Source organism: Streptomyces sp. NPDC049915 (genome assembly GCF_040656475.1).
Lineage (GTDB): Bacteria > Actinomycetota > Actinomycetes > Streptomycetales > Streptomycetaceae > Streptomyces.
The window spans coordinates 114,934-172,277 of sequence record NZ_JBFAMH010000015.1 but is presented as its reverse complement, the minus strand read 5'-3'; the positions used below and the strand labels follow the sequence as shown (position 1 = coordinate 172,277).

49 protein-coding genes and 5 tRNA genes (2 of these 54 only partly in view) are annotated in these 57,344 nt (G+C 72.1%); 37 read left to right on the top strand and 17 right to left on the bottom strand.

The annotated features are described in order from the left end of the window. The 7 genes from gltX to AB0J12_RS25110 all read left to right on the top strand — a co-directional run. A protein-coding gene (gene gltX, locus AB0J12_RS25140; protein WP_363266635.1) for a glutamate--tRNA ligase crosses the window boundary here: on the top strand, positions 1-789 show its 3' portion. The gene continues 735 nt to the left of window position 1, outside the view; the window shows 789 of its 1,524 coding nt (coding positions 736-1,524); the start codon falls outside the window, past its left edge; the stop codon is at positions 787-789. Between the two features lie 73 nt (positions 790-862). Continuing rightward, positions 863-1,594 carry an HAD family hydrolase gene (locus tag AB0J12_RS25135; RefSeq protein WP_363266634.1) on the top strand — a complete coding sequence of 244 codons (732 nt, stop codon included), beginning with the start codon at positions 863-865 and terminating at the stop codon, positions 1,592-1,594. A gap of 92 nt (positions 1,595-1,686) precedes the next feature. Beyond that, positions 1,687-1,758 (top strand) — tRNA-Gln (locus tag AB0J12_RS25130). Positions 1,759-1,779: 21 nt separating this feature from the next. Beyond that, positions 1,780-1,852: transfer RNA gene (locus AB0J12_RS25125), tRNA-Glu, on the top strand. Between the two features lie 29 nt (positions 1,853-1,881). Continuing rightward, a tRNA-Glu gene (locus AB0J12_RS25120) sits at positions 1,882-1,954 on the top strand. 21 nt (positions 1,955-1,975) lie between these two features. Further along, a tRNA-Gln gene (locus tag AB0J12_RS25115) sits at positions 1,976-2,047 on the top strand. A gap of 28 nt (positions 2,048-2,075) precedes the next feature. Then, positions 2,076-2,148: transfer RNA gene (locus tag AB0J12_RS25110), tRNA-Glu, on the top strand. Between the two features lie 221 nt (positions 2,149-2,369). On the opposite strand, the gene ndgR is transcribed toward AB0J12_RS25110, so the two are convergent. Beyond that, positions 2,370-3,086: an IclR family transcriptional regulator NdgR gene (gene ndgR / locus AB0J12_RS25105; RefSeq protein WP_361627730.1), complete on the bottom strand. Its 717-nt coding sequence runs from the start codon at positions 3,084-3,086 to the stop codon at positions 2,370-2,372. Between the two features lie 196 nt (positions 3,087-3,282). Here ndgR and leuC point away from each other — a divergent pair, with 196 nt between their 5' ends. From leuC to AB0J12_RS25085, 4 genes are all read left to right on the top strand, one after another. Further along, positions 3,283-4,713, top strand: coding sequence for a 3-isopropylmalate dehydratase large subunit (gene leuC, locus AB0J12_RS25100; RefSeq protein ID WP_363266633.1), 1,431 nt, complete (start codon positions 3,283-3,285; stop codon positions 4,711-4,713). A 5-nt stretch (positions 4,714-4,718) separates the two neighbouring features. Beyond that, positions 4,719-5,312 carry a 3-isopropylmalate dehydratase small subunit gene (leuD, locus tag AB0J12_RS25095; protein WP_363266632.1) on the top strand — a complete coding sequence of 198 codons (594 nt, stop codon included), beginning with the start codon at positions 4,719-4,721 and terminating at the stop codon, positions 5,310-5,312. A 276-nt stretch (positions 5,313-5,588) separates the two neighbouring features. After that, positions 5,589-5,819, top strand: a complete 231-nt coding sequence (locus tag AB0J12_RS25090) for a hypothetical protein (protein ID WP_363266631.1) — start codon at positions 5,589-5,591, stop codon at positions 5,817-5,819. 137 nt (positions 5,820-5,956) lie between these two features. Next, positions 5,957-6,616, top strand: coding sequence for an HU family DNA-binding protein (locus AB0J12_RS25085; RefSeq protein WP_363266630.1), 660 nt, complete (start codon positions 5,957-5,959; stop codon positions 6,614-6,616). Positions 6,617-6,771: 155 nt separating this feature from the next. On the opposite strand, the gene AB0J12_RS25080 is transcribed toward AB0J12_RS25085, so the two are convergent. Together AB0J12_RS25080 and cofC are read right to left on the bottom strand one after the other, a co-directional pair. Continuing rightward, on the bottom strand, positions 6,772-6,975 hold the full coding sequence (locus tag AB0J12_RS25080; RefSeq protein WP_363266629.1) for a hypothetical protein: 204 nt from the start codon (positions 6,973-6,975) through the stop codon (positions 6,772-6,774). A gap of 10 nt (positions 6,976-6,985) precedes the next feature. Further along, positions 6,986-7,624 carry a 2-phospho-L-lactate guanylyltransferase gene (gene cofC, locus AB0J12_RS25075; RefSeq protein ID WP_363266628.1) on the bottom strand — a complete coding sequence of 213 codons (639 nt, stop codon included), beginning with the start codon at positions 7,622-7,624 and terminating at the stop codon, positions 6,986-6,988. A 156-nt stretch (positions 7,625-7,780) separates the two neighbouring features. On the opposite strand from cofC, the gene AB0J12_RS25070 reads away from it, so the two are divergent. From AB0J12_RS25070 to AB0J12_RS25060, 3 genes are all read left to right on the top strand, one after another. Beyond that, the gene (locus AB0J12_RS25070) at positions 7,781-8,563 is read left to right on the top strand and encodes a lysophospholipid acyltransferase family protein (RefSeq protein ID WP_363266627.1); all 783 of its coding nucleotides are present in this window, start codon (positions 7,781-7,783) and stop codon (positions 8,561-8,563) included. Next, positions 8,560-9,579, top strand: coding sequence for an NAD(P)H-dependent glycerol-3-phosphate dehydrogenase (locus tag AB0J12_RS25065; RefSeq protein ID WP_363266626.1), 1,020 nt, complete (start codon positions 8,560-8,562; stop codon positions 9,577-9,579). The genes AB0J12_RS25070 and AB0J12_RS25065 overlap by 4 nt, the downstream gene beginning before the upstream one ends. 105 nt (positions 9,580-9,684) lie before the next feature. Continuing rightward, entirely contained in the window at positions 9,685-10,842 is a 1,158-nt protein-coding gene (locus AB0J12_RS25060; RefSeq protein WP_363266625.1) for a D-alanine--D-alanine ligase family protein, read from the top strand. 260 nt (positions 10,843-11,102) lie between these two features. Here the strand turns inward: AB0J12_RS25060 and AB0J12_RS25055 are convergent, their stop codons facing one another. Both AB0J12_RS25055 and AB0J12_RS25050 read right to left on the bottom strand, forming a co-directional pair. Continuing rightward, complete coding sequence (locus AB0J12_RS25055) at positions 11,103-11,603, bottom strand: DUF3515 domain-containing protein (protein ID WP_363266624.1); 501 nt, start codon at positions 11,601-11,603, stop codon at positions 11,103-11,105. A gap of 20 nt (positions 11,604-11,623) precedes the next feature. Next, positions 11,624-11,857 carry an Lrp/AsnC ligand binding domain-containing protein gene (locus tag AB0J12_RS25050; protein WP_029384521.1) on the bottom strand — a complete coding sequence of 78 codons (234 nt, stop codon included), beginning with the start codon at positions 11,855-11,857 and terminating at the stop codon, positions 11,624-11,626. Between the two features lie 269 nt (positions 11,858-12,126). Here AB0J12_RS25050 and AB0J12_RS25045 point away from each other — a divergent pair, with 269 nt between their 5' ends. Both AB0J12_RS25045 and thiD read left to right on the top strand, forming a co-directional pair. After that, entirely contained in the window at positions 12,127-13,092 is a 966-nt protein-coding gene (locus AB0J12_RS25045; RefSeq protein ID WP_363266623.1) for a thiamine-phosphate kinase, read from the top strand. Beyond that, a complete protein-coding gene (gene thiD / locus AB0J12_RS25040; protein WP_363266621.1) occupies positions 13,089-13,889 on the top strand; it encodes a bifunctional hydroxymethylpyrimidine kinase/phosphomethylpyrimidine kinase in 801 nt (266 codons plus the stop codon). Before AB0J12_RS25045 ends, thiD begins: the two co-directional genes overlap by 4 nt. Before the next feature lie 16 nt (positions 13,890-13,905). On the opposite strand, the gene AB0J12_RS25035 is transcribed toward thiD, so the two are convergent. The 3 genes from AB0J12_RS25035 to rpmB form a co-directional block, all read right to left on the bottom strand. Then, positions 13,906-15,102, bottom strand: coding sequence for an FAD-dependent monooxygenase (locus AB0J12_RS25035; RefSeq protein WP_363266620.1), 1,197 nt, complete (start codon positions 15,100-15,102; stop codon positions 13,906-13,908). 34 nt (positions 15,103-15,136) lie between these two features. Beyond that, positions 15,137-18,166, bottom strand: a complete 3,030-nt coding sequence (locus AB0J12_RS25030) for a BTAD domain-containing putative transcriptional regulator (protein ID WP_363266619.1) — start codon at positions 18,164-18,166, stop codon at positions 15,137-15,139. A 152-nt stretch (positions 18,167-18,318) separates the two neighbouring features. Then, entirely contained in the window at positions 18,319-18,504 is a 186-nt protein-coding gene (gene rpmB, locus AB0J12_RS25025) for a 50S ribosomal protein L28 (protein WP_004924906.1), read from the bottom strand. A gap of 266 nt (positions 18,505-18,770) precedes the next feature. On the opposite strand from rpmB, the gene AB0J12_RS25020 reads away from it, so the two are divergent. Beyond that, positions 18,771-20,441, top strand: a complete 1,671-nt coding sequence (locus tag AB0J12_RS25020) for a DAK2 domain-containing protein (RefSeq protein WP_363266618.1) — start codon at positions 18,771-18,773, stop codon at positions 20,439-20,441. Positions 20,442-20,516: 75 nt separating this feature from the next. On the opposite strand, the gene AB0J12_RS25015 is transcribed toward AB0J12_RS25020, so the two are convergent. Then, positions 20,517-23,438: a tetratricopeptide repeat protein gene (locus AB0J12_RS25015; RefSeq protein ID WP_363266617.1), complete on the bottom strand. Its 2,922-nt coding sequence runs from the start codon at positions 23,436-23,438 to the stop codon at positions 20,517-20,519. After that, positions 23,435-25,264 carry an HSP90 family protein gene (locus tag AB0J12_RS25010; RefSeq protein WP_363266616.1) on the bottom strand — a complete coding sequence of 610 codons (1,830 nt, stop codon included), beginning with the start codon at positions 25,262-25,264 and terminating at the stop codon, positions 23,435-23,437. The genes AB0J12_RS25015 and AB0J12_RS25010 overlap by 4 nt, the downstream gene beginning before the upstream one ends. 226 nt (positions 25,265-25,490) lie before the next feature. On the opposite strand from AB0J12_RS25010, the gene recG reads away from it, so the two are divergent. The 8 genes from recG (at position 25,491) to mutM (ending at position 32,786) form a co-directional block, all read left to right on the top strand. Then, positions 25,491-27,704, top strand: coding sequence for an ATP-dependent DNA helicase RecG (recG, locus tag AB0J12_RS25005; protein WP_363266615.1), 2,214 nt, complete (start codon positions 25,491-25,493; stop codon positions 27,702-27,704). A gap of 104 nt (positions 27,705-27,808) precedes the next feature. Beyond that, positions 27,809-28,396, top strand: a complete 588-nt coding sequence (gene rsmD, locus AB0J12_RS25000) for a 16S rRNA (guanine(966)-N(2))-methyltransferase RsmD (RefSeq protein ID WP_363266614.1) — start codon at positions 27,809-27,811, stop codon at positions 28,394-28,396. 26 nt (positions 28,397-28,422) lie between these two features. Next, positions 28,423-28,902 carry a pantetheine-phosphate adenylyltransferase gene (coaD, locus tag AB0J12_RS24995; RefSeq protein ID WP_363266644.1) on the top strand — a complete coding sequence of 160 codons (480 nt, stop codon included), beginning with the start codon at positions 28,423-28,425 and terminating at the stop codon, positions 28,900-28,902. A 58-nt stretch (positions 28,903-28,960) separates the two neighbouring features. After that, a complete protein-coding gene (locus AB0J12_RS24990; RefSeq protein WP_363266613.1) occupies positions 28,961-30,061 on the top strand; it encodes an ATP synthase F0 subunit B in 1,101 nt (366 codons plus the stop codon). Positions 30,062-30,194: 133 nt separating this feature from the next. Further along, entirely contained in the window at positions 30,195-30,842 is a 648-nt protein-coding gene (locus tag AB0J12_RS24985; RefSeq protein ID WP_363266612.1) for a YceD family protein, read from the top strand. 2 nt (positions 30,843-30,844) lie between these two features. Beyond that, on the top strand, positions 30,845-31,018 hold the full coding sequence (gene rpmF, locus AB0J12_RS24980; RefSeq protein WP_003951102.1) for a 50S ribosomal protein L32: 174 nt from the start codon (positions 30,845-30,847) through the stop codon (positions 31,016-31,018). A 19-nt stretch (positions 31,019-31,037) separates the two neighbouring features. Beyond that, complete coding sequence (rnc, locus tag AB0J12_RS24975; protein ID WP_363266643.1) at positions 31,038-31,835, top strand: ribonuclease III; 798 nt, start codon at positions 31,038-31,040, stop codon at positions 31,833-31,835. Between the two features lie 90 nt (positions 31,836-31,925). After that, complete coding sequence (gene mutM / locus AB0J12_RS24970) at positions 31,926-32,786, top strand: bifunctional DNA-formamidopyrimidine glycosylase/DNA-(apurinic or apyrimidinic site) lyase (protein ID WP_363266611.1); 861 nt, start codon at positions 31,926-31,928, stop codon at positions 32,784-32,786. Here mutM and AB0J12_RS24965 read toward each other — a convergent pair. Then, positions 32,776-33,177 carry a helix-turn-helix domain-containing protein gene (locus AB0J12_RS24965; RefSeq protein ID WP_363266610.1) on the bottom strand — a complete coding sequence of 134 codons (402 nt, stop codon included), beginning with the start codon at positions 33,175-33,177 and terminating at the stop codon, positions 32,776-32,778. The genes mutM and AB0J12_RS24965 overlap by 11 nt on opposite strands. A 105-nt stretch (positions 33,178-33,282) precedes the next feature. Here AB0J12_RS24965 and AB0J12_RS24960 point away from each other — a divergent pair, with 105 nt between their 5' ends. Beyond that, complete coding sequence (locus tag AB0J12_RS24960; RefSeq protein WP_363266609.1) at positions 33,283-33,867, top strand: flavodoxin family protein; 585 nt, start codon at positions 33,283-33,285, stop codon at positions 33,865-33,867. Between the two features lie 22 nt (positions 33,868-33,889). Here the strand turns inward: AB0J12_RS24960 and AB0J12_RS24955 are convergent, their stop codons facing one another. The 3 genes from AB0J12_RS24955 to AB0J12_RS24945 all read right to left on the bottom strand — a co-directional run bounded on the left by AB0J12_RS24955 (position 33,890) and on the right by AB0J12_RS24945 (position 35,472). Then, positions 33,890-34,057 carry a hypothetical protein gene (locus AB0J12_RS24955; RefSeq protein ID WP_363266608.1) on the bottom strand — a complete coding sequence of 56 codons (168 nt, stop codon included), beginning with the start codon at positions 34,055-34,057 and terminating at the stop codon, positions 33,890-33,892. Continuing rightward, entirely contained in the window at positions 34,054-34,248 is a 195-nt protein-coding gene (locus AB0J12_RS24950; RefSeq protein ID WP_363266607.1) for a hypothetical protein, read from the bottom strand. The genes AB0J12_RS24955 and AB0J12_RS24950 overlap by 4 nt, the downstream gene beginning before the upstream one ends. Positions 34,249-34,320: 72 nt before the next feature. Further along, positions 34,321-35,472 carry a CAP domain-containing protein gene (locus tag AB0J12_RS24945; protein WP_363266606.1) on the bottom strand — a complete coding sequence of 384 codons (1,152 nt, stop codon included), beginning with the start codon at positions 35,470-35,472 and terminating at the stop codon, positions 34,321-34,323. 186 nt (positions 35,473-35,658) lie between these two features. On the opposite strand from AB0J12_RS24945, the gene AB0J12_RS24940 reads away from it, so the two are divergent. The 4 genes from AB0J12_RS24940 (at position 35,659) to AB0J12_RS24925 (ending at position 42,043) form a co-directional block, all read left to right on the top strand. Beyond that, positions 35,659-35,940, top strand: coding sequence for an acylphosphatase (locus tag AB0J12_RS24940; protein WP_363266604.1), 282 nt, complete (start codon positions 35,659-35,661; stop codon positions 35,938-35,940). 379 nt (positions 35,941-36,319) lie between these two features. Then, positions 36,320-36,523 carry a hypothetical protein gene (locus tag AB0J12_RS24935; RefSeq protein WP_363266603.1) on the top strand — a complete coding sequence of 68 codons (204 nt, stop codon included), beginning with the start codon at positions 36,320-36,322 and terminating at the stop codon, positions 36,521-36,523. Between the two features lie 240 nt (positions 36,524-36,763). After that, positions 36,764-40,384 carry a chromosome segregation protein SMC gene (smc, locus tag AB0J12_RS24930; RefSeq protein WP_363266602.1) on the top strand — a complete coding sequence of 1,207 codons (3,621 nt, stop codon included), beginning with the start codon at positions 36,764-36,766 and terminating at the stop codon, positions 40,382-40,384. A gap of 240 nt (positions 40,385-40,624) precedes the next feature. Further along, complete coding sequence (locus tag AB0J12_RS24925; RefSeq protein WP_363266601.1) at positions 40,625-42,043, top strand: sugar porter family MFS transporter; 1,419 nt, start codon at positions 40,625-40,627, stop codon at positions 42,041-42,043. Between the two features lie 431 nt (positions 42,044-42,474). Here the strand turns inward: AB0J12_RS24925 and AB0J12_RS24920 are convergent, their stop codons facing one another. Beyond that, a complete protein-coding gene (locus tag AB0J12_RS24920) occupies positions 42,475-43,923 on the bottom strand; it encodes a cytosine permease (protein ID WP_363266600.1) in 1,449 nt (482 codons plus the stop codon). A gap of 173 nt (positions 43,924-44,096) precedes the next feature. Here AB0J12_RS24920 and ftsY point away from each other — a divergent pair, with 173 nt between their 5' ends. Then, the gene (ftsY, locus tag AB0J12_RS24915) at positions 44,097-45,305 is read left to right on the top strand and encodes a signal recognition particle-docking protein FtsY (protein WP_363266599.1); all 1,209 of its coding nucleotides are present in this window, start codon (positions 44,097-44,099) and stop codon (positions 45,303-45,305) included. A 390-nt stretch (positions 45,306-45,695) separates the two neighbouring features. Here ftsY and AB0J12_RS24910 read toward each other — a convergent pair whose 3' ends face one another. Then, complete coding sequence (locus AB0J12_RS24910) at positions 45,696-46,376, bottom strand: bifunctional DNA primase/polymerase (protein WP_363266598.1); 681 nt, start codon at positions 46,374-46,376, stop codon at positions 45,696-45,698. A gap of 460 nt (positions 46,377-46,836) precedes the next feature. Between AB0J12_RS24910 and AB0J12_RS24905 the strand changes: the two genes are divergently transcribed. The 6 genes from AB0J12_RS24905 to ftsH all read left to right on the top strand — a co-directional run bounded on the left by AB0J12_RS24905 (position 46,837) and on the right by ftsH (position 56,580). Next, complete coding sequence (locus AB0J12_RS24905; protein ID WP_363266642.1) at positions 46,837-48,324, top strand: hypothetical protein; 1,488 nt, start codon at positions 46,837-46,839, stop codon at positions 48,322-48,324. Positions 48,325-48,616: 292 nt separating this feature from the next. Continuing rightward, the gene (locus AB0J12_RS24900; RefSeq protein ID WP_363266597.1) at positions 48,617-49,966 is read left to right on the top strand and encodes an ammonium transporter; all 1,350 of its coding nucleotides are present in this window, start codon (positions 48,617-48,619) and stop codon (positions 49,964-49,966) included. Beyond that, on the top strand, positions 49,963-50,301 hold the full coding sequence (locus AB0J12_RS24895) for a P-II family nitrogen regulator (RefSeq protein ID WP_363266596.1): 339 nt from the start codon (positions 49,963-49,965) through the stop codon (positions 50,299-50,301). The genes AB0J12_RS24900 and AB0J12_RS24895 overlap by 4 nt, the downstream gene beginning before the upstream one ends. A gap of 25 nt (positions 50,302-50,326) precedes the next feature. Beyond that, positions 50,327-52,771 carry a [protein-PII] uridylyltransferase gene (locus tag AB0J12_RS24890; protein WP_363266595.1) on the top strand — a complete coding sequence of 815 codons (2,445 nt, stop codon included), beginning with the start codon at positions 50,327-50,329 and terminating at the stop codon, positions 52,769-52,771. Positions 52,772-52,989: 218 nt separating this feature from the next. Further along, positions 52,990-54,543, top strand: a complete 1,554-nt coding sequence (ffh, locus tag AB0J12_RS24885) for a signal recognition particle protein (protein WP_363266594.1) — start codon at positions 52,990-52,992, stop codon at positions 54,541-54,543. Positions 54,544-54,645: 102 nt separating this feature from the next. Next, positions 54,646-56,580: an ATP-dependent zinc metalloprotease FtsH gene (gene ftsH, locus AB0J12_RS24880; protein WP_363266593.1), complete on the top strand. Its 1,935-nt coding sequence runs from the start codon at positions 54,646-54,648 to the stop codon at positions 56,578-56,580. Positions 56,581-56,587: 7 nt separating this feature from the next. Here the strand turns inward: ftsH and AB0J12_RS24875 are convergent, their stop codons facing one another. After that, a protein-coding gene (locus AB0J12_RS24875; RefSeq protein WP_363266592.1) for an SAM-dependent methyltransferase crosses the window boundary here: on the bottom strand, positions 56,588-57,344 show its 3' portion. It continues 89 nt past the right edge of the window; only the last 757 of its 846 coding nucleotides appear in the window; its start codon lies off the right edge, out of view; it ends in the stop codon at positions 56,588-56,590.

The following is a 57,344-nucleotide window of genomic DNA, read 5'->3' as shown; positions in this document are numbered from 1 at the left end:
AAGGCGCTGATCGAGCTGGGCGTCGCCAAGGACACCCCCGCCTTCGGTCACCTGCCCTACGTGATGGGCGAGGGCAACAAGAAGCTGTCCAAGCGCGACCCGCAGTCGAGCCTGAACCTCTACCGCGAGCGAGGCTTCCTGCCCGAGGGCCTGCTCAACTATCTGTCCCTGCTGGGCTGGTCGCTCTCCGCGGACCAGGACATCTTCTCCATCGAGGAGATGGTCGCCGCCTTCGACATCCCCGACGTCAACCCCAACCCGGCGCGCTTCGACCTGAAGAAGTGCGAGGCGATCAACGCCGACCACATCCGCATGCTGGACGTGAAGGACTTCGCCGAGCGCTGCCGCCCGTGGCTGAAGGCCCCCTTCGCCACCTGGGCGCCGCAGGACTTCGACGAGGCCAAGTGGCAGGCCATCGCTCCGCACGCGCAGACCCGCGTGAAGGTGCTGTCGGAGATCACCGACAACGTCGACTTCCTCTTCCTCGCCGAGCCGGTCTTCGACGAGGCGTCGTGGACGAAGGCGATGAAGGAGGGCTCCGACGCCCTGCTGCGCACGGCCCGCGAGAAGCTGGAGGCGGCCGACTGGACCTCTCCGGAGTCGCTGAAGGAGGCCGTCCTGGCCGCCGGTGAGGCGCACGGCCTCAAGCTCGGCAAGGCCCAGGCCCCGGTCCGGGTGGCCGTCACCGGCCGCACGGTCGGCCTGCCGCTCTTCGAGTCCCTCGAGGTCCTGGGCAAGGAGAAGTCGCTGGCCCGGATCGACGCGGCGCTGGCGAAGCTGGCGGCGTAGCGCGTACCCGCGTGACAGGGGCGGTGTCCGGCAAGCCCGGGTGCCGCCCCTGGCGTTTCGCTACCGTCGGCTCATGAGCATCCGAGCCGTCCTCTGGGACGTCGACGACACCCTCTTCGACTACACGAGCGCCGACCGCGCCGGCATGCGCGCGCACCTGGCCGCCGAGGGACTGCTCGGTGCCTTCGGTACGGCGGAGCAGGCGCTCGCGCTCTGGAGGCGGGCCACCGAGCTGCACTGGGCGCGCTTCGCGGCCGGGGAGGCGACCTTCGAGGCGCAGCGCCGCGACCGGGTGCGCACGTTCCTGGGCGCGGAACTGACCGACGCGGAGGCCGACGACTGGTTCCGGCGTTACGTCGGTCACTACGAGTCCGCCTGGGCCCTCTTCCCGGACGCCGTGCCCGCCCTGGACGCCCTCGCCGCCGGCTACCGGCATGCGGTGCTGTCCAACTCCAGCCTCGTCGTCCAGGACCGCAAGCTGCGCGTCCTCGGCGTCCACGGCCGCTTCGAGACCATCCTGTGCGCGGCCGAGCTGGGCGTGTCCAAGCCCGAGGCGGCCGCCTTCCACGCGGCCTGCGCGGCCCTGCGCCTCGCCCCGCACGAGGTGGCCTACGTCGGCGACCACCCGGACATCGACGGGCGGGGCGCGGCCGAGGCGGGCCTGCTGTCGGTGTGGATCGACCGTGACGGGGCGCCTACCGGCGGTGATGCGCCCCGGGGCCCGCACCGGATCTCGACCCTCGCCGAACTCCCGGCGGTGCTCGGCGCTGATACCCGTTTTGGAGCCCGGTCCACCTTCAGGTAATGTTCTTCCTGCGCCGCCGGGGAGCGGGCCGAAAGGCCGGGATCCGGGGGAGCAAAACTAGAACGAGATCCCCGCAGGGGCTTGAGTTCCAGTGGCCTATGGTGTAATTGGCAGCACGACTGATTCTGGTTCAGTTAGTCTTGGTTCGAGTCCAGGTAGGCCAGCTCGCAGAGCTTATCTGCAAAGCCCCCGTTGTGTAGCGGCCTAGCACGCTGCCCTCTCAAGGCAGTAGCGCCGGTTCGAATCCGGTCGGGGGTACTGATCTCGATCATGTCGGGATCGCTAGGGCCCCCGTTGTGTAGCGGCCTAGCACGCCGCCCTCTCAAGGCGGTAGCGCCGGTTCGAATCCGGTCGGGGGTACTGACTGGTCTAAACCATCATTGGTCTATGGTGTAATTGGCAGCACGACTGATTCTGGTTCAGTTAGTCTTGGTTCGAGTCCAGGTAGACCAGCTCGGACCTGCGGAAACGCAGTGTCCAGGCCCCCGTTGTGTAGCGGCCTAGCACGCCGCCCTCTCAAGGCGGTAGCGCCGGTTCGAATCCGGTCGGGGGTACAAGAAGAAGGCCCTTCGCTTCGGCGGAGGGCCTTCGTCGTGCCCGGCGCCGCAGCAGCGGCTCGTCCAGGGTCCGGCGCAACAACTCGGCACACGGTGCGAGCTCTTCGGCCCCCGTCGTAGCCGAGCCTGGGTCGGCCGGCCGTCGAAGAGGTCCCGCCGCGGCGTCGGGGCGGGACCTCTCCCTGTGTGGGCTGACCTCTACGGGTGTGGGGCCGACCTCAGCCCGTGCGGCGCAGGGCCTCGGACAGGCGGGCCGCGGCGTCGATGACGGCCTGGGCGTGCATACGGCCCGGGTGGCGCGTGAGGCGCTCGATGGGGCCGGAGACGGACACGGCGGCCACCACGCGGTTGGAGGGGCCGCGCACGGGCGCGGAGACCGACGCGACGCCCGGCTCGCGCTCACCGATCGACTGGGCCCAGCCACGGCGCCGTACGCCGGACAGGGCCGTGGCCGTGAAGCGGGCGCCCTGCAGGCCCCGGTGCAGGCGCTCGGGCTCCTCCCAGGCCATCAGCACCTGTGCCGACGAGCCCGCCTTCATGGTGAGCGTGGAGCCGACCGGGACCGTGTCCCGCAGTCCGGACAGGCGCTCCGCGGCGGCGACGCAGATACGCATGTCACCCTGGCGGCGATAGAGCTGCGCGCTCTCGCCCGTGACGTCACGCAGATGTGTGAGCACCGGGCCGGCGGTGGCGAGGAGACGGTCCTCACCCGCGGCCGCGGCCAGTTCTGCCAGCCGAGGGCCGAGAATGAAACGTCCCTGCATGTCACGCGCCACCATGCGGTGGTGTTCCAGTGCCACGGCCAGGCGGTGAGCCGTGGGTCGAGCCAGTCCGGTGGCCGCGACCAGACCCGCGAGGGTGGCCGGACCGGACTCCAGAGCGCTCAGGACGAGGGCCGCCTTGTCCAGAACGCCGACGCCGCTACTGTTGTCCATGCAACGATACTCGCGTCTCACTCTGTGAAACGCAAGTTCAATTTTCCGTGGAACCCGCCACTCTGGATGTCACGAAGGCACAGCGGCCCGCGATTCGACGGGCCTGGTGGCGGATGTCCGGTCGCAGGGGCGCGGGCAACGCCTCCTCAAGATCTCTAGTTGGGCCGGTGGACGTTTGCCGGTCGGAGGGAAAGCGATGGGTAGGACACTCGCGGAGAAGGTCTGGGACGACCACGTCGTCCGGCGCGCCGAGGGCGAGCCCGACCTCCTCTTCATCGATCTGCACCTGCTGCACGAGGTGACCAGCCCGCAGGCCTTCGACGGCCTCCGCAAGAGCGGCCGCCAGGTGCGCAGGCTCGACCTGACCATCGCCACCGAGGACCACAACACCCCGACCCTCGACATCGACAAGCCCATCGCGGACCCCGTCTCCCGGATCCAGCTGGAGACCCTGCGCAAGAACTGCGCCGACTTCGGGGTGCGGCTGCACCCGCTGGGCGACGTCGAGCAGGGCGTCGTGCACGTCGTCGGCCCGCAGCTGGGCCTGACCCAGCCCGGCACCACCGTGGTCTGCGGTGACTCCCACACCTCCACGCACGGCGCCTTCGGCGCGCTGGCGTTCGGCATCGGCACCTCGCAGGTCGAGCATGTGCTGGCCACCCAGACGCTGCCCATGGCCCGCCCGAAGACCATGGCGATCACGGTCGACGGCGAACTGCCCGAGGGCGTCACCGCCAAGGACCTGATCCTGGCGATCATCGCGAAGATCGGCACCGGCGGCGGCCAGGGCTACATCCTGGAGTACCGCGGCTCCGCCATCGAGAAGCTCTCGATGGAGGCCCGGATGACCATCTGCAACATGTCGATCGAGGCCGGCGCCCGCGCGGGCATGATCGCCCCCGACGAGACCACCTTCGCGTACCTCAAGGGCCGTCCGCACGCCCCCGAGGGCGCCGACTGGGACGCCGCCGTCGCGTACTGGAAGACGCTGCGGACGGACGACGACGCCCAGTTCGACGCCGAGGTCGTCATCAATGCCGCCGAGCTGTCCCCGTTCGTCACCTGGGGCACCAACCCGGGCCAGGGCGCGCCGCTTTCCGCGTCCGTCCCCGACCCGGCTTCGTACGAAGACCCTTCGGAGCGCTTCGCCGCCGAAAAGGCCCTGGAGTACATGGGGTTGGAGGCCGGTCAGCCGCTGAGCTCCATCAAGGTGGACACCGTCTTCGTAGGCTCCTGCACCAACGGCCGCATCGAGGACCTGCGCGCCGCGGCCGACCTGCTGCGGGGCCGCAAAGTCGCCGACGGGGTACGGATGCTGGTCGTCCCGGGCTCCGCGCGGGTGGGTCTGCAGGCCGTCTCCGAGGGTCTCGACGTGGTCTTCAAGGAGGCCGGCGCCGAGTGGCGGCACGCGGGCTGCTCCATGTGCCTGGGCATGAACCCCGACCAGCTGGCCCCCGGTGAGCGCTCGGCGTCCACCTCCAACCGCAACTTCGAGGGCCGGCAGGGCAAGGGCGGCCGCACCCACCTGGTGTCGCCGCAGGTCGCGGCCGCGACCGCGGTGCTGGGCCACCTGGCCTCGCCCGCCGACCTGACCGACGCCGAGACCCGTACGCCCGCTGGAGTCTGAGGATCATGGAAGCTTTCACCACGCACACCGGCCGGGCCGTCCCGCTGCGCCGCAGCAACGTGGACACCGACCAGATCATCCCCGCCCACTGGCTCAAGAAGGTCACCCGCGACGGGTTCGAGGACGGGCTGTTCGAGGCCTGGCGCAAGGACCCCGAGTTCGTGCTGAACCGTCCCGAGCGGCAGGGCGCCACCGTCCTGGTCGCGGGCCCGGACTTCGGTACCGGCTCCTCCCGTGAGCACGCGGTGTGGGCGCTGCAGAACTTCGGCTTCAAGGCGGTGATCTCCGCCCGCTTCGCCGACATCTTCCGCGGCAACTCGCTGAAGAACGGCCTGCTCACCGTGGTCCTGGACCAGAAGATCGTGGACGCGCTGTGGGAGCTGGTCGAGAAGGACCCGACCGCTGAGGTCACCGTGGACCTTCAGGCGCGTGAGGTGCGCGCCGAGGGCATCACCGCCTCCTTCGAGCTGGACGAGAACTCCCGCTGGCGGCTGCTGAACGGTCTGGACGACATCTCCATCACGCTGCAGAACGAGGCGGACATCGCCGCGTACGAGGCGAAGCGGCCGTCCTTCAAGCCGCGCACCCTCCAGGTCTGAACCATCGGCCCGTCCCGCGCCCGCTGAGGGTCGGGTTTCGGCCACCGCATCACCCCGCCTGTACCCCCGATCGGCCCGATCGGGGGTACAGGCGTTTTTGGGTCCGTACGGCGCCGGCCGGCGGTCGGTGGCGGTTCAACTTCCCACGTTACGGCGGTGGTTGCTGGGGTATCCGAGGCTCAGGAACGCGTCTTCGCGGTGCGCCCGGACGGCTGTTGGAGGCGGCAGTTGCCCCCTGCGCGGGCGACAACTCGCCCCAGATGGCACAATCTGTGCATGGAACACGACGGCCAACTCGAGCTCTATGCGGCGGTCGCGGACCAACTGAAACAAGCGCACGCGAGGGTGCGCGCACTGCAAGTCCCGGAGGGCGTACGGATGGCGCTGACCCGGAAGCTGCTGGTCATTACGGCCGCGGCCAAACACGATCTTGCCGGTGCGACAAGGCGGCTGGAGCGGTTCATGGCGGATCTCGATGCGGGGCGCGTCCCCGAAGAGGACGACTGAACACATCCGCGATCGCCGAGTTCGTTGCGGCACAAGGGTGAGAAGCCCGTTTCGTGTTTGATTTGCGGTATATATCTGCCTAACGTGCGAAAAAGCTTGAACACTTTCGTTCTGGCGATGTCTCCGAAGGGGAAGACGTGAACAAGGCGCAGCTCGTAGAAGCGATTGCCGACAAGATGGGTGGCCGCCAGCAGGCCGCCGATGCTGTCGACGCGGTCCTGGACGCCATCGTCCGCTCGGTCGTCGGGGGCGACCGGGTCTCGGTCACCGGGTTCGGTTCCTTCGAGAAGGTCGACCGGCCGGCCCGCTACGCCCGTAACCCGCAGACCGGCGAGCGGGTTCGGGTCAAGAAGACCTCCGTTCCGCGCTTCCGCGCGGGTCAGGGCTTCAAGGACCTGGTCAGCGGGTCGAAGAAGCTCCCGAAGAACGACATCGCGGTCAAGAAGGCCCCCAAGGGCAGCCTGTCCGGCCCGTCGGCCACCATCGCCAGGCCCGCGGGCAAGAAGGCCGCGGCCAAGAAGGCGACGACGGCGGCCGCGAAGAAGACCACCACCGCGAAGAAGGCGGCCCCGGCGAAGAAGACCGGCACGGCCGCCACGAAGAAGACCACGGCCAAGAAGGCGCCCGCGAAGAAGACCACGACGCCGGCCGCCAAGAAGACGACCGCGGCGAAGACCACGGCCGCCAAGAAGACCACGGCGAAGAAGGCCCCGGCGAAGAAGGCGACCGCCAAGAAGGCGCCCGCCAAGAAGTCGTCGGCGCGCAAGACCGCCGCGAAGAAGACCACCGCGCGCTAGGAGGCGACCGCACGGGTTACTCACGCGCCGGGCCGGACTCCCTGACGGAGTCCGGCCCGCGGTGTGTTGTGGACCTGGTGTCCTGGTGGCGGCGCCGCTTTGGGACGGGACGGCCCGACCGGGGCCCCTTACGCCCATGGTGGACGCGGCCGGTGTCAGAACGTCTGCAGGGTCACCAGCGTGATGCGGCGGGAGACGCCTTCACCTTCCGTTTCGATACGGACCCGTTGGCCGGGGCGCAGCAGGCGCAGGCCGCCCGCGTCGAAGGCCGGGGCGTCGAAGGGCACGGGGGTGCCGTCGTCGAGGAGCACCTGGCCGCAGCGGGTCTCGGGGTCGTACGTGTATGCGGTGGCCTGCATGACGGTCAGCCTACTGCCCGGGGATCAGCAGCCGCGCGGCCGCCGCGGCCGTCCGGGGGCCCACGCCGAGGGAGAGCGCGGCGCGCAGGTCGTCGCCGGTGTCCACGTCCTGGCGTACGGAATCGACCCGATCCAGGGGCAGCTCGACCGCGCCGGACGCGCGGTGGCGGGCACGGGAGCGAGCGCCGAATGCCGGCTGCAATTCCTGTCCGGCACCGGCCGACAGGAGCGTGGTGCCGATTTCCGCGGCGTCCGGGAGAAATGCGCGCGGGAATGGGGCGGCCGTATCGAGGACCCGGGCCAATTCCAGCGGGCGCAGGGCCGGCAGGTCGGCGTTCAGGGCCGCCACGGGAGTTCGGGGGCGCTCGGCGCGTACGACCGCCGTCGCGTGCGCCAGCGCCGCGTTCAGGCCGGCGGAAGGGGTGTCGGGGACGATACGGGCGCCCAGGGCCGCCAGCTCACGGCCGGCCAGGGCGTCGTTCGTGACGACCACCACATCACCCACCGCGTCGCAGGCCAGCGCCGCCGCGACCGTGTCCTGGGCGAAGGCGAGCGCGAGGCCCGGGCGCACCCCGTCCCCGGCCGTGTCCGCGAGCCTGCTCTTGGCCCGCGCCAGAGGCTTCAGGGGGATGACCAAGGTCCACTGCACCGGCGTACCGTCCCTCTCGTGTCCTGGTCATTGTCGCCGGGCCATCTCGTCGGCGGGACGGCGGGGCGTACGGTGTTCTCGACAGACCGGCGGCCCGGGGCGACACTTGTGCGGCCCCACGGGCCCCGGTGGCAAGCCCTAGAGGAAGGTGTCCGCGTGCCCCGCCGCAGAATCGGCTTCTGGTACCGCTTCGCCGCGGTGATCTGCAAACCACCGCTGGTGTTTCTGCTCAAGCGGGACTGGCGCGGAATGGAGAACATTCCGGCCGACGGCGGATTCATCACCGTGGTGAACCACAATTCGCACGTCGATCCCTTCGCATACGCCCACTACCAGTACAACACCGGCCGGGTCCCGCGATTCCTGGCCAAGAGCGGGCTTTTCAGGAAGGGCTTCGTCGGCGCCGCCATGCGTGGCACCGGCCAGATCCCCGTCTACCGCGAGTCCACCGACGCGCTCAGCGCCTTCCGGGCCGCGATCGACGCCGTGGAGCGCGGCGAGTGCGTCGCCTTCTACCCCGAGGGCACCCTCACCCGCGACCCCAACGGCTGGCCCATGACGGGCAAGACGGGCGCCGCGCGCGTCGCGCTGCAGACCAGGTGCCCGGTCATCCCGGTCGCCCAGTGGGGCTGCAACGAGCTGCTGCCGCCGTACGCCAGGAAGCCGGACCTCTTCCCGCGCAAGACCCACCACGTGCTGGCCGGGCCGCCCGTGGACCTCTCCCGCTTCTACGGCAAGGAGATGACCGCGGAGGTGCTGAAGGAGGCCACCGAGGTGATCATGGCGGCCATCACCCGCCAGCTGGAGGAGATCCGCGGCGAGCAGGCGCCCGCCACGACGTACGACCCGCGCCGCGAGCGCATCGAGCAGCGCCGCCGCACCCAGGCCCAGGCCGAGGCGCGGGCGCAGGACAAGCAGGCGGAAGGGCAGGGCACGTGAGCAAGCCGGTCACGCCGGTCAAGGCAGCCGTCTTCAGCGCCGGTTCATGGGGCACCGCCTTCGGCATGGTGCTCGCCGACGCCGGGTGCGAGGTCGTGCTGTGGGCGCGACGCCCCGAGGTCGCCGAGGCGATCAACTCCACCCGGACCAACCCCGACTACTTCCCCGGCGTGCAGCTGCCCGAGAACCTGCGCGCCACCACCGACCCCGCCGAGGCCGCCGCCGGCGCCGACTTCACCGTGCTGTCGGTGCCCTCCCAGACGCTGCGCGCCAACCTCGCCGAGTGGACCCCGCTGCTCGCCCCGCGCACCGTCCTGGTGTCGCTGATGAAGGGCGTCGAGCTGGGCACCACCATGCGGATGAGCGAGGTCGTCGAGGACGTCGCCAAGGTGGGCCCGGAACGCGTCGCCGTGGTCACCGGGCCCAACCTCGCCCGTGAGATCGCCGCCCGCATGCCGGCCGCGGCCGTCGTCGCCTGCACCGACGAGGCGGTCGCGCAGCGCCTGCAGACCGTCTGCCACACGCCGTACTTCCGGCCGTACACCAACACCGACGTCGTCGGCTGCGAACTGGGCGGTGCCGTCAAGAACGTCATCGGGCTCGCCGTCGGCATCGCCGACGGCATGGGGCTCGGCGACAACGCCAAGGGCTCGCTCATCACCCGCGGCCTCGCCGAGACCACCCGGCTGGGCCTGGCGATGGGCGCGGATCCGATGACGTTCTCCGGACTGGCCGGTCTCGGCGACCTGGTGGCCACCTGCTCCTCGCCGCTGTCGCGCAACCACACCTTCGGCACCAACCTCGGCAAGGGCATGACCCTGCAGGAGACCATCGCGGTCACCCGGCAGACCGCCGAGGGCGTCAAGTCCTGCGAGTCGGTGCTGGATCTGGCCCGGCGGCACGGCGTCGACATGCCGATCACCGAGACCGTCGTGTCCATCGTGCACGAGGGCAAGTCCCCGGTGGTCGCCCTCAAGGAGCTCATGTCGCGCAGCGCCAAGCCCGAACGGCGCTGAACGGCCCCGTCCGCGCGACGCTGCGCGACCGACCGAGGGACACGGAGTCACGGCGGCCCGGTGGGCGCTGACTCGGGGAATACCAACGGGTACTCTCAACGCGATATGAGCACCGAGAACCTCCCCCAGAGCCCTGAGCAGCCGTCCCGCAAGCCGCGCGTGGCCGTCGTGTTCGGCGGACGCAGCTCCGAACACGGGATCTCCATGGTCACGGCCGGCGCCGTCCTGAGCGCCATCGACCGGACGCGGTACGACGTCCTGCCGATCGGCATCACCCGGGAGGGCCGTTGGGTGCTGACGGCCGACGAGCCCGAGCGGATGGCCATCGCCGACCGCCGCACCCCCGAGGTCGAGGACATGGCGGAGCCCGGCGACGGCGGCGTGGTGCTCCCCGTCGACCCCGCCAGCCGCGAGGTCGTCTACAGCGAGCCCGGCTCGGTGCCCAAGGCGCTCGGCGAGGTCGACGTGGTCTTCCCGGTGCTGCACGGCCCGTACGGCGAGGACGGCACCCTGCAGGGCCTGCTGGAGCTGTCCGGGGTGCCGTACGTGGGCTCGGGCGTGCTCGCCTCGGCCGTCGGCCAGGACAAGGAGTACATGAAGCGGGTGTTCACCTCCTTCGGGCTCAAGGTCGGCCCGTACGTGGTGATCCGGCCCCGCGAGTGGGAGCGGGACACCTCCGCCGCCCGCAAGAAGATCGTCGACTTCGCCGGTGAGCACGGCTGGCCGCTGTTCGTGAAGCCGGCGCGCGCCGGTTCGTCCATCGGCATCACCAAGGTGGACGACCTCTCCGGCCTGGACGAGGCCATCGAGGAAGCGCAGCGGCACGACCCGAAGATCCTCGTCGAGGCGGCCGTGCGCGGCCGGGAGATCGAGTGCGGCGTGCTGGAGTTCGAGGACGGCCCGCGCGCGTCGGTGCCGGCGGAGATCCCGCCGCCGGACGCCCACGCGTACTACGACTTCGAGGCCAAGTACATCGACTCCACGCCCGGCATCGTCCCGGCGCCGCTCACCGACGAGCAGACCGCCGAGGTGCGGCGGCTCGCGGTGGACGCCTTCGACGCGGCGTCCTGCGAGGGCCTGGTGCGCGCGGACTTCTTCCTCACCGAGGACGGCGAGTTCGTCATCAACGAGATCAACACGATGCCCGGCTTCACGCCCATCTCGATGTACCCGAAGATGTGGCAGGCCACCGGTGTCGGCTACGCCGAGCTGGTCGACCGCCTCATCCGTGCGGCCCTGCGCAGGCCGACGGGCCTGCGCTAAGGCCCTGTCGTTTGGATCATCCCGGCGTCGCGGGGTCTGGCACGCACTCCCCCGAGCTCTTCGAGCAGGGGGGACCCCCAGCCGCGTTGTCGTCGGTTGCCAACCCCCCCCGAGCTCTTCGAGCAGGGGGGACCCCCACCGCGTTGGCGCCCTCCTCCGCCTTGCAGCTGCACGCACCAGACCCCGCTCGGGTCGGCCGCAACGCACCGCACCTCACAGCCGGCCTGATCCAAACGACAGGGCCCAGTTCCTCCGGGCGCTCAGTCGGCGATCCCCTCGGGGATCGCCTTCTTCATGGCCGGGGCCAGGTCGACGAGTACCGACGAGGTGTCCCGGCCCTTGGGCACGCTCACCTCGACGTAGGCACGACGGTTGGCGGTGGTGAACCGGTACGCGCCGTCGTCCTGCTTCTCCATGAGCCAGTCGACGCCGTCCACGCCGCCGGCGACCGCGTCGGGGTCACCGCCCTCCGAGACCTTCGGGTCGGTCATCTTCGCAGGCCGCTCGACACCGCACCGCAGTATGATCGCCGGGTCCCCCCAGCCCGCGGTCAGCGGTGACGCGGGGGTGGGGTCCCGGCGGTCCTGGTCGTCGACCCGGGACGGCAGCGCCCGGTCCAGCTCTCGGCAGAGCGCCGCGGTCTTCGCCGCCGGCGACGGAACCGCGACCGACGCGCTGTCGTCTGCGAAGGAGCAGCCCGCGACGCCGAGGAGCAGGGCGAGGGCGGGCAGGCCGAGGGGCCGGTGACGGAAGAAGCTCACCGGCCAAGGGTAGACGGGGGCTACAGATGGACGACCGGGCAGGTCAGGGTGCGGGTGATGCCGTCCACCTGCTGGACCTTGGCGACCACCATGCGGCCCAGGTCGTCGACGGTGTCGGCCTGCGCGCGCACGATGACGTCGTAGGGACCCGTGACGTCTTCGGCCTGGATCACTCCAGGGATCTTGCCGATCGTCTCGGCGACGGTCGACGCCTTGCCGACCTCAGTCTGGATCAGGATGTACGCCTGTACCACGGAACCTCCAGGGCGGCCACGAGGATCATGTGGGGAAAAGGAACGCCACGGTACCGCGTCGCCGCTCCCCGCGGGGAGACCTGCGGGAACCGGGCCTTGCGTGCCGGGGTGCGGACAGGGCGGACGAGGATGGCTGCAGGGACCGTTCACCGGGGGCCGGTCACATCGACCGGGCACCTGCGGCCGGTCACTTCGACGGTATCGAGGACACTGGTCCCGCGCGACCGGGCACGGACAACGTCAGCAGGGACGGAAGGGGAGCCAGGACAATGAAGGGCACTGTTGGTGAGCTCGGGGAGTTCGGGCTCATCAGGGAGCTCACCTCCCGTCTCACCACCACCCCGGCGGTCCGGGTCGGGCCCGGCGACGACGCCGCCGTGGTGGCCGCGCCCGACCGGCGGGTGGTGGCCAGTACCGACATCCTGCTGGAGGGCCGGCACTTCCGCCGCGACTGGTCCACGGCCTACGACGTCGGCCGCAAGGCCGCCGCGCAGAACCTCGCCGACATCGCCGCCATGGGCGCCGTCCCCACCGCGGTCCTGCTCGGCCTGGTCGTGCCCGCCGAACTGCCGGTGGCCTGGCCGACCGAGCTGATGGACGGCATCCGCGACGAGTGCCAGGTCGCGGGCGCCTCCGTGGTCGGCGGCGACGTCGTACGCGGCGACACGATCATGGTGTCGATCACCGCGCTCGGCGACCTGCGCAACCAGGAACCCGTCACCCGGGGCGGCGCGCAGCCCGGCGACCTCGTCGCCGTGACCGGCTGGCTCGGCTGGTCCGCCGCCGGGTACGCGGTGCTCTCCCGCGGTTTCCGCTCCCCGCGCGCCTTCGTCGAGGCCCACCGCCGCCCCGAGCCGCCGTACCACGCGGGTCCCGCGGCCGCGGCGCTCGGCGCGACCGCGATGTGCGACGTCAGCGACGGGCTGATCGCCGACCTCGGGCACATCGCCGAGGCCAGCAAGGTGCGCATCGACATCCGCTCCGGCGCCATCGACATCCCCACCCAGATGCACGACATCGGCCAGGCCGTCGGCGTCGACCCGCTCCAGTGGGTGCTGACCGGGGGAGAGGACCACGCGATCGTCGCGACGTTCCCGTCGGACGCCAAACTGCCCGCCCGCTGGAAGGTGATCGGCGAGGTGCTCAACCCCTCCGCGCTGCCCCAGGTGACCGTCGACGGCGCCGCCTGGACCAGCAAGGGCGGCTGGGACCACTTCGGGGACATCGAGTCATGACCGCGCCGCCCCGGGTGCTCACCGTGGCCGGCTCCGACTCCGGGGGCGGCGCCGGGATCCAGGCCGACCTGAAGACCATGCTGGCGCTCGGCACGCACGGCATGAGCGTGCTCACCGCCGTCACCGCGCAGAACTCCCTCGGCGTGCAGGGCGCCTGGGAGGTGCCGGTCGAGGCGGTGCGCGCGCAGTACCGCAGCGTCGTCGACGACATCGGCGTCCAGGCCGTGAAGACCGGCATGCTCGCCTCCGCGGAACTCGTCGAAACGGTCGCGGAGTTGCTCGCCGGCACCGACGCGCCCGCCGTCGTCGACCCGGTCGGCGTCTCCAAACACGGCGACGCGCTGCTGGCCGCCTCCGCGCTGGACTCCGTGCGCACCAAGCTGCTCCCGGCGGCCACCGTCGCCACCCCGAACCTCGACGAGGTCGCCGAACTCACCGGCGTACACGTCGAGTCGGAGGACGACCTGCGGCGCGCCGCGGCGGCCGTCCTGGCGTACGGGCCCCGCTGGGTGGTGATCAAGGGCGGGCATCTGGCCGGGGACGCCGTGGACCTGCTCACGGACGGCTCCGAGGAGTACTGGCTGCGCGCCCCGCGCCACGACAACCGGCACACCCACGGCACCGGTTGCACCCTCGCCTCCGCCATCGCCTGCGGCCTGGCCAAGGGACGGTCCGTGCCGGAGGCGGTCACGGCCGCCAAGGAGTACGTCACCGGGGCCATCGCCGCCGGCTTCGCACTCGGCGGCGGGATCGGGCCCGTGGACCACGGGTGGGCGTTCAGGAGCGGTACTGCCTGAGCGCCCCCGGGAGTGCTCACGCCGGGTATTCCCCGAGGTCGATGGCGGTCGCCGCCTTCTCCGTCAGCCGCTTGAAGAAACCGGCCAGCATCCGGGAGCTCAGCAGCCGGTACATGCGGTCCCGGCTGCGGATGCGGCGCTCGGTGGCCGGGGCGAAGAACGGGCCCGCGTTGCCGGAGATCTTCTGGCAGCCCCGGGCGAAGTCCCGGATGCGCGCCTCGTACCCGGCCAGCGCGACGCGCACGTCGCCGTCCGCCAGCGCCAGTTCCCCGGCCAGGACGTACGCGCCGACGACGGCCACGCCCGTGCCCATGCCGCCCATCGTCGCCCCGTACCCGGCGTCCCCGAGGAGCGCCACCCGGCCCTGCGTCAGCCGGTCGATGTGGATCTGCGCGATGGCGTCGAAGTACAGGTCGTCGGTCTCCCGAAGCGCCTTCAGCACCGCGGGTGTCTCCCAGCCCATGCCGGCGAACCGCTCGGTGAGGATCCGCTTCTGCGCCTCCACGTCCCGGCGGTCGTACGCCAACTCCTCGGACCGGAACACCAGCAGGGCGCCCGCCCGCTCCGGGTCGCCGTCGTAGTTGCCGACGACGACACAGCGGCCCGGCTCGCTGTACAGCCGGCCCGTGCGGTCCAGGCCCAGATGGTTGGGCACGGCGAAACCGGCCACGTAGTGGCCGAAGAAGCGCAGGTGGCGCGACTCGTCGCCGAAGACCAGGCGGCGGGTGTTCGAGTGCAGGCCGTCCGCGCCGACGACCAGGTCGAAGCGGCGGGGCGCGCCGTGCTCGAAGACGACGTCGACCCCGTCCGGGGTGTCGGTCAGCGCCGTGACCGAGTCGCCGAAGACGTACTCCACGCGGTCCTTGGTGCGTTCGTACATGATCCGGGACAGGTCGCCGCGGAAGATCTCCACGTCCCCGCTCATCATCTCCGCGGGCAGGTCCACGCGCGCCTTGCCGTCGGCGTCGACGACCGTCTGCCGGCCCATGCGGGTGCGGTGGGCGTGGACGTCGTCCCAGATGCCCATGGCGGTGAGCACCCGGCGGTGCACGTGCCCGCGGAAGTCGACGGCGAAGCCGCCGCCGCGCAGCGCGGGCGCCTTCTCGACGACCGTGACGTGCGCGCCGTACCGGGCGAGGTTGAGGGCGAGGGCCGGGCCGGCGACGCTCGCGCCGGAGATCAGGACGGTGAGACGGCTCAGGTTCTTCGTCATGCGAGGAGCCTCGCGGGCGGCGCTTACCGCCCGCCTACCGTGCGCTGACCGCCGCTGACCGCAGGCGCCGGCCCCGCTCGAAGGCCTCGTCGAAAGCCTCGGGCGACAGGCACGCACGCGTGCGCCGTGTCGTGCGTACGACGTCGGGGTCACCGTCCAGGCACAGGCCCCGCAGGCCGGCGGCGGCGCCCAGGAGTTCGGCGGCCTCCTGCGGCCGCGCGGCGAGATCGGCCAGGGCGTCGGCGACGTCCGCCGGCAGCAGCACGTCGGACGCCGAAAGGGCCTGGGCGCGGGCCTGGGCGAGCCAGTCGCGGCCAGCGCCGGTGTCGCCCTCGGCGGCGGCCGTCCGGCCCAGGCCGATCAGGATGCGCACCGTCTCGCCGACGCTGAACCAGGTGGCCGCGCACGCCTGCAGAGCGCTCTCGTAGTGGCCGCGTGCGCCTGATGTGTCACCGGCATGGCGGGCCGTGTCACCCAGGCCCCGCAGCGCGCCCGCCACCTTGTCGGCGGCACCGGCCGTGCGCGCCAGATCGCGGCAGCGGGCGAAGTGCGCGGCGGCCTCCTCGTGGGCGCCCAAGGCCAGCAGCACGTACGCCCGCCGGTGCAGCAGGTCCGCCGTCTCCTCGGGGGCGTCCAGCTCCCGCACATGGGTCAGGCCCTCGTCGAGCAGCGCGAGGGCACGCGCGTGTGCGCCGCGCGCGTGGGCGAAGCCGCCGAGCGGATCCAGGCAGTTGGCCATGCCCCAGCGGTCACCGGTCGCGCGAAAGCCCTCCCACGCGCGCGTGAAGACCTCCTCCGCCTCGTCCGCGCGCCCCGAGAACCACGCCTGGTAGGCGAGACCGAGGTCCAGCAGGGCCCGGCCCCACGGCTCGTCGCCGACCTGCACGCGTACGTGCGCGTCGACCGCGAGCTGGGGGCCGCCGGTGAGGGACCACAGCACCACCGTGAACGGCAGCCGGAGCGGCGTTCCGAGCGTCGCCATGACCGCGGCCGCCCGCGCGACGAGACCCGGGTCGGCCGGGTCGTCACCCTGCCCGGAGACGGCGTTCATCAGGCACAGCGCGTACTCCTCGGCCAGGCCGGCGGGCGGCTCGTCACCGACCGCCCCGAGCAGCGCCCGCGCCTGCCCCACCCGTTCACCGTGCAGGCCCCGCAACCGCCGGAACCAGGTCAGGGCGGCCATCAGGCGCAGCGCCTCGCGCGGGGCGGTGTCCGTCAGACGGCGCAGGGCCGCGTCCAGGTTCTCGTGCTCGGCGGCCAGCCGGGCCAGCCACGGCAGCTGTTCACCGCCGCGCAGATACGGCTGCGCGCGCTCGGCGAGCTGAAGGAAGTACGCGGCGTGCGCGTCCTTGAGCCCGGCCGCGCCGGTGAGGTGCTCGGCGCCGCCCGTCAGTTCCTCCGCCGCGAACGCGCGGATCGTCTCCAGCATGCGGTAGCGGCCGCCCGACACCTCCACGAACGACTTCTCCACGAGGGACGCCAGGACGTCCTCCGGGTACGGCACCGCGCACACCGCCGCCACCGCGTCCAGGGTGGCGCCGCCGCGGAACACCGTCAGCCGGCTCGCCAGCTCCCGCTCCTGCGCGTCCAGCAGCTCCCAGCTCCACTCCACGACCGCGCGCAGCGTGCGGTGCCGGGGCGCCTTGGCGCGGTCGCCGCGGGCCAGCAGCCGGAACCGGTCGTGCAGCCGCTCGGCCAGCTCCTGCGGCGACAGCGTGCGCAGCCGGGCCGCGGCCAGCTCGATCGCCAGCGGCAGCCCGTCCAGCGCCCGGCAGATCTCCGGCACGCGCGCGTGGTCGCCGTCGACGTCGGGGCGCACGGCACGCGCGCGGTCCAGCAGCAGCCGTACGGCCGGCTCCTCGGGCAGCGGCGGCACCGGGACCAGCACCTCGCCGGTGATGCCCAGTGACTCCCGGCTGGTCGCCAGGATCCGCACGCCGGGGCAGGCGCCCAGCAGCAGCGCGGCGGTCCGCGCGGCGGCCTCGATCAGGTGCTCGCAGTTGTCCAGCACCAGCAGCACCGCGCGGTCCTCCAGCGCGGCCAGCAGCCGGTCGGTGGCGTCCGTGGCGGGAGCGCAGAACCCGTCCCGCACCCCGAGCGCGGCCAGCACGGCGTACGGGATCCGCTCGCCGTCGGCCAGCGGTGCCAGCTCCACCAGACAGACGTCCGGCGCGGTGCGGGCCGCCTCCAGGGCGAGCCGGGTCTTGCCCACACCGCCGGGACCGGTGAGCGTCACCAGCCGGGAGGCGGCGGACACCTCCGCGGTCCGCGCCAGCTCCTCTTCTCGGCCGATGAACCGGGTGAGCTGCGCCGGCAGCCGGGGCCGGGCGGGGGCGCCGGGGCGCGCCCGCAGCAGGTCCAGGTGGAGGGCGGACAGCTCGGGCGACGGGTCGGCGCCCAGCTCGTCGGCGAGGACGCCGCGCGCCTCCTCGAACACCGTCAGGGCCTCGGCGGGCCGCCCGCCCGCGTGCAGCGCCCGCATCAGCTGCCCGTACAGCCGCTCGCTCAGCGGGTGCTCCGCGACCAGCGCCCGCAGCTCCGGCACCAGCTCCGCCCCGCCCCCGCCCCCGAGATCGGCCTCGACGCGGTCCTGCACGACGGCCAGCCGCAGCTCCTCCAGACGGGTCCGCTCGGCGTGCGCGCCGGGCAGGTCGGGCAGCGCCGGGCCGCGCCACAGGGCGAGGGCGTCGCGCAGCACGGCCGCCGCCCGCGGATGGTCACCTGTGGCGAGGGCGGCACGTCCCTCGGCGGCGAGGCGGGCGAAACGGTGGGCGTCGACGGCGCCGGGGTCCACGGCCAGCCGGTAGCCGGCCCCGACGGCCTCGATGGCGGTGTGCGGGGCGAGACGCCGGCGGAGCCGGGAGATCTGCGACTGCAGCGCGTTCGCGGCCCCGGCGGGCGGCTCGGCGCCGTACAGGCCGTCCAGGAGACGGTCCGCCGGGACGGCGCGGCCGGCGTCGAGCAGCAGCAGCGTGAGCAGGGCGCGGGGGCGCGGGCCGCCGGGGGAGAGGGGAGTGCCGTCGTCGGTGAGGATCTCCGACGGGCCCAGGATGCCGAAGCGCATTCCCGGGATTCTGGCAGGCCGCAGCGGGGTGTGGGTACGGCAAAAAGCCGGCCCACCTGATGGTGGACCGGCTTTGTGCAGCGAACCGACAGTGGCCGCGCGCGGATGGGGGTCCCCCCTGCTCGAGCGGAGCCGAGCGTGGGGGAGAAGCGTCAGCGCGAGACCTTGCCGGCCTTGATGCACGAGGTGCAGGCGTTCACGCGCTTCGGCGTCCCACCGACCACGGTACGCACACGCTGGATGTTCGGGTTCCAGCGACGGGGCGTACGGCGGTGCGAGTGCGAGATGTTGTTGCCGAAGCCCGGCCCCTTGCCGCAGACGTCGCAGTTGGCAGCCACCGGTCACTCCAAAGACTTCAGATGCACTTACGGTTAATCCCGGCATGCCGGGACGGATCCTGCGATCGGTGAGTGATCTGAGATCTGAGTGGCGCTGCCAGGGGAATCAGCCCGATCGGATCGGGCAACCGGAGCAGCATACAACGACTGCGTCCGGACAACGAAACTACCATGGCGGCCCAGCGGCCCGCCCACGGCCCTCTTCCGGCAGGCGCCCGGCCTGGGTCTACGCTGCGTCCCACGTCCAGCAGCTCAGGGAGGCGCAGGTGGCGCAGGTGCCGCAGACATTCTTCGATGCTCTCGCGGTGCGCACGTGGTGCTCCCTCGCGCTGGACGCCGTCGGGCGCGCGCGCGAGGAGATCGACGCGATCAACGTCTACCCGGTGGCCGACGGGGACACCGGCACCAACCTGTATCTGACCCTGGAGTCGGCGGCCGGGGCGGTGGAGGCCGTGTTCGCCGGGTACGAGACCGGTGGCGGGCGGCCGTCCCTGGCCGACGCCGTCCACGCGATGGCGCACGGCGCGCTCATCGGGGCGCGCGGGAACTCCGGGACCATCCTCGCCCAGCTGCTGCGCGGCATGTCGCAGGTGCTCGCCGCGCAGGGTGACGACTCTCACGCCGACGGGCCGGGGCTGCGGCGCGCGCTGCGGCGCGCGGCCGACTCCGCCCGGCAGGCCGTCGCCCACCCCGTCGAGGGCACGGTGCTGACCGTCGCCGCCGCGGCCGCCGACGCCGCCGAGGGTGCGGGCGAGGCGGGAGGCGACTGCGGGACGGTCGCGCGGGCCGCGTACGACGGGGCGCGCACGGCACTCGCCGCGACCCCCGGTCAGCTGGCCGCCCTGGAGCACGCCGGGGTGGTGGACGCCGGCGGGCGGGGGCTGGTGGCGGTGCTGGGGGCGCTCGTGGAGACGTTCACGGGGGAGACACCCACCGATCCGGACGGGCACCCGCGCGGGCCCGGCGAGACGCTCATCGCCTGCCCCGACGCGGGGGCCGCTCCCGACGCGGGCGGTCCGGCCTTCGAGGTGATCTACCTCCTGGAGGCCGGCGACGACGCCGTGGCCCGGCTGCGCCGGCGCCTGGACGCCCTCGGTGACTCGCTGGTCGTGGTCGGCGGCGACGGGCTGTGGAACGTCCATGTGCACGTCGACGACGCCGGCGCCGCCGTGGAGGCCGGGGTGGAGGCCGGGCGGCCGTACCGGATCCGGATCACCCACTTCGGCGCCGGCGACGCGCACACCGCGCACGGCGAGCGCCCGCCCCGCGAGCGCGCCCAGCGGGCCGTCGTCGCGGTCGTCCCCGGCGAGGGCCTCGCCGGGCTGTACACCGGGGCGGGCGCGACGACGGTGCTCGCCCGCCCCGGGGAGCCGCCCGCCAGCGGGGAACTGGTGGAGGCCGTGCGACGTGCCCACGCGCGCGAGGTCGTACTGCTGCCCAACGACCCCGAACTGCGCCACACCGCCGCGGCGGCCGCCGAACAGGCCCGCACCGAGGGCATCCGGGTGGCGCTCATCCCGACCCGGTCCGCGGTCCAGGGGATCGCAGCGCTCGCCGTGCACGAACCCGACCGCCGCTTCGACGAGGACGTGGTCTCCATGACCTCGGCGGCGGGGGCCACCCGGTACGCCGAGGTCACCGTCGCCGAACACGAGTCCTGGACCACGGCCGGCATCTGCCAGGCCGGTGACGTGCTCGGCCTCATCGACGGCGACGTCGCCGTGATCGGCGCGGACGTCACCGCCACCGCCGAGACCGTCCTGGACCGCATGCTCGCCGCCGGCGGCGAACTCGTCACCCTCGTCCTCGGCGACGAAGCCCCCGACGGCGTCACCGACCACCTTCAGACCCGGGTACGGGAGACGTACCTCGCCGTCGACACGGTCGTCTACCGAGGCGGCCGGCAGGGCGCGCTCCTGCTGATCGGCGTGGAGTGACCCCACCGCACGGCGGTGAGTGCGGCGGGGACACCGGAGACGGTGAGAGCGTGCTCAGTCCGCCTGAGGGCGCGCTCAGTCCGCCGCCTTCCGCGCCGCCTGCGCCAGCTCTCCCGCCTCCGCTCGGCGGGACGCGACCGTCTCGTCGTCCCCGGAGGCCGTTTCGTACGCCGTGAGGACGGCCCGCGCGCGTGCCTGCGCCGCGTCGGGCCGGCCCAGCTCGGCCGCCAGCCATCCCGCGGCCAGTTCCGCCCCGGTACGGGCATGGACCGCGTCCGGGCCCAGCGAGGCGAAAACGGCGATCGCCTCCTCCAGCTCGGGCAGGGCCTCCTCGAACGCCGCCGAACCGGACCGGGCCAGCAGATCGCCGAACTGGCGGTGCGTGTGGCCCAGTTCCGCGGTGAGCCGGCGCCGGGACTCCTCGTCCCCGCCTGCCGCCGTCAGCGCCGCCGCGCAGTCCTCGACGGCCGCCGACATCAGCTCCCGGGCCGCCGCCAGGCCGTCCTCGGCCCGCAGCGCCAGCCACGCGCGGGCGCGCAGCGAACGGACCAGGCCGTGCACATCGCCCACCGCGCGCCACAGCTCACCGGCCCGCGCGTAGGCCTGCCCGGCCTCCTCGGCCAGGCCCGCCGCCTCCAGGCTCGTCGCGGCCAGATGGGCGAGCGTGGCATGGTCCTGCTGCTCCGGCCAGTGCCGGGCGATGTCTGCCGCCTGCAGGCGACGTTCCGCCGCCGCGCGGTGCTCGCCCAGCTCGCCCAGGCAGTCGCCGAGCCACCACAGGGTCTGCACCACCGCCCCGTCGCCGTGCGTGTGCGCGCTCACGTCGGGCAGCGCCGACTCCAGCACCTCCGCCGCCTCCGCCCACCGGCCCTGCCGGACCAGCAGCCCGCCGAGCTGGTGCCGCGCCCAGGCGCCCAGCGTCGGCCCCTCGCCGGCCTCGTCCGCCCAGTGCGCGGCCTCCAGGGCGTGCTCGGCGGCCTCGCCGACCTCACCGCGCCCGCCGACGACCTCGGCGAGCTGCAGATGCAGCTGGGCCCGCCCGACCGGCGTCAGCTGCGCCCCGCCGTGTTCCAGTGCCGCGCGCAGCGCCCGTTCGGCCTCGGCCAGGTCACCGAGGTGGTGGGCGAGCTGCGCCAGCCGCGCCTCATACTCCACCGCGAACCACGGCACCCCGGCGCCGGTGAACTCCCGTGCCGCCCGCGCGAACAGGTCGGCGGCCGCCTGCGGATCCCCGCCGTGCGCGGCCAGTTCGCCGAGCATCGCCACGGCCTCGGCCTGCCGCGCCGCGAGCCGCACGTCGTCACCGGCGCGGCCCTCGACGAGCGCCAGCACCTCCCGTACGGCCCCCTCGGCGCGTTCGGCGACCGCGGCGTCCACCGGCCCCTCGGCCTCGTGCACCGGCCGCATCAGGATCCGCGCCCGGCTCATCACCACCGACGCGGTCTGCCGCAGCCCGGTGCCGTCCCCGGCGTACAACGCGAGCACCTGCTCGTAGGGCTCCGCGACCGCCGCCAGCGCCGCGTCCGCATCACCGGCGAGCGCGCGCACGTACGCCCCACGCGCGCGTGCCGCGAGCGCCTCACCCTCGTCGCCCGCCCGCGCGTACAGCGCGGCCGCGCGCTCGAACAGTTCGGCGCCCTCCTCGCCCCGGCCCATCGCCTCGTGGTCGAGGAGTTCCGCCCGGTCGTACGGCGCCAGCTCGGCGCCCTGCGCGGCCCGCCGTACAGCCGCCCACGCCTCGAGCGCGTCCGGCTGCAGCGTGTCCGACAGCCGCCGCGCCCGTGCCAGCAGCGCCGGGAGGTCCCCGTCGGACACCGGCGGCCCGGAGACCGGCGCGGCCACGGGCCCGGTCACCGGCGGCGACGCGGTGGCCGCGGCCGTCCGCACCGACCGCACCCCCAGCGGCAGCCGCTCCACCAGCGGCCGCTGCGCCATCCGCGCGCGGGACTGCTCACTCAGGTACGCCGTGCCGTTGCGCCGGTCGAAGGCCGCCGCCAGCGCCAGCGCCTCGCCACGCGCGTGTGCCGCGAGGCCGCCGGCCGTCCACGCCTGTCCCGCGGGCCCCGGCACCCGCTCTTCGGCCAGACCGAGCTCCACCAGGCGGTCCATGAGCAGCACGACCGCCTCCAGGAAGCTCAGCCGGCTGCGCGGCTGCCCGTCGTCGGTGAAGTACGCCGGCCGCTCGGCGAGCAGCTCCAGCGCGCGTGCCTCGTTGCCGCTCAGCGCGCAGAACTCCACGTGGTCCGCGAACGCACCCCGCATGCTCTCCATCGCCCGCACCAGGCGCAGCCCCCGCAGATGGTGGGCGCGCGCCTCGTCCACCCGGCCCAGCCGCAGCAGCGGCGTCAGCGAGGAGGCGAGGACGGCGTGCGGCTCGTGCGCACAGGTGAACTCGCCCTCCAGAACCGGCCGCCACACCTCGATCGCCTCGGCGTACCGCCCCCGCCGCTGAAGCCACCCGCCCTGCTGGTGCAGTTCGCAGGCATGGCAGTCGGCCATCTCGTCCCGGTCGGCGGCCAGCCATCCGGCGTACGCCCGCTCGGCCCGCGCGAGGTCCCCCACATGGGCGGCGACGGCGAACTCCGCGCTGCGCACCGCCCGTTCCGAGTACCCGGCGAGCCGGTAGCGGTGCTCCATCTCACCGAGCCACTTCTCGATGGACGCCAGCGGGATGTGCGGCTGGTCGAGCATGCCGGCCGACACCCACTTGAACACCCAGTGCAGCGAGTGCACCTCGTACGCGTCGAAGTCCTCCGGCCGTTCGTCCCACAGGCGCAGCAGCCGCGCGAACGGGACGAACATCTTCGCCTTCTCGGAGCTGTAGTTGTAGACCTTCAGCTGGTGCCCGAGCGCCTCGATCACGGCGAGCGGGATGTCCAGCTTCTCCGCCTCGGCGAGCAGCTGCTCCGCACGCGCGTTGCGCGCCGGCCCCTCCGGTTGCTCGGAGTTCTCCGCCATCGCGCGGCGCAACGCGTCGAAGTCCGTGATCTCGCTCATCGCTGTTCGCCCTCCCCGTGCGTCGCCCACTCCAGCAGTGAGATGAAGGCGCGGTTCAGCAGCGCCGAGTCGGCGGGCCTGAGCGGCCGCTGCGCCATCAGCAGCGCCTGCCCGTACAGCGACTCCGTGGCGGTGCCGATCAGCTCCGGATCACCGAGCGCGCTGATCCGGCGGACCAGCGGATTGAGGTGGTTGAGCACCAGACGCGCGCGGGGCGCGCTGCCGCGCAGCGAGCCGAGAATGCCCGCCCACAACTCGTCCGCCTGCTCCTCCGCCTCGGCGCGCGCCTGCTCGTGCCGTGCCGCCCGGTCGTCCAGGTGCAGCGCGGGCACCGACAGCGGGTGGAAGGCCCGCAGCACGACATCGCAGCCGAGCGGGTCCAGCTTGGCCCGCGCGGCCGCCAGGAAGCCCGCCAGGGCCAGCTCCACGTCCGCGTCGACACCGTCCAGGTGCGCGGTGACGGTGTCCGCGTCCAGCTCGGCGACCACCGTGCCGGGCCGCACCGACGGCAGCGCCTCGACCAGTTCGCTGTCGTAGGTGTAGCCGCCGTTGACGACACCGACGCCCTGCGCGGAGGCGATCGGCGCGACCTGCCGGTACTCCTCCACCGTCCGCGTGAAGTGCACCACCGGGTGCCGCTGCGCGAACTCCTCCAGCGACAGCCGGCCGTCCGTCGTCTCGAACGGCAGCCACGGCAGCATCGTGCGCAGCATCTCCGCGTCGTGCCGCGCGAGCGACTTCACCCCCAGGTGGTGCACCGACAGGAACGCCGCGAGCCGCTCCGGGTCACCGGCCGCGAGCGACGTCAGCCAGGACCGGATCCGCTCCCCGAGCGCCTCCCGCACGGCCGCCAGCGTCTCGTCCTCGTACAGCGACTCGCGCGAGGCGGTGGGCCGCAGACTGTCGGTGTCCAGCACACAGCGCACGAAGAACGCCCAGTCGGGCAGCAGCTGTTCGGCCCGCTCGGTCAGCAGCATGCCCTTCAGATGCACCCGGTGCCCCGCCCGCTGCGCCGGGCTCACCGCCTGTGGCAGCACGTACGCCACCCCGCGGATGCCGGCCACCGGCACGTCCAGGTCGATGGAGTCCAGCGGCGTGAACCCGAACAGCCCGTGGCAGTGCCGGGCCAGCGCCACCCGGCGCGTCGCGGGACTCGGATAGGAGCGGTCCCACGGCGCGGGCAGGTCCGTGACGGCCTCCTCGCCGACCCGTACGTCGTACGGCAGCAGTGAGCCGAAGTCCCGCGCCAGCGTCAGCACCCGCTCGGGCGTGAGCCACTCGGCGGCCCCGGGGCGCGCGGTGAGGTACACGGTCGTACCGGCCTCGGGCCGCTCCCGCACCGGCAGCGTCCGCACGGTGTACGAGCCGTCGTCGCGCGCCGTCCACTCCACCGGCGGCGCGTCGGGCGTACGGGCGCTGCGGCTGACCACCCGGATCCGCTCGGCGACGACGAAACAGGCGAGCAGTCCGATGCCGAACTGCCCGAGGAAGTCCGAGCGTGCCTCGCGCAACCCGTCCGACCGCTTGGAGCTGCGCCCGATGGTCGCCAGCAGGGTGTGCACGTCCGCCTCGGTGAGCCCGATCCCGGAGTCCTCCACGCGCAGGGCGCCGTCCTCGGCGTACAGCCGCACCCGGGCGGGAGCGCCGGGCTCCTCGGCGCGGCGGGCGGTGACGGCGTCGACGGCGTTCTGCAGCAGCTCGCGCAGATAGACCTTCGGACTGGAGTAGAGGTGATGGGAGAGCAGGTCGACCAGACCACGCAGGTCGACCTGGAACGAATGAGGTGTCTGAGGTGACTGGGATGACTGTGAGGTCTGCGAGTCCATCGTCACAGCGCCGCTGGTGGGGGAGGGCCGAGGGCGCGGGGTCGGGCGGTCCCGGTGGGGCGGGGATCCGCGGGGGATGGCCGGAGCGCGTCATCCTACGGCTCGAACGAACGTCCTGACCAGGGATTTCCGAAGACGTACCCAAGCCTTGAACCGCCCGGCCGGCCGCACGGCGTGGGCGCCGGGTCACCGCACGTCTTCGGCATTGTCAGTGCCGTGGTGTGCAATGGATCTCGTGCCCGCACTGCGAGAACCACTGCAACAACCGCTGAAGTCGGTGCTCGGCCCCGCCACCGCGAAGGTGATGGCCGAGCACCTCGGCCTGCACACCGTCGGCGACCTCCTCCACCACTACCCGCGCAGATACGAGGAGCGGGGCCAGCTCACCCACCTCGCCGACCTCCCCATGGACGAGCACGTCACGGTGGTCGCCCAGGTCGCCGACGCCCGCCTGCACACCTTCGCCTCCTCCCGGGCCCCGCGCGGCAAGGGCCAGCGACTGGAGGTGACCATCACCGACGGCAGCGGCCGGCTCCAGCTGGTCTTCTTCGGCGCCGGCGTGCACAAGCCGCACAAGGAGCTGCTCCCGGGCACCCGCGCGATGTTCGCCGGCAAGGTCTCCGTCTTCAACCGCCGCCTCCAACTCGCGCACCCGGCCTACGAGTTGCTGCGCGGCGACGGCGAGGAGAGCGTCGAGACGTGGGCGGGCGCGCTCATCCCCCTCTACCCGGCCACCGCGAAACTGGAGTCCTGGAAGATCGGCAAGGCGGTCCAGACGGTCCTGCCCAGCGCCCAGGAGGCCGTCGACCCCCTCCCGGACAGCCTGCGCGAGGGCCGGGGCCTGGTCTCCCTGCCCGAGGCCCTGCTGAAGATCCACCGCCCGCACACCAAGGCCGACATCGACGACGCCCGCGCCCGCCTGAAGTGGGACGAGGCCTTCGTCCTCCAGGTTGCCCTCGCCCGCCGCCGCCACGCCGACGCCCAGCTCCCGGCGGTGGCCCGCCGCCCCGAGCCGGACGGCATCCTCGCCGCCTTCGACGCCCGCCTGCCCTTCACCCTCACCGAGGGCCAGCGCAAGGTCTCCCAGGAGATCTTCGACGACCTGGCCACGGAACACCCGATGCACCGCCTCCTCCAGGGCGAGGTCGGGTCGGGCAAGACGCTGGTCGCCCTGCGCGCCATGCTCGCCGTCGTCGACGCCGGTGGGCAGGCGGCCATGCTCGCGCCCACCGAGGTGCTCGCCCAGCAGCACCACCGGTCGGTCACCGAGATGATGGGGGAGCTGGCCGAGGGCGGCATGCTGGGCGGCGCCGAGCGCTCCACCAAGGTCGTCCTGCTCACCGGCTCCATGGGTGCCGCCGCCCGCCGCCAGGCGCTGCTCGACCTCGTCACCGGCGAGGCCGGCATCGTGATCGGCACGCACGCGCTGATCGAGGACAAGGTGCAGTTCCACGACCTCGGCCTGGTCGTCGTCGACGAACAGCACCGCTTCGGCGTCGAGCAGCGCGACGCCCTGCGCGGCAAGGGCAAACAGCCCCCGCATCTGCTCGTCATGACCGCCACCCCCATCCCGCGCACGGTGGCCATGACCGTCTTCGGCGACCTGGAGACCTCCGTCCTGGACCAGCTCCCGGCCGGCCGTTCACCCATCGCCAGCCACGTCGTCCCCGCCGCGGACAAACCGCACTTCCTGGCCCGCGCCTGGGAGCGGGTGCGCGAGGAGGTCGAGAACGGCCACCAGGCCTACGTCGTCTGCCCGAGGATCGGCGACGAGGAGGAGGGCACCAAGAAGGCGAAGAAGTCCGCCGAGGACGACGCGGAGAAACGCCCGCCGCTCGCCGTCCTCGACGTCGCCGAGCAGCTCGCCCGCGGCCCGCTGAACGGCCTGAAGGTCGAGGTGCTGCACGGCCGCATGCACCCCGACGACAAGGACGCCGTCATGCGCCGCTTCGCCGCCGGCGAGAGCGACGTCCTGGTCGCCACGACCGTCATCGAGGTCGGCGTCAACGTCCCCAACGCCACCGCGATGGTGATCATGGACGCCGACCGCTTCGGCGTCTCCCAGCTGCACCAGCTGCGCGGCCGGGTCGGCCGGGGCGCGGCCCCCGGGCTGTGCCTGCTGGTCACCGAGATGCCGGAGGCCAGCCCTGCCCGCCAGCGCCTGAACGCGGTCGCCGCCACCCTCGACGGCTTCGAACTGTCCCGTATCGACCTCGAGCAGCGCCGCGAGGGCGACGTCCTCGGCCAGGCCCAGTCCGGCGCCCGCTCCTCCCTGCGGGTCCTCGCGGTGATCGAGGACGAGGAGATCATCGCGGAGGCGAGGGAGGAGGCGGCCAAGGTGGTCGCGGACGACCCGGAGCTGGAGCGGCTCCCGGGCCTGCGCACGGCGCTGGACGCCCTGGTGGACGAGGAAAGGGAGCAGTACCTGGAAAAGGGGTGACCAAGGCTGAACCAGGAGCCCGGGGAACTGCCGACCCAGGGGCGCGGAGAACTGCGCGACCAGCCACACTGATACGCGAAGCCGCTCACGACCGAGGACCGAAGATGACCCGCGTAATCGCCGGTGCAGCCGGCGGCCGCCGCCTGGCCGTCCCGCCAGGCACCGGAACCCGCCCCACCTCCGATCGAGCACGCGAAGGTCTCTTCTCGACCTGGCAGTCCCTCCTCGGCGGCCCCCTGGACGGCGAACGCGTCCTCGACCTCTACGCCGGCTCCGGCGCCGTCGGCCTGGAGGCCCTCTCCCGGGGCGCGGGCCACACCCTGCTGGTCGAGGCCGACGCACGGGCCGCGAGAACCGTGCGCGACAACGTGCGGAACCTCGGCCTCCCCGGCGCCGAGGTCCGGCACGGCAAGGCGGAACAGGTCATCCGCACCCAGCCGCCCACCGCGCCGTACGACATCGTCTTCCTCGACCCCCCGTACGCCGTCACGGACGACGATCTTCGGGAGATCCTGCTCACACTCCGCTCGGAAAGCTGGCTCGCTGAGCAAGCGCTCGTCACCGTGGAGCGCAGCACCAGAGGCGGGGAGTTCCGGTGGCCGGACGGTTTCGAAGCGCTCCGGGCCCGGCGCTACGGCGAGGGAACGTTTTGGTACGGTCGCGCCGCCTCTACGTGCGAAGACGCACGATGACCGGACCGGAGAGCGAGGGATCACAAGTGCGCCGCGCCGTCTGTCCCGGGTCGTTCGACCCGATCACCAACGGACATCTCGACATCATCGCCCGCGCCTCCCGTCTGTACGACGAGGTGTACGTCGCGGTGATGATCAACCAGTCCAAGAAGGGCCTGTTCGAGATCGACGAGCGGATCGAGCTGATCCGTACCGTCACCGCCGAGTACGGGAACGTACGGGTCGAGGCCTTCCACGGCCTCCTCGTCGACTTCTGCAAGGAGCGCGACATCCCGGCCATCGTCAAGGGCCTGCGCGCTGTCAGCGACTTCGACTACGAGCTGCAGATGGCCCAGATGAACAACGGCCTGACCGGCGTCGAGACCCTCTTCGTGCCCACCAACCCCACCTACAGCTTCCTGTCGTCCTCCTTGGTCAAGGAGGTCGCACAGTGGGGCGGCGACGTCTCCCACCTCGTCCCGGCACCCGTGCTGGAGGCGCTCAACACGCGGCTGCGTCAAGGCTGAACGGGCTACAGTCGTCCCGTCCGTCTCCATCACATCCGTAGAGAGTGGCGAGCACACGGTGGACGTGCAGAAAAAGCTCGACGAGATCGTCTCGGCGGTCTCCGGTGCCCGGTCGATGCCCATGTCGGCCTCGTGCGTGGTCAACCGCGCCGACCTGCTGTCGATGCTGGAGGAGCTGCGCGCGGCCCTGCCCGACTCCCTCGCCCAGGCCCGGGAGCTGATCGGCGACCGGGAGCAGATGGTCGAACAGGCGCGGCAGGAGGCCGAGCGGATCATCGCCGGCGCCCACGCCGAGCGCGGCTCGCTGATCTCGGACACCGAGGTCGCCCGCCGTTCCCAGGCCGAGGCCGACCGGATCCTCGCCGAGGCCCGCAAGGAGGCCGAGGAGATCCGCGCCGAGGCGGACGACTACGTGGACTCCAAGCTCGCCAACTTCGAGGTCGTCCTCACCAAGACCCTCGGCTCGGTCGGCCGCGGCCGCGAGAAGCTCCTCGGCACCGGTCCCGGCCTCGACGCGGACGGCTACGAGGACGAGGACGCCCCGCAGCGCAGCCACGACCCCGAGATCCTGCGCCGCGACGCCGACGCCTACGTCGACGCCAAGCTCGGCGCCTTCGAGGCGGTCCTGGCCAAGACCCTGGAGGCGGTCGGCCGCGGCCGGCAGAAGCTGCACGGCCGGATCGCCAGCGACGACCTCGGCGCCCTCGACACCAGCACCGTCCAGCACTCCAGCGACGCCGACTACCTCGCCGACCTCACCGCGCTCGCCGAGCAGGACGCCCAGGCCCCGCCGGCGCAGCAGCCCTCGCACCAGCCCCAGCAGTCGCCCGAGCCCCAGTACGCCGCGTACGCGCAGCAACCCGATCCCTACGCCGGCTACCCGCAGCAGTACGCCCAGCAGCAGGATCAGCAGTACGCCCAGCAGGACGCCTACGGCTACCAGCAGGCCGACCCGTACGGCTACGGCGGCTACGACACCGGTCAGCAGCCCGTCTACGACCCGCAGCAGGCCCAGCACCCGCAGCACTCGCAGCAGCCCCAGCAGCCCCAGGACGGCGGACCGCAGCAGTCGTACGCCCTCGACGAGACCAGCCTCTTCGACACCGGCATGATCAGCGCGGAGCAGCTCAGGGCCTACGAGCAGGGCCGCGGCCTGTAGCATCCGGCCCGGATTGGGCCGAGAGCGAAAGGTCCAGTATCCTGGCTCTTCGGTCGCGAGTACGTCCGCGATCAGCGCTGCCCGGAGCTTCCGCGGCGGTGTCACCCCCTGAGCTGGAAGACCGAAAGCAGGAATGGCTCACAACGCCCGCCTCGACCACCGCAACCCCCTCGTGTTCGACACGCACGAGCTGGGCCGGCGGCCAGGCGCGCTGCAGCGCCTGACTCGCACGGTCCCCACTCCCCGGGACTTCGGTCTGGTGGGAGTCATCGGAGTGCCGGAAGGCGCCCCGATGGAGCTCGAACTCCGCCTGGAATCGGTCATGGAAGGTGTGCTTGTCACAGGCACCGCCCGTGCGACCGCGAAGGGGGAGTGCGTAAGGTGTCTGGAGCCGCTTCAGCTCGATGTCGAAGCGGACTTCCAGGAGATGTTCTCGTACCCTGACGCCGACGACCGGGGCCGTGTCCAGCACACGGAACCGGGCGACGACGCCGAGGACGACGAGGACAGGCTCTTCCTCGAGGACGGACTCTTCGACCTCGAAGCTGTGCTGCGTGATGCGGTGGTGCTCGCACTGCCGATGCAGCCGGTGTGCCAGGAAGACTGCCCCGGTCTGTGCCCCCAGTGCGGGGCGCGGCTCGCGGACGACCCGGACCACCACCACGACGCCGTCGACATTCGTTGGGCGGCTTTGCAGGGATTCGCCGGCTCACTTCGGGACGGCGACAAGGACGACACGAGCGGCGCCGAAGCGGGCGTCGACGAGAAGCAGGAGAAGTAGCCGTGGCTGTTCCGAAGCGGAAGATGTCGCGCAGCAACACGCGCCACCGCCGGTCGCAGTGGAAGGCTGCGGTCCCCACCCTGGTCGCGTGCGAGCGCTGCCACGAGCCCAAGCAGCAGCACATCGCGTGCCCGTCGTGCGGCACCTACAACAAGCGCCAGGTCCTCGAGGTCTGAGCGGCTGGTGAGAGGCACTGTGTCCACGCCCAAGAAGCAGTCGGCGGACAACCAGGCCTCGTCCCACACGCTTCTGGAAGGGCGGCTCGGCTACCAGCTCGAGTCCGCCCTTCTGGTGCGAGCGCTGACGCACCGCTCCTACGCGTACGAGAACGGCGGTCTGCCGACGAACGAGCGCCTGGAGTTCCTCGGGGACTCCGTACTCGGTCTCGTCGTCACCGACACGCTGTACCGCACCCACCCCGACCTGCCCGAAGGCCAGCTGGCCAAGCTGCGGGCCGCGGTGGTCAACTCACGTGCGCTGGCAGAAGTGGGGCGCTCGCTCGACCTGGGTTCCTTCATCCGGCTCGGCCGCGGTGAAGAGGGCACGGGCGGCCGGGACAAGGCATCCATCCTCGCCGACACCCTGGAAGCGGTGATCGGCGCGGTCTATCTCGACCAGGGCCTCGAAGCGGCCTCCGAACTGGTGCACCGCCTGTTCGACCCGCTGATCGAGAAGTCCTCCAATCTCGGCGCCGGCCTGGACTGGAAGACGTCCCTCCAGGAGCTGACCGCGACCGAGGGGCTCGGTGTTCCCGAGTACCTGGTCACGGAGACCGGCCCCGATCACGAGAAGACCTTCACTGCTGCCGCCCGCGTCGGAGGCGTCTCGTACGGCACCGGCACCGGCCGCAGCAAGAAGGAGGCGGAGCAGCAGGCCGCCGAGTCCGCGTGGCGTGCCATCCGCGCCGCCGCGGACGAGCGCGCCAAGGCGGCCAAGGCGGCCGAGGCGGCGAAGGCCGCCGAGACCGCCGACGAGGCGTCGGCCTCCGCCTGATCCGACAAGCGACCGAGCGCCCGCCCCGACACCGGGGCGGGCGCTCGATCCGTACCGTGTGACGCCGTACCGCGTGACGGGGGGAGCCCCATGCCCGAGTTGCCCGAGGTCGAGGTCGTACGGCGCGGCCTGGAGCGGTGGGTCGCCCACCGCACCGTCGCCGACGCCGAGGTGCTGCACCCGCGCGCGGTACGCCGCCACCCGGCGGGCGCCGACGACTTCGCCCACCGGCTCGAGGGGCACCGCATCGGCGTGCCCAGCCGGCGCGGCAAGTACCTGTGGCTGCCGCTGGAGGACACCGGGCAGGCGATCCTCGCCCACCTCGGGATGAGCGGCCAGCTGCTGGTGCAGCCGCACGCCGCGCCCGACGAGAAGCATCTGCGCATCCGGGTCCGCTTCACCGACGTCCAGGGCACCGAGCTGCGCTTCGTCGACCAGCGCACGTTCGGCGGGCTCTCGCTGCACGAGACGACCGACGACGGGCTGCCGGACGTCATCGGGCACATCGCCCGCGACCCGCTGGACCCGCTCTTCGACGACGAGGCGTTCCACCAGGCGCTGCGCCGCAAGCGCACCACCATCAAGCGGGCCCTGCTCGACCAGTCGCTGATCAGCGGGGTCGGCAACATCTACGCCGACGAGGCGCTGTGGCGCGCCCGCATCCACTACGAGCGCCCGACGGCCGGCTTCACCCGGCCACGCACCGCCGACCTCCTCGGCCACATCCGCGACGTGATGAACGAGGCCCTCGCCGTCGGCGGCACCAGCTTCGACAGCCTGTACGTCAACGTCAACGGCGAGTCCGGCTACTTCGACCGATCCCTGGACGCGTACGGCCGTGAGGGGCTGCCGTGCAAGCGGTGCGGCACGCCGATGCGCCGCCGCCCCTGGATGAACCGCTCCAGCTACTTCTGCCCCAAGTGCCAGCGGGCGCCGCGCGTCACGCCGTAGCGCGGGTCTCGTCGTACCGCTCGCGGGCGGCCAGGACGTCGTCCATGCTGCCCTCGACGAAGTGGATGAGGCTCAGCAGCCGCTCGGCGACCTGATGGCCCAGCGCCGTCAGCTCGTAGTCCACGCGGGGCGGGTTCGTGGGCTGGGCCTCACGGTGCACCAGCCCGTCGCGCTCCAGCGCGTGCAGCGTCTGGGACAGCATCTTCTCGCTCACCCCGTCCACGCGGCGGCGCAGCTCGTTGAAGCGCAGCGGACCCTCCTGCAGCGCGCCGAGCGTGAGCGCGCCCCAGCGTCCGGTGACGTGTTCCAGCGTGCCCCGCGACGGGCAGGCCTTGGCGAACACGTTGTACGGCAGGTCCTGGTCGGGCGTGCGCTGATCGGTACCGGTCATGGCTCAAGCGTACTCGAACGCAGCGCTTTCTGCTGGGTTGCACTAACCATAAGTTAGTGCTTTTCTTTCTTCACCGCTTACGAACTGCCCTAACGAGGAGTACGCATGACCACCCCTGTTGTCGCCATCGCCTACCACTCCGGTTTCGGTCACACCGCCGTCCTCGCCGAGGCCGTGCGCGCAGGCGCCGCCGACGCCGGTGCCGAGGTCCACCTGATCAAGGTCGACGAGATCACCGACGGGCAGTGGGAGCTGCTGGACCGCGCCGACGCGATCGTCTTCGGCTCGCCGACCTACATGGGCACCGCGTCCGGCGCCTTCCATGTCTTCGCCGAGGCCACGTCCAAGCGCTGGGCCACCCAGGCGTGGACGGACAAGCTGGCGGCCGGCTTCACCAACTCCGCCTCCAAGAGCGGCGACAAGCTGCACACCCTGCAGTTCTTCCAGACCCTCGCCGCACAGCTCGGCATGCACTGGGTCAACCTGGGCCTGCTGCCCGGCTGGAACACGAGCACGGCCTCGGAGAACGACCTCAACCGCCTCGGCTTCTTCTCCGGCGCCGCCGCCCAGACCAACGCCGACGAGGGCCCCGAGGCCGTCCACAAGGCCGACATCGCCACGGCGGAACACCTGGGCCGCCGCGTGACGGAAACGGCGCGGGTGTTCCTGCGGGGCCTGGCGGCGGCCTGACCTGACGGCGGCGCGGCGGCCGCTACTTGGCGAGCGCCCCGATCAAGGCCCACATCGCCCATATGGCGAGGGCGGTGACCGCCACGAACGCGACCACCCCCGCCACACAGCCGTAACCGAGGGCGGTCGCCGCCCAGGCCCGGCGCACGGCGCGCCGGTACTCGGCGTCGTCGTCCCAACGCTGCGTCACGCCGGCCCCGCGATGCCGTCGTCGCCGGCCCAGTCCTGCGGGAGGAGCGGCGCGGGGATCAGGGCGACGACGGCGATGTGCGCGAGGCCGGCCAGGCCGTCCAGTAGAGGAGCAGGTGCGTCAGCGCGCACCGCGCTCGTCCGGCGCAGTACCCGCCCCACCCGGCGGCCCGTCTCCGGTTGTGTCGACACAAGCACCCCCTATGTTTCGAACGCGTTCAACTCAGCATCGCGTTCGCTCCACAGGGGGCGCCGTGCGTCGGTTCAGAAGCCGAAGTCCTGGGTCCACCAAGGGCCGCCCGCGCCGAAGTGGACGCCGACGCCGAGGGTCTTGAAGTCCGGGTTGAGGATGTTCGCGCGGTGGCCCGGGCTGTCCATCCAGGCCGCCACCACCGCCGCCGGGTCGGCCTGGCCGCGGGCTATGTTCTCGCCGCCCAGGCCCGTTATGCCGGCCTTCGCGGCACGGTCCCAGGGGGTGTGCCCGTCGGGGTCGGTGTGATCGAAGAAGCCGCGCGCGGCCATGTCGTCGCTGAAGTTCTCCGCGAGGCCCGTCAGCGCGCTGTTCGCCGCCAGCGGGGCGAGGCCGGCCTTCGCCCGCTCCTCGTTGACCAGCCGCAGGACCTCCGCCTCGGCCTGCGCCTGCGCCGGCACGGTGACCGGCGGTGCGCTGGTCCGCTCCGGCGCCTTCGTGGGGGCAGCCTTGCGCGAGGGGGTGGTCGTGTGCGGCGCTGCCGACGGTTTCTTCGACGCGGTCTTCGACGGCGTGGGCGTGGGGGAGGGCGACGCCGTGGACGGGGACGCCGACGGCGAGGGGGAGACCGATGCCGGTGCCGACGTCGACGCCGAAGCGGACGCCGACGCCGGTGCCGACGTCGAACGGCCGGGGGTCCGGCCGGTGACCGGGCCGCTCCTGTCGCCGGCCTCGGCGCTGCCGGAGGTACCGCCCTGCTCGCTGGGCGAGTTCGTCGGCGCGTCCGCGGCCTGCACCCCGCCGTCCCCGCCGGCGCTGCCACCGAGCCGGTAGTTGTGCAGCCCCGGCACCACACCGGAGGCCACGGCGACCGTACCGATGGCCACCGCGCCCGCGACGCCCAGCAGGCCCGTGCGCACCGGCGTCACGGCCCGCCTGCGTCGCCGCCGGCCGCCCCCGCGCGGTGCGCCCGCGTCGGGCGCGAAGCCCGTCCTGGGCCCGCCGCGGGAGCTGTCGTCGGTGGCGAACAAATAGGCCTGGCTCTTCGCCACGGCCTCCGCGTACGCCTCCGGGTTCAGATAGGGCGCGATGCCCATCGGGGCGGTGTCGCCTCCGGCCGAGTCCCCCGGGGTGCGGTGCTCCGCGTAGGAGCCCTCCCGCTGCGTGGCCCCCGTGGCGCGGCCCTTGGCGGCGCGGCCGGCGGCGGAGCGTCGGTGGCGTCCCATGTCCTGGCCTTCCTCGTCCTGGCGGTCGGCCCGCCCAGCGGATCACGGGGGTCCCCTCACCCCCGGCAGCCGACCAGACTCACCCCATCGGGTGAGTTTCATATGAGATGCATTGGGTCGGGACGGTACCCCATGGCGTCAGGGGAGGAAGTGTCCCGAGTGACATTGGCCGGTTAGGTTGCACCCATGAGCGAGGATGTACGACTGGTCGCCTGGGTACGTGGAAGCGTGCAAGGTGTGGGTTTTCGCTGGTTCACGCGGGCCAAGGCGCTCGAGATCGGCGGCCTGAGTGGTTTTGCTCTCAATTTGGCCGACGGCCGCGTCCAGGTGGTCGCGGAGGGCTCCCGCCCGGGCTGCGAGGGCCTGCTCGAGTGGCTCCGCGGCGGCGACACGCCGGGGCGCGTCGAAGGCGTCACCGAGATCTGGGACACACCCCGCGGCGGCTACGACGGCTTCGCCATCCGCTGACCCCCGGCCCCCGGCCAGTCCCAGGGCGCGCCGACGGGCGCCGCACGCCCCCTCGCTCCGTGGAAACCGGCAGGTCGTTGCGGAGAAGGGCTTGCGATGGCGGGCTCCGCACGCAAGGATGATCGCCACGCCCCGAGGGGCCCGCAGGAGTCGCAGCGCTGGCGCTTTCGCGCCGCGTGCCCCGGGTCGTCCTCCCATACGGGGCGTGATCGTGTTGACCGTCAAACTTTTTGGTGAGACGCTGAAAGCCCGCGCACCTTAGCTGTTTGGCATGGCTGAACGGCAGCACAACTGCAGGCCCGCCAGGCAGCCGCGGGTGCGAATCCCTCACGACCCACCACCGCTTCGGTCGGTCACTCAGTGTGGAGGACCATCCATCATGGCAAAGGCGCTTCTCGGTTACGTCGGCGGCTCCGACCCGCGACTCCTCGCCGAGATGCGACGGCTCCAGCAGCGCGTCCAGGACCTCGAATCCGAGCTCGGACGGATCCAGGCCGAGAAGGACGCTCTGCAGGCTGCCGCTTCTCACGACAGGATCATGGAGAGCGTTGACGCACACCAGGCGGAGCCTGCGCTCACCTGATCGCTGCCCGCTCCACAACAGCACAGGCAGTGGTTGGGCTCTCCGTCATAACCGCTTCAGTGTCAGAAGTGCAAGGGACGCCTCGGCGTCCCTTCTTTCTTTTCCCCGGCGTCTTTCTTTCCCCCGTGCATCCTTTCACCCTCTTCAACGTCTGATGTGCCCTGCGCGTTCAACAGTGAAACCGCGGGTAGCCCCGTGGTTCATAGAGTGAGACAACCCCGGAAGGTAGAGTCCGACGGCGTGCACCTCAAGGCCCTGACGCTCCGCGGGTTCAAGTCGTTCGCCTCGGCGACCACGCTCCGCTTCGAACCGGGGATCACCTGTGTCGTCGGCCCCAACGGCTCCGGCAAGTCCAACGTCGTGGACGCGCTCAGCTGGGTCATGGGCGAACAGGGCGCCAAGTCGCTGCGCGGCGGCAAGATGGAGGACGTCATCTTCGCCGGCACCACCGGCCGCCCGCCGCTCGGCCGCGCCGAGGTGTCGCTCACCATCGACAACTCCGACGGCGCGCTGCCCATCGAATACGCCGAGGTCACCATCACGCGGATCATGTTCCGCAACGGCGGCAGCGAGTACCAGATCAACGGCGACACCTGCCGCCTGCTCGACATCCAGGAACTGCTCTCCGACTCCGGCATCGGCCGCGAGATGCACGTCATCGTCGGCCAGGGCCAGCTCGACTCCGTCCTGCACGCCGACCCGATGGGCCGCCGCGCCTTCATCGAGGAGGCCGCGGGCGTCCTGAAGCACCGCAAGCGCAAGGAAAAGGCACTGCGCAAGCTGGACGCGATGCAGGCCAACCTCGCCCGCGTCCAGGACCTCACCGACGAACTGCGCCGCCAGCTCAAACCGCTCGGCCGCCAGGCCGCCGTCGCCCGCCGGGCCGCCGTCATCCAGGCCGACCTCCGCGACGCCCGCCTGCGCCTGCTCGCCGACGACCTGGTACGCCTGCGCCGGGCCCTGCAGACCGAGATCGCCGACGAGGCCGCGCTCAAGGCCCGCAAGGACGCCGCCGAGCAGGACCTGAAGAAGGCCCAGCAGCGCGAGGCCCTGCTGGAGGACGAGGTACGGCAGCTCGCCCCACGCCTCCAGCGCGCCCAGCAGACCTGGTACGAGCTCTCCCAGCTCGCCGAGCGCGTCCGCGGCACGATCTCCCTCGCCGACGCCCGCGTCAAGAGCGCCACCTCCGCCCCGCCCGAGGAGCGGCGCGGCCGCGACCCGGAGGACATGGAGCGCGAGGCCGCCCGCATCCGCGAGCAGGAGGCCGAGCTGACGGCCGCCCTCGAGGCCGCCGAACGGGCCCTGGAGGACACCGTCGCCCACCGCGCCGAGCTGGAGCGGGAGCTCGCCCAGGAGGAGCGGCGCCTGAAGGACGTCGCCCGCGCCATCGCCGACCGCCGCGAGGGCCTCGCGCGGCTGCGCGGCCAGGTCGGCGCCGCGCGCTCGCGCGCCGCGTCCGCGCAGGCCGAGATCGACCGCCTGGCCGCCGCCCGCGACGAGGCACAAGAACGCGCCGTCACCGCGCAGGAGGAGTACGAGGCGCTCCAGGCCGAGGTCGACGGCCTCGACGCCGGCGACGAGGAACTGGCCGCACGACACGAGACGGCCAAGCGACAGCTCGCCGAGGCGGAAACGGCGCTGGGCGCCGCCCGCGAGGCCCTCACCGGCGCCGAACGCAGCCGCGCCGCGACCCAGGCCCGCCACGAGGCCCTGGCGCTCGGCCTGCGCCGCAAGGACGGCACCGGCATACTGCTCGGCGCCCGCGACCGCCTGAAGGGAGTCCTCGGACCGGCGGCAGAACTGCTGACGGTGGAGCCGGGCTACGAGGTGGCCCTGGCCGCGGCCTTCGGAGCAGCCGCAGACGCGATCGCCGTCGAAACCCCGGCCGCTGCGGCAGAGGCGATCCGGCTGCTGCGCAAGCAGGACGGAGGAAGGGCGGCACTGCTGCTGGCAGGGGCGCCGGAAGCGCCCCCAAGGGGCGCGGGGAACAGCGCGACCAGCCACGACGCACCGGCAGACGCCCGACGACCAGCCACCGTCCACCCCGCGATGCGCCCCGCCGCAGACCTGGTCCGCGGCCCCACCGACCTCATGCCCGCGGTCCGCCGCCTCCTGCAAGGACTCGTGGTCGTCGGCACCTTGCAGGACGCCGAGGACCTGGTGTACGCGCACCCCGAGCTGACCGCCGTCACCGCCGAGGGCGACCTGCTGGGCGCCCACTTCGCCCACGGCGGCTCCGCCGGCGCCCCGAGCCTTTTGGAGGTGCAGGCCTCCGTCGACGAGGCCGCCGCCGAACTCGCGGAGCTGGCGGTGCGGTGTGAGGAGCTGGCCGAGGAGCAGCGGGTGGCGGCTGAACGGCGTGACGACGCCGTCGGTCTCGTAGAAGAACTCGGTGAAAGCCGCCGGGCCGCAGACCGGGAGAAATCAGCCGTGGCGCAGCAGCTCGGGCGGCTCGCCGGGCAGGCCCGCGCGGCGGCCGGCGAGGCCGAGCGGTCCACCGCGGCCGCGGCCCGCGCGCAGGAGGCGCTGGAGCAGGCCGTCCAGGACGCGGAGGAGCTGGCGGAACGGCTCCTCGTCGCCGAGGAGACCCCCGTCGACGACGAGCCGGACACCTCCGTGCGCGACCGGCTGGCCGCCGACGGGGCCAACGCCCGCCAGACCGAGATGGAGGCCCGCCTGCAGGTCCGCACCCATGAGGAACGCGTGAAGGGCCTGGCCGGACGCGCCGACTCCCTGGACCGGGCCGCCCGCGCGGAACGCGAGGCACGCGCGCGTGCCGAGCAGCGCCGCGCCCGGCTGCGCCACGAGGCGGCCGTCGCCCAGGCCGTCGCCGCGGGGGCCCGCCAGCTGCTCGCGCACATCGAGGTGTCCCTCGCCCGGGCCGAGCGGGAACGGTCCGCCGCGGAGGCCGCCAAGGCCGCCCGCGAGCAGGAGCTGACCGCCGCCCGCCTCGCCGGACGCGAACTGAAGTCCGAACTCGACAAGTTGACGGATTCAGTCCACCGCGGCGAGGTACTCGGCGCCGAGAAGCGGCTGCGTATCGAGCAGCTGGAGACCAAGGCGCTGGAGGAACTGGGTGTCGAACCGGAGGGGCTGGTCGCCGAGTACGGGCCCGACCAGCCCGTGCCGCCCTCGCCCCCCGCCGACGGTGAAGAGCTGCCGGACACGTCATCCGACAGCGGCTCCGCCGCAGGGGACCAGCCGCGCCCCTTCGTCCGCGCCGAGCAGGAGAAACGTCTGAAGGCCGCCGAGCGCGCCTACCAGCAGCTCGGCAAGATCAATCCGCTCGCGCTGGAGGAGTTCGCCGCGCTGGAGGCCCGGCACCAGTTCCTCAGCGAGCAGCTGGAGGACCTGAAGAAGACGCGCGCCGACCTGCTCCAGGTCGTCAAGGAGGTCGACGAACGGGTCGAGCAGGTCTTCACGGAGGCCTACCGGGACACGGCCCGCGAGTTCGAGGGCGTCTTCAGCCGCCTCTTCCCGGGCGGCGAGGGCCGCCTGGTGCTGACCGACCCCGACAACATGCTCACCACGGGCGTGGACGTCGAGGCCCGCCCGCCGGGCAAGAAGGTCAAGCGGCTCTCCCTGCTCTCGGGCGGCGAACGGTCGCTGACCGCCGTGGCCCTGCTCGTGTCGATCTTCAAGGCGCGGCCGAGTCCGTTCTACGTCATGGACGAGGTCGAGGCGGCGCTGGACGACACCAACCTCCAGCGGCTGATCCGGATCATGCAGGAGCTGCAGGAGGCCTCGCAGCTGATCGTGATCACGCACCAGAAGCGGACGATGGAGATCGCGGACGCGCTGTACGGCGTCTCCATGCAGGGCGACGGCGTCTCGAAGGTCATCTCGCAGCGCCTGCGCTAGGGGACCTACGGGCTCGGGTGTTCAAGATCATCTGACTGGACGTTCATTTATTGAACACAACGACCCTCGGCTTATCTACAAACTCACAGCCGTTGAAGTATTGACTTCGAAACTTGAAGGCATAGTCTCTGCAACGTTGCTTTTACCTTCAGGTGTGAGCGGCGTACCCGTATGCGCCACTGGAAGCCTGGAAGGGCAGACCCCCACCCGGCAGCGTTGCCGGTGGCCCGAGGAGTACACGTGACCAGCACAGCGCAGGCACCCCAGTCAGGAGCCCGTACGGCTCATCCCGATCATCTCGGGCATGTCATCTTCATCGCGGCAGCCGCCGCGATGGGCGGCTTCCTCTTCGGTTACGACAGCTCCGTCATCAACGGCGCCGTCGAGGCCATCCGGAGTCGCTACGACATCGGCTCCGCCGCGCTGGCCCAGGTCATCGCGATCGCCCTGATCGGCTGTGCCATCGGTGCCGCCACCGCCGGCCGGATAGCCGACCGCATCGGCCGTATCCGCTGTATGCAGATCGCCGCGGTCCTCTTCACGATCAGCGCCGTGGGCTCGGCCCTGCCCTTCGCCCTGTGGGACCTCGCTTTCTGGCGCATCGTCGGCGGCTTCGCCATCGGCATGGCCTCCGTGATCGGCCCGGCCTACATCGCCGAGGTCGCCCCGCCCGCCTACCGCGGCCGCCTCGGCTCCTTCCAGCAGGCCGCGATCGTCATCGGCATCGCCGTCTCCCAGCTGGTCAACTGGGGCCTGCTCAACGCCGCCGGCGGTGACCAGCGCGGCAAGCTGATGGGCCTGGAGGCCTGGCAGGTCATGCTCGGTGTCATGGTCGTCCCGGCCGTCCTGTACGGCATGCTCTCCTTCGCCATCCCCGAGTCGCCGCGCTTCCTGATCTCCGTCGGCAAGCGGGAGCGCGCCAAGGAGATCCTCGCCGAGGTCGAGGGCAAGAACGTCGACTTCAACGCCCGGGTCGACGAGATCGAGCTGGCGATGAAGAGCGAGCACAAGTCCTCCTTCAAGGACCTGCTCGGTGGCGGCTTCTTCTTCAAGCCGATCGTCTGGATCGGCATCGGCCTGTCGGTCTTCCAGCAGTTCGTCGGCATCAACGTCGCGTTCTACTACTCCTCCACCCTGTGGCAGTCGGTGGGCGTCGACCCGTCGGACTCGTTCTTCTACTCCTTCACGACGTCGATCATCAACATCGTCGGCACCGTGATCGCGATGATCTTCGTCGACCGCGTCGGCCGCAAGCCGCTCGCGCTCATCGGCTCGGTCGGCATGGTCGTCGGCCTGGCGCTCGAGGCCTGGGCGTTCAGCTACGACCTGGTCGACGGCAAGCTGCCGAGCACCCAGGGCTGGGTCGCCCTGATCGCCGCCCACATCTTCGTGCTCTTCTTCGCCCTGTCCTGGGGTGTGGTCGTCTGGGTCTTCCTCGGCGAGATGTTCCCGAACAAGCTCCGCGCCGCCGCGCTGGGCGTGGCCGCCGCCGCGCAGTGGATCGCCAACTGGGCCATCACCGCGAGCTTCCCGTCGCTGGCCGACTGGAACCTCTCCGGCACGTACGTGATCTACACGGTCTTCGCCGCGCTCTCCATCCCGTTCGTCCTGAAGTACGTCAAGGAGACGAAGGGCAAGACGCTGGAGGAGATGGGCTGACGCCCTCCCGAACTCGAGGAGACGGGCCAAGTCCCCGCTGCCCTCTCCTCGATCCGTCCGCCGCCCCCACCCGGCCACTGCCCGGGTGGGGGCGGCGGTGTCTTTGCGCTCCGGTGGGTCGGGTGCGGGTTTCGTTGTGGCTGGTCGCGCAGTTCCCCGCGCCCCTTTTTGTGCCTGCGGCGGCCCGTTGCGGTGCGTGGTGGGTCGGGGCCGGGGTGGGGGGTGTCCGTCCTCGGTCCGGCTGCCCGCATCTCAGAAGGGCACCGTTGCCCGGTGCCGGCCGCTGCGGGCGGACACCCCCACCCCCCGGCGGGTGGGGGGTGGGGGGTGTCGCTGCTTCCGTCGCACGCGGGTGCGGGTCGGTGATGGGTACGAAGAAGCCCCCTCCGGCAGGGCTTCGCCGCTGGAGGGGGCTTGCGGGGGGTGGGCGGTCAGACGGTGACGCTCTCGCGCTCCTCGGCCGTCTCCGTCGCCGCCGGCCGGACGACCGCCGGCTTGGGCAGGGCCAGGTAGAGGAGGCCGGAGATCACGATGGTGGCGACCCAGCCGAGGCCGTACTCGCCGATGACGTTGTTCTTCGCGAGCGGGCCGGTGAACCAGTCCGACGTGGTGAACATCAGGCCGCCGGCGAGACCCACCGCCCAAGAGACGACCGCGGCGGGGGAGAAGCCGCCCCGGTACCAGTACGCGCTGCTGCGCGTGGTGTCGGCCATGGCCGCGCCGTCGTACTCCGTGCGCCGCAGCATGTCCGCGCCGAAGACACCGACCCACGCCGAGAAGGCGACGGCGAGCAGGGACAGGAAAGCAATGAAGGAGCCCATGAAGCTGGTCGCCACCAGCATCAGCACGCCGCCGAAGATCAGCGAGATCACGGCGTTCACGGACACCGCCCAGTGGCGCGGCACCTTGAAGCCGAGGGTCTGCGCGGTGAAGCCCGCCGAGTACATCGACATGGAGTTGATCAGCAGCATGCCGATCAGCGCGATCAGCAGATACGGCACGGCGATCCAGGTGGGCAGGATCTCGCCGAGGAAGGACACCGGGTCGGACGCCGAGGCCAGGTCCGGAGTGGACACCGCCATCACCGCGCCCATCAGCACCATCGGCAGGACGACGATGCCGGCGCCGCCGACCGACGTACCGACGATCGCCTTCGAGGACGCCGTACGCGGCAGGTAGCGGGTGAAGTCCGGAGCGGACGGGATCCAGCTGACGCCGCCGGCCGCGATCATGCCGATGCCGGTGATCACCGCGGCCGTGGAACCGGCCGAGTGCTCCATGACCTTCGACCAGTCGGTGTTGACGGCCAGATAGACCAGCACCAGCACCGAGAAAGCACCGAACAGATAGGTCGCGTACTTGTTGCACTTCTGCACGGCGTTGATGCCGAGCCCGGAGATCGCGAAGGTGGCGACGACGAACAGCAGCAGCATGACCATGTCGAGCACGCTGTTCGCGCCGATGCCGAGCACGATGTCCAGGATGGTGAGCATGGCGTAGGCGCCGGTCACCGCGTTGATCGTTTCCCAGCCCCAGCGGGCCACCCAGATCAGCGAACCGGGCAGCAGATTGCCGCGCTGCCCGAACACCGCGCGCGACAGCGCCATCCCGGGCGCCCCGCCACGCTTGCCGGCGATGCCGATGAGCCCGACCAGGCCGTACGACACGACGGGCGCGACGGCCGCCACGACGAGCGCCTGCCAGATGTTCAGGTGGTACGCCACGACGAGGCTCGCACCCATCGTCAGCAGCAGCACGCTGATGTTGGCGCCCACCCAGGTGGGGAACAGCTCGCGGGGCTTGGCGGTGCGCTCGTTGTCGGGCACCTGTTCGATGCCGCGGGTTTCGAGAGCGCCTTCGGTCTCGGCGGTCTTACTCATGGGAAGAGGGAGCCTCAAAGGTGGGGGACAGGGCGATGTCGGGACTCTACGCGCGTTGACGGAGGTACCACCATCGTACTTTGGTCCGACTCCTGCCCTCCAGTGGCGTTTGTCTCTCAGAGGAAGCCACAAGACCGCTCCGGCGGACCCCCATGGCTGATACTGGACGGGTTATGGAAACCGTCATCCTTGCTGTAGTCATCGCCGTGGTCGCGATCGTCGCGCTCGGCGGGCTCGTGGTCGGCAGCCGACGGAAGAAGTCGCTGCCCCCGCCGCCCCCCGCCGCGCCCGACATCACCGCTCCTCCGGCCGAGCCGCACGTCGGCGACGAGGCCGAGACGCCGCGGGAGGAACCGCGGCGCACCATCGAGGAGGTGGATCTTCCAGGCGGCCGGGCTCCCGTCGCCGTGGAGGAGCCGCCGGCCGAAGTCGTCGAGGCTCCCGAGATCGAGATCCCGGAGCCCACCGCGGGACGCCTGGTCCGCCTGCGCGCCCGCCTTTCCCGCTCCCAGAACGCCCTGGGCAAGGGCCTGCTCACCCTGCTCTCCCGTGAACACCTCGACGAGGACACGTGGGAGGAGATCGAGGACACGCTGCTCACCGCCGACGTCGGCGTGCAGCCCACGCAGGAGCTCGTCGAGCGCCTGCGCGAACGCGTCAAGGTGCTCGGCACCCGCACGCCGGAGGAGCTGCGCGGCCTGCTGCGCGAGGAGCTGCTCACGCTCGTCGGCCCGGACATGGACCGCGAGGTCAAGACCGAGCCGGTCACCAGCAAGCCGGGCATCGTGATGGTCGTCGGCGTCAACGGCACCGGCAAGACCACCACCACCGGCAAGCTGGCCCGCGTCCTGGTGGCCGACGGCCGCAGTGTCGTCCTCGGCGCCGCAGACACCTTCCGCGCCGCCGCCGCCGACCAGCTCCAGACCTGGGGCGAGCGGGTCGGCGCCCACACCGTGCGCGGGCCGGAGGCCGGCGACCCCGCCTCCGTCGCCTTCGACGCGGTGAAGGAGGGCAAGGAGATGGGCGCGGACGTCGTGCTCATCGACACCGCGGGCCGGCTGCACACCAAGACCGGTCTCATGGACGAGCTGGGCAAGGTCAAGCGGGTCGTGGAGAAGCACGCCCCGCTGGACGAGGTGCTGCTGGTCCTCGACGCCACGACCGGTCAGAACGGCCTCGTCCAGGCCCGTGTCTTCGCGGAGGTCGTCGACATCACCGGCATCGTCCTGACCAAGCTGGACGGTACGGCCAAGGGCGGCATCGTGATCGCGGTCCAGCGGGAGCTGGGCGTACCGGTCAAGCTGGTCGGCCTCGGCGAGGGCGCGGACGACCTGGCCCCCTTCGAGCCGGGCGCCTTCGTGGACGCCCTCCTCGGCGACTAGCGACTCCGTCGTCCACGCGAATCACCACCCACCCCCGGCACGGATCTCCGGCCGGGGGTGGGCTGTGTTTCGTGCTCGCAGCTACGCAGGACGGCGGCCCGAAGCCGCGCGCGCCACGGCGTTGCTGCACCCGCGTACGGCGGGAAGGGGACGGGGTGGGGGGTGTCCGCCCGCAGCGGCCGGCACCGGGCAAGGGTGCCCTAGTCGGAAAACGGGCGGCCGGACCGAGGACGGACACCCCCCACCCCGGCCCCGATCTCCAACGCACCGCAGGCGCTACGGCAACCGGCCACCGGACAGCAACGGGCCGCCGCAGGCCCATAAGGGGCGCGGGGAACTGCGCGACCAGCCACAACGCACCCGCAGACGACCACCGACCACCGAACCCCGTTACCCCAAAGCCCCCCGCGACCGATGCGCCGCATAGGCAAGCGTCCCCAGTACCAACCGCGCCCCCGCCGGCCGGGTAGCCGAATCCAGCGCCGGCGGCCGCAGCCACCGCGCCGCCCCCATCCCGCCCCGATCCGACGGCGGAGCCGTGACGTACGTCCCGGCCCCCAGCCCCAGAAGATCAAGCCCCGGATCGTCCCATCCCATCCGGTACAGCGCCCGCGGCAGATCGGCCGCCGCCCCCGGCGCCACGAAGAACTGCGCCCGCCCCTGAGGGGTCACCGCGACCGGCCCCAGCGGCACCCCCATCCGCTCCAGCCGCACGAGCGCCCGCCGCCCCGCCGCCTCCGAGACCTCCAGCACGTCGAACGCCCGCCCGACCGGCAGCATCACCGACGCGCCCGGCACCTCCGCCCACGCCGCGGTCACCTCGTCCAGCGTCGCCCCCGCCCGCACCTCGGCCGCGAACGGCAGCGGATGCGCTCCCGGCGCCGGGCAGTCGCCGCGCCCGCACGAGCACACGCCCGCCATCGCCCGAGCGCCCGGCACGACGTCCCAGCCCCACAGACCGGTGAACTCCGCCACCGCGGTGCACTCCGACGAGCGGCCGCGCCGCCGAGAGGCGGACCGCATGTCGCGGATGTCACGGATGCCCCGACTGCTGCCGATCGTGAAGCCCATGCCCCCTCCAACGGGTCCGACGTACCGGTGGTTACGAAGTGGTGGTTACCAAGAACACTCAACCCGCTACGGAGCGTGTCCTCGACCCTGCTGCGGACGGCGTCCGGAAGTGCCCGCGGTGGTGCGTCCTGCGACACGCGCCCCTGGATGCATCCGTGCGCTCACTCCCAGCTGTCCTATGTCAAGTGAATCGCGGGAACGCCACCGTGAGTTCATTCGAAGGGGTGGCGAATGGTGGCGTTTACGCTTTCGCCATGGCCGGACCGGTGATCGTGGGATTACTTTGAGTGCACGCTACCGGCGGGCACATGCGCTCGTGGGTATGCCGGAGGCAACTCGGTTTTCCGTTCGAAGGGTGAGAACCGCCGGACGGAGGCCCCGAGAACCGGCATTCTGATAGGGCTTGGCGCAGCGGCGCGGCAAGGCGCGGCACGAGGTCGTGAGGGATGGGGGCGTTCCAGTGGGCGGCAACGGCGGTGGCGGGACGAACGCTGAGAAGCGCCCCAACGAGCTGCTCGGGTCCTGGTTCGTGCGCAGCGGCTGGTCGAAGGGCGAGCTCGCCCGCCAGGTGAACCGCCGCGCCCGTCAGCTGGGCGCCAACCACATCTCCACCGACACCTCCCGGATCCGCCGCTGGCTGGACGGCGAGAACCCCCGCGAGCCCATCCCCCGGATCTTGTCCGAGCTGTTCTCCGAGCGCTTCGGCTGCGTCGTCTCCATCGAGGACCTCGGCCTGCGCACCGTGCGCCCCTCGCCGTCCGCCACGGGCGTCGACCTGCCCTGGACGGGCCCGCAGACCGTCGCCCTGCTCGGCGAGTTCTCGCGCAGCGACCTGATGCTGGCCCGGCGCGGCTTCCTCGGCAGCTCGCTGGGCCTGGCCGCCGGCCCGGCCCTCATCGAGCCGATGCAGCGCTGGCTGGTGCCCACACCGGTGCTGCCCGGCCAGCGCCGGGAGGCCGACCCGCAGACCATCCCCACCAGCCGCGCCCGCGGCCGGCTCTCCAAGCCGGAACTGGACCTGCTGGAGACCACGACCGTGATGTTCCGGCAGTGGGACGCCCAGTGCGGCGGCGGCCTGCGCCGCAAGGCGGTCGTCGGCCAGCTGCACGAGGTCACCGACCTGCTCCAGGAACCCCAGCCCGAGGCCACGACCCGACGCCTGTTCAAGGTCGCCGCCGAGCTGGCCGAGCTGGCCGGCTGGATGTCGTACGACGTGGGGCTGCAGCCGACCGCCCAGAAGTACTTCGTCCTCGCGCTGCACGCCGCCAAGGAGGCCGGCGACAAGCCGCTCGGCTCCTACATCCTCTCCAGCATGAGCCGGCAGATGATCCACCTCGGCCGGCCCGAGGACGCCCTGGAGCTCATCCACCTCGCCCAGTACGGCAGCCGCGACTGCGCGAGCCCCCGCACCCAGGCGATGCTGTATGCGATGGAGGCCCGCGCCTACGCCAACATGAGCCAGCCCGGCAAGTGCAAGCGGGCCGTCCGCATGGCCGAGGACACCTTCGCCGACGCCGACGACTGGGACGAGCCGGACCCCGACTGGATCCGCTTCTTCTCCGAGGCCGAGCTGTACGGCGAGAACAGCCACTCCTTCCGCGACCTCGCCTACGTCGCCGGCCGCAGCCCCGCCTACGCCTCCCTGGCCGAGCCGCTGATGCAGCGGGCCGTGGAGCTGTTCGCCGAGGACAGCGAGCACCAGCGGTCGTATGCGCTGAACCTCATCGGCATGGCCACCGTCCACCTGCTGCGCCGCGACCCCGAGCAGAGCACGGTCTACGCCGGGCAGGCCATGCGGATCGCCCGGAAGGTGCGCTCCGAGCGGGTCAACACCCGGATCCGCAAGACCGTCGACACCGCGGCCCGCGACTTCGGCGACCTCGCCGAGATCGTCGACCTCACCGACAAGCTCGCCGCCGAGCTGCCGGAGGCCGCCGAGGCGGTCTGACCCCACCCGTTCCACCCACTGAACCCCGGCCGCGGCCGGCCCTCCCGAACTGCCCGACTCGGCTCCCCCGCCAGGTCATCGGAGGGCCGCCCGTGGCCGGTCCCGTTCCCCCCGCAATTCATCGGGGCGTAACACGCCGGGCGCCTTCGTCACCCCGGCGAAACAACGCGGGCCGTCCACCGAAACGGCACTGCGTCAATCTCGTCGCCATAACCGGCCCACCCCTCATTCCGCTGAGGCATTCCGCTCAGGCTTCGCCCGCACGGGGCCGTACAACGACGAGGAGACGCCGATGGCACCAGCAGCCATCATGCTCGCGGCGGACGCACCCAAACTGTCGTCCGCCAACACCGGCTTCATGCTCATCTGTTCCGCCCTGGTGATGCTCATGACCCCGGGCCTGGCCTTCTTCTACGGAGGCATGGTCCGCGTCAAGAGCACCCTGAACATGCTGATGATGAGCTTCATCAGCCTCGGGATCGTCACCATCCTGTGGGTGCTCTACGGCTTCTCCCTCGCCTTCGGCACGGACTCCGGCAGCCTCATCGGATGGAACTCCGACTGGCTGGGCCTGAGCAACATCGGGCTGACCGAGCTGTGGGACGGCTACTCCATCCCCGTCTTCGTCTTCTGCATGTTCCAGCTGATGTTCGCGATCATCACGCCCGCCCTGATCAGCGGCGCGCTCGCCGACCGCGTGAAGTTCAGCGCGTGGGCGCTGTTCATCACGCTCTGGGTGACGATCGTGTACTTCCCCGTGGCGCACTGGGTCTGGGGCGCGGGCGGCTGGGCGTACGAACTGGGCGTCATCGACTTCGCCGGCGGTACGGCCGTACACATCAACGCCGGTGCCGCGGCGCTCGGCGTGATCCTCGTCATCGGCAAGCGCGTCGGCTTCAAGAAGGACCCGATGCGTCCGCACAGCCTGCCGCTGGTCATGCTGGGCGCGGGACTGCTGTGGTTCGGCTGGTTCGGCTTCAACGCCGGCTCCTGGCTCGGCAACGACGACGGCGTGGGCGCGCTGATGTTCGTGAACACGCAGGTCGCCACCGGTGCCGCCATGCTGGCCTGGCTGATCTACGAGAAGATCCGGCACGGCGCGTTCACCACGCTGGGCGCCGCCTCCGGCGCGGTCGCCGGCCTGGTCGCCATCACGCCCTCCGGCGGCGCGGTCTCGCCGCTCGGCGCGATCGCCGTCGGCGCCATCGCCGGTGTGCTGTGCGCGATGGCCGTCGGCCTGAAGTACCGGTTCAACTACGACGACTCCCTCGATGTCGTCGGCGTCCACCTGGTCGGCGGAATCGCGGGCTCCCTGCTCATCGGCTTCTTCGCCACCGGCAAGGGCCAGTCCGCCGCGACCGGCGTCTTCTACGGCGACCACTCCTTCACCCAGCTGTGGAAGCAGTGCGCCGGTGTCGGCGCCGTCCTCGCCTACTCCCTCATCGTCTCCGCGATCCTCGCCTTCGTCCTCGACAAGACGATCGGCATGCGGGTCACCGAGGACGAGGAGGTCCTCGGCATCGACCAGAGCGAGCACGCCGAGACCGCGTACGACTTCAGCGGCGCCGGTGGCGGAGCCGCCCGCACCAGCGCCGTACCGGCCGCCGTGGCCGAGGCCGGGACCCGAAAGGTGGACGCATGAAGCTCATCACCGCCGTCGTCAAGCCGCACCGGCTCGACGAGATCAAGGAGGCCCTGCAGGCCTTCGGAGTCCAGGGCCTGACGGTCACCGAGGCCAGCGGCTACGGTCGGCAGCGGGGGCACACCGAGGTCTACCGCGGCGCCGAGTACACCGTCGACCTGGTTCCCAAGATCCGTATCGAGGTGCTGGTCGAGGACGACGAGGCCGAGCAGCTGATCGAGGTCGTCGTGAAGGCGGCCCGTACCGGCAAGATCGGTGACGGCAAGGTCTGGTCGATCCCGGTCGACACGGCCGTCCGGGTCCGCACCGGCGAGCGCGGCCCCGACGCGCTCTGACCGCTTGACGAACAGGAGTCGCTGGGTGACGACGACCAACGCGCGCTACGAAGCAGAGGACCCCGGCCCCAGCGGCTACGCGGCGGCCCGGCTGCACCTCCTCACCGAGGGGGAGCAGTCCGGGCCGCCGCGCCGTGCGGCCCTGTCCCGGCTCACGGACGACTGGCTCGCGCAGCTGTTCGCGGCGGGCGCCGGTGAGCTGCGAGGGGTGTCGCTGGTCGCCGTCGGCGGGTACGGGCGCGGTGAGCTGTCCCCGCGCAGCGACCTCGACCTGCTTCTGCTGCACGACGGCGCCGACCCCAAGGCGGTGGCCGCCCTCGCCGACCGCCTCTGGTACCCGGTGTGGGACCTCGGCCTCGCCCTCGACCACTCCGTGCGCACCCCGGCCGAGGCCCGCAAGACGGCTGGGGAGGACCTGAAGGTGCAGCTGGGCCTGCTGGACGCCCGCCACCTCGCCGGCGACCTCGCCCTGACCGCCTCGCTGCGCACCGCCGTCCTCGCCGACTGGCGCAACCAGGCCCCGAGGCGCCTGCCCGAACTCCAGGAACTGTGCGCCGAACGGGCCGAACGCCACGGCGAGCTGCAGTACCTGCTGGAACCGGACCTCAAGGAGGCCCGGGGCGGCCTCAGGGACGCCACCGCCCTGCGCGCGGTCGCCGCGTCCTGGCTCGCCGACGCGCCCCGCGAGGGACTCGACGACGCCCGCCGCCGCCTCCTCGACGTCCGCGACGCCCTGCACCTGACGACCGGCCGGGCCACCGACCGGCTCTCCTTGCAGGAACAGGACCAGGTCGCCGCCGGCCTCGGCCTGCTCGACGCCGACGCCCTGCTGCGGCAGGTCTACGAGGCGGCCCGGGTCATCTCGTACGCCAGTGACGTCACCTGGCGCGAGGTGAGCCGCGTGCTGCGCTCCCGCGCGGTGCGCCCCCGCCTGCGCGCCATCCTGGGCGGTGGCAAACCGGTCGCCGAGCGCTCGCCGCTGGCCGAGGGCGTCGTCGAACAGGACGGCGAGGTGGTGCTCGCCCGTGCCGCGCGCCCCGAACGCGACCCCGTGCTCCCCCTGCGCGCCGCGGCCGCCGCCGCCCAGGCAGGCCTGCCGCTGTCGCTGCACGCCGTGCGCCGGATGGCCGCCACCGCACGCCCGCTGCCGGCGCCCTGGCCCGCCGAGGCGCGGGAACAGCTGGTCACGCTGCTCGGCTCCGGGCGCCCCACGGTGGAGGTGTGGGAGGCGCTGGAGGCAGAGAGGCTGATCACCCGGCTGCTGCCCGACTGGGAGCGGGTGCGCTGCCGGCCGCAGCGCAACGCCGTCCATGTGTGGACCGTCGACCGGCACCTGATCGAGACGGCCGTGCGCGCCTCGGAGTTCACCCGCCGGGTCGGCCGGCCCGACCTGCTGCTGGTCGCGGCCCTGCTGCACGACATCGGCAAGGGCTGGCCCGGCGACCACTCGGTGGCCGGGGAGATCATCGCCCGTGACGTCGCCGCGCGGATCGGCTTCGACCGCGCCGACGTCGCCGTACTCGCCGCCCTCGTCCGCCACCACCTGCTGCTGGTCGAGACGGCCACCCGGCGAGACCTGGACGATCCGGCCACCGTGCGGCTGGTCGCCGAGGCGGTCGGCACGCCGTCCACGCTGGAGCTGCTGCACGCCCTGACCGAGGCGGACGCGCTGGCCACCGGCCCGGCCGCCTGGTCCTCCTGGCGCGGCTCGCTCGTCGCGGACCTGGTACGGCGGGTGTCGGCCGTGCTCGCCGGCGACGCGCCGGACGAACCCGAGCCGGCCGCGCCCACCGCCGAGCAGGAACGGCTCGGGCTGGAGGCGACCGCCACCGGCGGCCCCGTGCTGGCGCTGCGCGCACAGCCGGAGCCGCCCGGCGAGGAGCCGTCCGGCGATCCCGAGCCGCTCGGCGTGGAGCTGCTCATCGCCGTACCCGACCAGCCGGGCGTGCTGCCCGCGGTGGCCGGTGTCCTCGCCGTGCACCGGCTCACCGTGCGCACCGCCGAGCTGCGCGCGCTGGACCTGCCGGACGGCGTGGACGGCTCGGTGCTGCTGCTGGACTGGCGGGTGGCGGCCGAGTACGGCTCCCTGCCGCAGGCCACCCGGCTGCGCGCCGACCTCGTCCGCGCGCTGGACGGCTCGCTGGACATCGCCTCCCGTCTCGCGGAACGCGACGCGGCCTATCCGCGCCGACGCGGCGTCGTCCCGCCCCCGCCCCGGGTGACCGTCCACCCGGCCGCCTCCCACCTCGCCACGGTGATCGAGGTCCGCGCCCAGGACGCCCCGGGCCTGCTGTTCCGCATCGGGCGGGCGCTGGAGGACGCGGGGGTGCGGATGCGGAGTGCGCACGTGAGCACGTTGGGCTCCAACGCGGTGGACGCCTTCTACGTGACGGACGAGGAGGGGGCACCACTGCCTGAGGATGCAGCGTCGTCGGTGGCGCGGAAGCTGGAAGAGGCGCTGAAAGAGTGACCTGCACGGCGCCTCTGCGTTGATCGGGGCATGGTCCCCGCCGACGCGGGGATGGTCCGGCGTCGACGGCGTTCGCGCCCAGCGTCGACACATGGTCCCCGCCGCTGCGGGGGGTGCCGTCCCCGTCCGCGATGCAGCAGGCGGGGACGATTGTCTTGCGGAGCCGGATACCCTGGAAGACGCTCATACTGCCCCCGACTCCGAGGACCGACGCCGCCGTGTTCGATACTCTCTCCGATCGCCTCTCAGCGACCTTCAAGAATCTGCGCGGCAAGGGGCGTTTGAGTGAGGCGGACATCGACGCCACCGCGCGCGAGATCCGCATCGCGCTCCTCGAAGCCGACGTGGCCCTGCCCGTCGTCCGGACGTTCATCAAGAACGTCAAGGAGCGCGCCCTCGGCGCCGAGGTCTCCCGGGCGCTGAACCCGGCCCAGCAGGTTCTCAAGATCGTCAACGACGAGCTCGTGACGATCCTGGGCGGCGAGACCCGGCGTCTGCGCTTCGCCAAGCAGCCGCCGACCGTGATCATGCTGGCCGGTCTCCAGGGTGCCGGTAAGACCACCCTCGCGGGCAAGCTCGGCCGGTGGCTCAAGGAGCAGGGCCACTCCCCGCTGCTGGTCGCCTGTGACCTCCAGCGTCCCAACGCCGTCAACCAGCTGAGCGTCGTCGCCGAACGCGCCGGCGTCGCGGTGTACGCGCCGGAGCCGGGCAACGGCGTCGGCGACCCGGTCAAGGTCGCCAAGGACTCCATCGAGTTCGCCAAGTCCAAGGTCCACGACATCGTCATCGTGGACACCGCCGGCCGCCTGGGCATCGACCAGGAGATGATGCAGCAGGCCGCGGACATCCGGGACGCGGTCCGCCCCGACGAGATCCTGTTCGTCGTCGACGCGATGATCGGTCAGGACGCCGTCAACACCGCCGAGGCCTTCCGCGACGGCGTCGGTTTCGACGGCGTGGTGCTCTCCAAGCTCGACGGCGATGCCCGTGGTGGTGCCGCCCTGTCGATCCGGCAGATCACCGGCAAGCCGATCATGTTCGCGTCGAACGGCGAGAAGCTCGACGAGTTCGACGCCTTCCACCCCGACCGGATGGCCTCCCGCATCCTCGACATGGGTGACCTGCTCACCCTGATCGAACAGGCCGAGAAGACGTTCAGCCAGGAAGAGGCCGCCAAGATGGCCTCCAAGCTGGCGTCGAAGAAGGGCCAGGACTTCACCCTGGACGACTTCCTGGCCCAGATGGAGCAGGTCAGGAAGATGGGCAGCATCAGCAAGCTGCTCGGCATGCTGCCCGGCATGGGCCAGATCAAGGACCAGATCAACAACATCGACGAGCGGGACGTCGACCGCATGGCGGCGATCATCAAGTCGATGACCCCGGCCGAGCGTCAGGACCCGACGATCATCAACGGCTCCCGCCGCGCCCGTGTCGCCAAGGGTGCCGGTGTCGAGGTCAGCGCGGTGAAGGGGCTCGTCGAGCGGTTCTTCGAGGCCCGCAAGATGATGTCCCGCATGGCGCAGGGCGGCGGCATGCCCGGCATGCCGGGGATCCCGGGCATGGGCGGCGGCCCCGGCCGGCAGAAGAAGCAGCAGAAGAAGGCCAAGGGCAAGCAGCGCTCCGGCAACCCGATGAAGCGCAAGCAGCAGGAGCAGGAGGAGGCCGCCCGCCGCGCGGCCGCCGCCGAGAACGGCGGCGCCTTCGGCCTGCCGGGCCAGCAGGCCGGCCAGGACTTCGAGCTGCCGGACGAGTTCAAGAAGTTCATGGGCTGACCGGCCCGCCGTACGTCCGCCGGGGGCGCCCTTCGCGAGAGGGGCGCCCCCGGTGTCGTACACCCGCATGCTTGTGCGGCTTTCCTGTCGTAACGTCCGGTTATGGCCAACCCTGCCCCGCCGCGGAAGTCACCCGACCAGCCCTGGCGTACCGAGGGCACCCCCGAGGAGCCGGCGAAACCGCCCTCCGGCGGGCGGCGGATGGGCGGGGGCTGGTGGCGGCTGATCGTCGCCGCGCTGATCGTGTACCTGATCGCCAACCTCATCCTGTCCTTCCAGGACGAGGCGACCGAGCCGACGATCTCCTACACCGAGTTCAGCAAGCAGGTCGACGCCGGCAACGTCAGCAAGATCTACGCCAAGGGCGACGCGATCCAGGGCCAGCTGAGGAAGGCCAAGGACAACCCCGAGGGCTCCGGCACCTACACCAAGTTCAAGACGGAGCGCCCGACCTTCGCCGACGACAAGATCTGGGAGTCCCTGACCAAGCACAACGTCACGGTCACCGCGGAGCCCGTCGTCCAGCACCGCAGTTTTCTCGCCAACCTGCTGATCTCGCTGGCGCCGATGCTGCTGCTCATCGCCGTGTGGGTGTTCATCGCCCGGCGGATGCGCGCGGGGCTCGGCGGGGCCGGCGGCATGCTGGGCCGCAAGGCGCCGCCCAAACCGGTCGAGCTGGAGCCCGGGCAGCCGCGCACCACCTTCGCGGACGTGGCCGGCATCGACGAGGTCGCGGGCGAACTCAACGACGTCGTGGACTTCCTGAGGAACCCCGACGCCTACCGCCGCATGGGCGCAAAGATGCCGCGCGGCGTACTGCTCGCGGGACCGCCCGGCACCGGCAAGACGCTGCTCGCGCGGGCCGTCGCCGGGGAAGCGGGGGTGCCGTTCTTCTCCGCGTCCGCCTCCGAGTTCATCGAGATGATCGTCGGCGTCGGCGCCTCCCGGGTGCGCGAGCTGTTCGCGGAGGCCCGCAAGGTCGCCCCGTCGATCATCTTCATCGACGAGATCGACACCATCGGCCGGGCCCGCGGCGGCGGCGCGAGCGTCGGCGGGCACGACGAGCGCGAGCAGACTCTCAACCAGATCCTGACCGAAATGGACGGCTTCTCCGGCTCGGAGGGTGTCGTCGTCGCCGCCACCAACCGCGCCGACGTCCTCGACCCGGCGCTCACCCGCCCCGGCCGCTTCGACCGGATCGTCCAGGTCTCGCCCCCGGACCGGGGCGGCCGCGAGGCCATCCTGCGCATCCACACCCGTGAGATCCCGCTCGCCGGCGACGTCGACCTCGCCCAGGTCGCCAGGACCACCCCGGGCATGACGGGCGCCGAACTCGCCAACCTCGCCAACGAGGCCGCCCTGCTCGCCGTCAAGCGCGGCCGGCAGCAGGTCACCCGGTCCGACCTGTCCGACGCCCTGGAGAAGGTGCAGCTCGGCGCGGAACGCGCCCTCGTCATGCCGTACGAGGAGCGGCGGCGCACCGCCTACCACGAGAGCGGGCACGCGCTGCTCGGCATGCTGCAGCCGGGCGCCGACCCGGTCCGCAAGATCACCATCGTGCCGCGCGGCCGGGCCCTCGGCGTCACGCTGTCCACGCCGGACGCGGACAAGTACGCCTACACCGAGGAGTACCTGCGCGGCCGGATCATCGGCGCCCTCGGCGGCATGGCGGCCGAGCATGTGGTCTACGACGTGATCACCACCGGGTCGGAGAGCGACCTGGAGCAGGTCACCCGCATCGCCCGCGGGATGGTCTCCCGGTGGGGCATGAGCGAACGCGTCGGCCGCCTCTCGGCGCTGCCGAACGACGCCCAGCAGGCCTACGGCCTCGCCGCCGCCCCGCAGACCCTCGACGCGATCGACGAGGAGATGCGCCGGGTCGTCGACGAGTGCTACGAGGAGGCGTGCCGCAAGCTGCGCGACCACCGCGGGCAGCTGGACGCGCTGGCCGAGGCGCTGCTGGAGCGCGAGACGCTGGAGGAGGCCGACGCCTACCGCATCGCGGGCATTTCGCGGCTGACCAAGGACGAGTCCTGAGGGCAGCTCACGGCACGCGGGCTATCAGGTAGCGGAAGACGTTCGGCATCCACACGGTGCCGTCGGCCCGCCGGTGCGGGTGCAGCGCCTCGGTCAGCTCCTTGTCGACCTGCTCCTGGCCGGCGACCGCGATCGCCGCGTCGAACAGCCCGGTCGACAGCAGACCGCGCCCCGCGCTGTCCACGTCGGCGTACCCGAAGGGGCAGGCCACACGTCCGGAACCGTCAGGGCGCAGTCCGGCCCGCTGGGCGACCTCCTCCAGGTCGTCGCGCAGGGCCGGGCGCCAGCTGCCCGGGCTGCGCAGCGGATCGGCCAGCTTCCCCGCCACCCGCAGCACGGAGGAGGTGGCGCACCGCTCCGGCGGCCCCCAGCCGGCCAGCACCACGGGGGTGCCGCGCTCGGCGACCGTCACCGCCCCGGCGAGCAGTTCGGCGAGACCGTCGGAATCGCCGGCCGTGCACCCGATGGGCTCGAACGCCGTCACCAGCGTGTACGACGGGGCCGCCCGCCGCGGGGTCTCCCGCACCAGCCGCGCGCCGCCACGCGCGCGTGCCCCGGGTGCCTCCGGCTGCAGCCGCTCGCGGGCGAGGGCCAGCCGTTCCGCGGAGTGGCACTCGACGCCAGTGACCTCCGCGCCACGCACCGCCGCCATCAGCAGGGCCAGGCCGGAGCCGCAGCCCAGGCCCAGCAGGCGGGTGCCGGGCCCCACTTCCAGTCGCTCGTAGACGCTCTCGTAGAGCGGAACCAGCATCCGCTCCTGGATC

Coding starts and splice junctions, on each gene's coding strand:
- AB0J12_RS25135 (WP_363266634.1), top strand. CDS start 863: ATGAGCATCCGAGCCGTCCTCTGGGACGTCGACGACACCCTCTTCGAC.
- ndgR (WP_361627730.1), bottom strand. CDS start 3,086: ATGGACAACAGTAGCGGCGTCGGCGTTCTGGACAAGGCGGCCCTCGTC.
- leuC (WP_363266633.1), top strand. CDS start 3,283: ATGGGTAGGACACTCGCGGAGAAGGTCTGGGACGACCACGTCGTCCGG.
- leuD (WP_363266632.1), top strand. CDS start 4,719: ATGGAAGCTTTCACCACGCACACCGGCCGGGCCGTCCCGCTGCGCCGC.
- AB0J12_RS25090 (WP_363266631.1), top strand. CDS start 5,589: ATGGAACACGACGGCCAACTCGAGCTCTATGCGGCGGTCGCGGACCAA.
- AB0J12_RS25080 (WP_363266629.1), bottom strand. CDS start 6,975: ATGCAGGCCACCGCATACACGTACGACCCCGAGACCCGCTGCGGCCAG.
- AB0J12_RS25060 (WP_363266625.1), top strand. CDS start 9,685: ATGAGCACCGAGAACCTCCCCCAGAGCCCTGAGCAGCCGTCCCGCAAG.
- AB0J12_RS25045 (WP_363266623.1), top strand. CDS start 12,127: ATGAAGGGCACTGTTGGTGAGCTCGGGGAGTTCGGGCTCATCAGGGAG.
- thiD (WP_363266621.1), top strand. CDS start 13,089: ATGACCGCGCCGCCCCGGGTGCTCACCGTGGCCGGCTCCGACTCCGGG.
- AB0J12_RS25035 (WP_363266620.1), bottom strand. CDS start 15,102: ATGACGAAGAACCTGAGCCGTCTCACCGTCCTGATCTCCGGCGCGAGC.
- AB0J12_RS25030 (WP_363266619.1), bottom strand. CDS start 18,166: ATGCGCTTCGGCATCCTGGGCCCGTCGGAGATCCTCACCGACGACGGC.
- AB0J12_RS25015 (WP_363266617.1), bottom strand. CDS start 23,438: ATGAGCGAGATCACGGACTTCGACGCGTTGCGCCGCGCGATGGCGGAG.
- AB0J12_RS25010 (WP_363266616.1), bottom strand. CDS start 25,264: ATGGACTCGCAGACCTCACAGTCATCCCAGTCACCTCAGACACCTCAT.
- recG (WP_363266615.1), top strand. CDS start 25,491: ATGGATCTCGTGCCCGCACTGCGAGAACCACTGCAACAACCGCTGAAG.
- rsmD (WP_363266614.1), top strand. CDS start 27,809: ATGACCCGCGTAATCGCCGGTGCAGCCGGCGGCCGCCGCCTGGCCGTC.
- AB0J12_RS24985 (WP_363266612.1), top strand. CDS start 30,195: ATGGCTCACAACGCCCGCCTCGACCACCGCAACCCCCTCGTGTTCGAC.
- mutM (WP_363266611.1), top strand. CDS start 31,926: ATGCCCGAGTTGCCCGAGGTCGAGGTCGTACGGCGCGGCCTGGAGCGG.
- AB0J12_RS24965 (WP_363266610.1), bottom strand. CDS start 33,177: ATGACCGGTACCGATCAGCGCACGCCCGACCAGGACCTGCCGTACAAC.
- AB0J12_RS24960 (WP_363266609.1), top strand. CDS start 33,283: ATGACCACCCCTGTTGTCGCCATCGCCTACCACTCCGGTTTCGGTCAC.
- AB0J12_RS24945 (WP_363266606.1), bottom strand. CDS start 35,472: ATGGGACGCCACCGACGCTCCGCCGCCGGCCGCGCCGCCAAGGGCCGC.
- AB0J12_RS24940 (WP_363266604.1), top strand. CDS start 35,659: ATGAGCGAGGATGTACGACTGGTCGCCTGGGTACGTGGAAGCGTGCAA.
- AB0J12_RS24935 (WP_363266603.1), top strand. CDS start 36,320: ATGGCAAAGGCGCTTCTCGGTTACGTCGGCGGCTCCGACCCGCGACTC.
- AB0J12_RS24920 (WP_363266600.1), bottom strand. CDS start 43,923: ATGAGTAAGACCGCCGAGACCGAAGGCGCTCTCGAAACCCGCGGCATC.
- ftsY (WP_363266599.1), top strand. CDS start 44,097: ATGGAAACCGTCATCCTTGCTGTAGTCATCGCCGTGGTCGCGATCGTC.
- AB0J12_RS24910 (WP_363266598.1), bottom strand. CDS start 46,376: ATGGGCTTCACGATCGGCAGCAGTCGGGGCATCCGTGACATCCGCGAC.
- AB0J12_RS24900 (WP_363266597.1), top strand. CDS start 48,617: ATGGCACCAGCAGCCATCATGCTCGCGGCGGACGCACCCAAACTGTCG.
- AB0J12_RS24895 (WP_363266596.1), top strand. CDS start 49,963: ATGAAGCTCATCACCGCCGTCGTCAAGCCGCACCGGCTCGACGAGATC.
- ftsH (WP_363266593.1), top strand. CDS start 54,646: ATGGCCAACCCTGCCCCGCCGCGGAAGTCACCCGACCAGCCCTGGCGT.